The sequence below is a fragment of the Pseudomonas fjordensis genome (assembly GCF_976987115.1).
Genome location: NZ_OZ336860.1, coordinates 5448097 through 5505042, shown reverse-complemented (window position 1 = coordinate 5505042; position 56946 = coordinate 5448097). Strand labels below are relative to the sequence as shown.

The following is a 56946-nucleotide window of genomic DNA, read 5'->3' as shown; positions in this document are numbered from 1 at the left end:
AGCCTCTGGACGGCCCGGCCGATTACTCCCTGGATGCCGAGATGGGCCTGCGCTACAAAGTCACCGAATGGGCATCGCTCAACCTCAAGGCCGAGCGTGACATCATCAGCGGCGACTCCGACAGCAGCTTGAGCAAGACCCGCTACACCGCAGGCTTTGGCGTGGCCTGGTAAACCGGCGTCGGCCCCTCTGGCAACCTGCGCGGATATTGATTACCTTGTGTTGAGATCCATTCCCATATGCCATGGGCGGCGGAACATCCGAGGAATCCTATATTGAGCACGCAGGTTGCCAAGAACGCCCGAGAGCTGTTGCTCAAGGAATACCGTGGGGCGCTCGCCACACAGTCCAAAGCTATGCCCGGCTTTCCCTTCGGCTCGGTGGTGCCCTACTGCCTGGACGAGCAGGGCCGCCCGCTGATCCTGATCAGCCGCATTGCCCAGCACACCCATAACCTGCAAAAAGACCCCAAGTGTTCGCTGCTGGTGGGGGAGCGTGAGGCCGATGATGTGCAAGCCGTCGGGCGCCTGACCTACCTGGCCGAAGCCGAGAAGCTGGAAGATGCCGCCGCCATCGAAGCCGCTGCCGAGCGCTACTACCGCTACTTCCCTGATTCGGCCAACTACCACAAGGCCCATGATTTCGATTTCTGGGTACTCAAGCCGGTGCGCCACCGTTATATCGGTGGGTTCGGCGCGATCCATTGGGTCGACCAGTTGACCTTGGCCAACCCCTTTGCGGGCAAGGCCGAGCGCAGCATGATCGAGCACATGAACAGCGATCACACCAAGGCCATCGCCCATTACGTCGAGCTGGGCGGCTTGCCCACCACCGAGCCTGCGCAACTGGCCGGTATCGACAGCGAAGGCATGCATCTGCGCATTGGTCAGTCGTTACATTGGCTAGGGTTTGCCGAGCCCTGCAATACGCCGACACAAGTACGCGAAGCCCTGGTTTCATTGGCGCACGCCGAGGTCTGGCCGAAAAAAACCGCGGTTACTGCTTGAATTCACGCAATGGCGACGTCATCTAAGGTGAACTGGCAAGGCATTCTTGCGTTGAGGAACCATTTGATGCGCCCTTTTTTATTGCTCTTTCTGCTGTTTCCGGTGTTGGAGCTGTTCGTATTCGTTAAAGTCAGCGGTGCGATCGGTTTCTTCCCGGCGCTGCTGCTGATCATCGTAGGCTCCATGCTTGGCGTGCTGGTGCTGCGTGTCGCCGGCCTGGCGACCGCTCTGCGTGCCCGTGAAAGCCTGAACCGCGGCGAACTGCCGGCCCAGACCATGCTTGAGGGCCTGATGATGGCCCTGGCCGGTGGCCTGCTGATCCTGCCGGGCTTTATCAGCGATGTGCTCGGCCTGGTGTTGTTGCTGCCGTTCACCCGCAAGCTGCTGGCCGGCAAGATGCGCCAGCGTGCCGAAGAGGCCGCGATGCGCCAACGTGCGTTCGCCGACGACCTGCAACCCCGTGGCGGCCCGGCTCCGCGCCAACCCCTGGGGCGTGAAGGTGATGTGATCGAAGGCGAATTCGAACACCGCGACAACAAATAACCGTTTCACCGGCACGGCACCTTCGGGTGCCGTGTTGCATTTGCCCTTGAACCGACACAAAAAATTTCATCCCCGGCCCCTTGTAATAAGCCTGGGCGCCCTTATGTAACGGTCACCGCAAGGTTTCTGGTGGTGACATCAGACAGACTTCCGCGTCTCGCCCAGCGAGCCGCGACCGGCACCGCCGGAATTTAACCCGCCGGAATTGATACCGGCCGATGAAAAACACAATTAGGAGAGATCGACAATGAAGCTTCGTCCTCTGCACGACCGCGTCGTAATCCGTCGCAGCGAAGAAGAAAAGAAAACCGCTGGCGGGATCGTTCTGCCAGGTTCGGCTGCTGAAAAAGCCAACCACGGTGTGATCGTCGCTGCTGGCCCAGGCAAAACCCTGGAGAACGGTGATGTACGCGCACTGGCCGTGAAAGTGGGTGACAAGGTTGTTTTCGGCCCTTACTCCGGCAGCAACACTGTGAAAGTAGACGGCGAAGACCTGCTGGTAATGGCTGAGAACGAAATTCTCGCCGTTCTGGAAGACTGATTTCCTCGCTCATTTTCCCGTTACTACAAAGTATTTAAGGAATATCGATCATGGCTGCTAAAGAAGTTAAATTCGGCGACTCCGCCCGCAAGAAAATGCTCACTGGCGTCAACGTACTGGCTGACGCAGTAAAAGCGACCTTGGGCCCGAAAGGCCGTAACGTGATCATCGAGAAGAGCTTCGGCGCTCCGACCATCACCAAGGACGGCGTTTCCGTAGCCAAAGAAATCGAACTGGAAGACCGTTTCGAAAACATGGGCGCGCAGCTGGTCAAAGACGTTGCCTCCCGTGCCAACGATGACGCAGGTGACGGTACTACCACCGCGACCGTACTGGCTCAGTCGATCGTCAATGAAGGCCTGAAGTCCGTTGCTGCCGGCATGAACCCGATGGACCTCAAGCGCGGCATCGACAAGGCGACCATCGCCATCGTCAAAGAGCTGAAGAACCTGTCCAAGCCATGCGCCGACACCAAGGCCATCGCTCAGGTAGGTACCATCTCTGCCAACTCCGACAGCTCCATCGGCGACATCATTGCCGAAGCCATGGAAAAAGTCGGTAAAGAAGGCGTGATCACCGTTGAAGAAGGCTCGGGCCTGGAAAACGAACTGTCGGTTGTAGAAGGCATGCAGTTCGACCGTGGCTACCTGTCCCCGTACTTCGTCAACAAGCCGGACACCATGGTTGCCGAGCTGGACAGCCCGCTGATCCTGCTGGTCGACAAAAAGATCTCCAACATCCGCGAAATGCTGCCAGTACTGGAAGCCGTTGCCAAAGCCGGCCGCCCACTGCTGATCGTGGCTGAAGACGTTGAAGGCGAAGCCCTGGCGACTCTGGTTGTGAACAACATGCGTGGCATCGTCAAGGTTGCAGCCGTCAAGGCTCCAGGCTTCGGCGACCGTCGCAAGGCCATGCTGCAGGACATCGCCGTTCTGACCGGCGGTACCGTTATCTCCGAAGAGATCGGCCTGAGCCTGGAAAGCGCCACCCTGGAAAACCTGGGTAGCGCCAAGCGCGTGACCCTGTCCAAGGAAGCCACCATCATCGTTGACGGTGCTGGCGTTGAAGGCGACATCGAGTCCCGTATCGCTCAGATCCGTGCCCAGGTTGCCGAGACTTCCTCGGACTACGACCGTGAAAAACTGCAAGAGCGTCTGGCCAAGCTGTCTGGCGGCGTTGCAGTGATCAAGGTTGGCGCTGGCTCCGAAGTTGAAATGAAAGAGAAGAAGGCCCGCGTTGAAGACGCCCTGCACGCAACCCGTGCAGCCGTTGAAGAAGGCGTGGTACCTGGCGGTGGCGTTGCGCTGATCCGTGCTCTGGAAGCCCTGACTGGCCTGACCGGCGACAACGCTGATCAGAACGTCGGTATCGCTGTACTGCGTCGTGCCGTTGAAGCACCGCTGCGCCAGATCGCTTCCAACAGCGGCGACGAGCCAAGTGTTGTGGTCAACGAAGTGAAGAACGGCAAAGGTAACTACGGTTACAACGCTGCTACCAGCGAATACGGCGACATGGTCGAAATGGGCATCCTGGATCCAACCAAGGTGACTCGTTCGGCTCTGCAGGCAGCCGCTTCGATCGCTGGTCTGTTGCTGACCACCGAAGTTGCGATTGCCGACAAGCCTAAGGCTGAAGGCGCTGGCGGCGGTATGCCAGACATGGGCGGCATGGGTGGCATGGGCGGCATGATGTAAGCCAGTCTTACCCGGCGCTATAAAAAGCCCCGCCTGCAGTGATGCAGGCGGGGCTTTTTTATGCACGGCTGTGTGCTGGACCTGTGGCGAGGGAGCTTGCTCCCGTGACTGGCGCAGATCTCCCTGACACCCCCACGATCCAACTGTGGAAGCTGGCTTGCCTGCGATGACGCCCTGCCAGCCGACGGCAATCTCCCTGACACCCCGCGATCCCAATGTGGGAGCGGGCTTGCTCGCGAAGGCGGCCTTGCAGGCGACACAGTTGGATTGTGTACATATCCATTGTTGCGGTAACGGCCGCTTAGGGTTCCGCCCTGACGGCGGGTCACTTTGGAAAAGCCCCAAAGTAACCAAAGGGCTCTTGCCCCACCACTCGGCACCTCGCCTAGGCTCGGTGTGCCCGTAATCCGCCAGGGATTTGGGGGGCCGCCGCCACGCGCCATCCATGGCGCGGGGCGGCTAAACCGGCATCCCTGCCGGTTTACCCCCCAAATCCCTGTCGAATTCCGGCCAGCGTGGTTTGACGGGGCGCTTAAGATCAAAATCAAAAGCAGATCAAGAGCAGATCAAGAGCAGATCAAGAGCGACTCGCTTCGCATCGTGGTTACCGTTGGCTTTCGCAGGCAGCCCTAATGGCTTTTTTGTAGGAGCGAGCTTGCTCGCGAAAAACTCAAAGGCGCCGCGTTCATTCAGCAAGCACGCGTTATCGTTGAAGCTTTTCGCGAGCAAGCTCGCTCCTACAGAAAGCTATGACCGTTGCCGTGCAGGCCGGTACAGCAACAAGCAGTACAGCCCCAGGCAAATCAACCAGCAAAAGATCGCTGTCCACACGTTGTGGGAAAAAAAGTGCGCTCCTTGCAGCATACGGCTGACGGAAAACACGCTGCCCAGGCTGACAGCAAAGATGAACGCGTAGCGCGCCAGCCGTGGCCGTCGATCCCGCAGAGCGAAGAACCAGGCGAACAAGGCAAACCCGGTGGCGGCATGCCCGCCGGGCCAGCAGCGGCCGGGTTTGTCGGTAGGCGGGCGCGGGCTGAGCAGTTCGCTGTAGGTTTCCTGGCCGCCGAATTCCTTGAGGCTCCAGGGGCATTGCACGGCGGTGATGGTTTTCAGTGGCGACACGAACGCCGTTGCCATACCCAGCGACAGCACCAGGCACACCAGTTCACGGCGGTACGGTTTGAGCCGCTGCAGGATGAAGCTGCCGACCAGCCCCAGAATCGCCAGTACCGAAAACAGGATCACCAGTTGCTTGGCACGGTCATGCAGGATGTCTTCAAGAAAGAAGCTATAGCGGCCAATGAAGCCGCCCGCCTCTGCGCTGTAGAAATGCCTGGCCAGGTCCATGTCCAGTGACGTCAGTTCCAGCAACAGCAAGGCCACTGCAGCGCTGGCAGGCAGGCCCAGGCACAGCCAAAAATTAAGCGGTTTGGAAACCGGTAAAGAGGAGGGGGATTTCATCTCGAACCTTGGTGAAAAAGCCCCGTGCTACCTGCACGGGGCTTTTTGATTAGCGTTTGCTTAAGACAGGAGTCTCTTCCTTGGGCGCTTTCCAGCTCAGCAGTTGCTGTTTGTAGCCATAACTGGCGGCCTGGTAGTAGGTGATCGCCCGTTGGATCAAGGGGTCATCGCTACCGACGCGCAGCTCCTGGCTCTCGCCCAGGGCCTGGTCGTGGCGACGCAAACCTTGTCGCGGGCTGAGGATCGCCAGGTCCTTGCCATCAAACAAACCCAGGTGCTGGTAATTGCCCACCACCACCCGTGGAGGCAATGGGTTGTCTTGCAGCAGGTTGCGGCCAAAGAATGTCGATTCGTAGCTCAGGTTGAGCAGGCCCAGCAAGGTCGGCGCCAGGTCGATTTGGCTGGACAGTTGGGCGGATTCCCGTGCGTCGATCAGCTTGGGCGCGTAGATAAACAGCGGAATCTGGTAGTTGGTGATCGGCAGGTCTTCCTTGCCGGCGCTGCCAGCCGTGTGGTCGGCGACGAACACGAAGATCGTGTTATCGAACCACGGCTTCTGGCGCGCCGCCTCAAGGAACTGGCCGATGGCGTAGTCGGTGTATTTCACCGCGCCGTCGCGGCCCTTGCCGGACTTGATGTCGATACGCCCGTCCGGGTAGGTGTAGGGGCGATGGTTGGAGGTGGTCATCAGTTGCAGCAAGAACGGCTGTTGCTTGGCGTAATCAGCGTCGGCCAGTTTCAAGGTCTGTTTGAACAGGTCTTCGTCGGCCATGCCCCAGGCGTTTTTGAATGAGATTTCTGCTTCGGGCACGCTGCTCTGGTCCACCACCCGATAACCGTTGCCGCTGAAGAACGCGTTCATATTGTCGAAGTAACCGCGCCCGCCGTAGACAAACACGCTGTCATAACCGATGGCCGAGAGCTGTTGACCCAGGCTGGCGAACCCGCTTTCGCGGCCGATGCGCTTGACGATCGAACGCCCCGGCGTCGGTGGAATTGCCAGGGTAATAGCTTCCAGGCCGCGGTCGGTGCGCGTACCGGTGGCATAGAAGTTATTGAAGTACAGGCTCTGTTGGCGCAACGCATCCAGATTGGGCGTGAGGTTGCGCGCATCGCCATTGCTGCCCATGTACTTGGCGCTGAAGCTCTCGATGGTCACCAGCACGATGTTGGGCTTGCGCAGTGTGCCGGGGTTGGTGATGGCACGGCGAATATCCAGCGGGTCCTGGTCGATAAAGCGGGCGTTGGGTTCACTGAGTTCGGCGCGCAACTGCTTGGCGACCACATCGGTCGGCAGGCTTTTGTAGAACTGGGTGTAGTCCAATTCGTTGTTACGGAACGCGGCAAAGAACTGATAGGGGCCGTTGCTGGCCAATTCGTTGTTGTACGCGTTGCCGCCTTGGGTGCGCGGGCTGTCCTGGCTGACCAGTTGCAGGCTGAGGCCGGCGAGCACCAGCAGGCCCAGGGCGTTGACCAAACGGCCACGCAGCGCAGGCAAGGGCGCTGCCAGCGCGGCATTGAAGGGCTTGCGCAGAGCCACGCTCAGAATCAGTGCAAGCATCGCCAGCAGGCTCAGCAGCTTGCCGATCGGGTAAGACTCCAGCAGGTTGTTCAGTACCTCATCGGAGTACACCAGGTAATCGACGGCGATAAAGTTGAAGCGCACGCCAAACTCATCCCAGAACAGCCATTCGGCCACCGAGGTGAACAGCATGGCGAACAGGCTGATGGTCAGCACCGCTTGCAGGAACCAGCGATGGCCACGGCGGCGCCACAAGGCAGGCGGGCAGAGCAGCAGATACAGGCCAAGCGGCAAGGCTGCATAGGCCAGGAAACCCAAGTCGTAGAGCAAACCCACGCCAAACACCGGCAACAGGTTGCCGCTGACTTCATCCAGGTGGGTAATGAGCAGCACGCTGCGGGTGAGCAGGAAAACCAGTAACCAGGCACCGGTGATCAACAGCAAATAGCGCATTGGCGCTGTTTTGAAAAAACCCATGTCTAAGTTCCTTATATCAATGGGGGGCGATCTTCGTCCTGGCACTGTAGTTAGTTTGTGAAGCTATAGTGAAAAACTTGTTTGGCTTTACAAACAGTTGAAAACCTTTATCGACGGGGCTCTCACCTCTATCCCTGAGCCCCGCTTGGCCTTAAGCTGCGCGAGCCAACACGGCCGTTACCGCGTACGGAGACACTGCCCATGCGAATTCTATTGGTTGAAGACAACCGCGATATCCTCGCCAACCTGGCCGATTACCTGGGGCTCAAAGGCTACACAGTGGACTGTGCGCAGGACGGTTTGTCGGGCCTGCACCTGGCGGCCACCGAGCATTACGACCTGATCGTGCTCGATATCATGCTGCCCGGCATCGATGGTTACACCCTGTGCAAGCGCCTGCGCGAAGACGCGCGCCGCGACACACCGGTGATCATGCTCACCGCTCGCGATCAATTAGACGACCGGCTGCAGGGCTTCAAGTCTGGCGCCGATGATTACCTGCTCAAGCCGTTCGCCTTGTCGGAACTGGCCGCGCGTATCGAAGCGGTGTTGCGCCGTGCTCAGGGCGGCGGGCGTCGTGCGCTGCAAGTGGGTGACCTGAACTACGACCTCGATACGCTGGAAGTTACCCGCGAAGGGCGCCTGCTCAAGCTCAACCCGGTGGGCCTGAAACTGCTCGCCGTGCTGATGCAGAAAAGCCCGCATGTTTTGCGCCGTGAAGTTCTCGAAGAAGCCCTGTGGGGCGACGACTGCCCGGACAGCGACAGCCTGCGCAGCCACGTTCATCAACTGCGCCAAGTGATCGACAAGCCTTTCGCCAAACCGTTGCTGCAAACGGTGCACGGTGTGGGTTATCGCCTGGCCGAGGGTCGTGATGGAGTTTAAGCAAAGCCTTGCCCAGCGGATCATCATCGCTTTCGCCTTGATGAGTGCGTTGGTGGCGGGGGCCTTCGCCGTGGGCATCATTGCGACGGTGCACCTGGTGGAGGAGAAGTTGATCTCGGCGGGCCTGGGCGGTGACCTGCAACGCCTGTTGCTGATGGACAGCGTCGAAGACTGGAGCCACCGGCCAGAGCCGGACCAGCTGTTTTATTTCAGCGGCGGGCGTGGCGATTTTGAACTGCCCAAGGATCTGCGCCATCTGGACCCAGGGTTTCATGAGGTGTTTCGCGAGGCGCTGTCGTACCACGCCATGGTTGAAGTGGTTGATGGTCGGCGTTATGTGTTGCTGCAAGACCAGAGCGATTTCGAAGAGCGTGAGCGCGTGCTGTTTGCGGTGGTGCTGGTGGGCTTCGTGCTCAGCCTGGCGCTGGCGGCGTTCCTCGGCTGGGTGCTGGCCCGCAAGGTGATGGCGCCGGTGGTACGCCTGGCTCGCCAGGTCCGTCATCGTGACCAACTGTTAGGCCTGGCTCCGCCCCTGGCGCCGGATTACGCGGCCGATGAAGTAGGCGAGCTGGCGGTGGCGTTCGACGCCACCCTCGGCCGTTTGCGCCAGGCGTTGTCGCGCGAGCAGCTGTTTACCAGCGATGTGAGCCATGAGTTGCGCACGCCCTTGATGGTCCTGGCCAGTTCTTGCGAACTGCTGCGCGAAAACCCGGCGATCGATCAACGTGGTCGCAACCAGGTCGAGCGCATTGCCCGTGCCTGTGAAGAAATGCGCGAGCTGGTGCAGACCTTCCTGATGTTGGCCCGCGCCAAACACGACGACGCTGCCAGTTCGCCCCAGGGCAACCTCACCCAGGTGGCCGAAGACCTGCTCGGTATCTGGCGCGAGCCCATCGAGAAAAAAGGCCTGGCGTTGATCTACCTGCCGGGCAACCCCCTGGACACCCGCTACAACACCACCTTCTTGCATGCGGTGATGGGCAACTTGCTGCGCAATGCCCTGCATTACACCGAACACGGGTTTATCCGCCTGACACTGGAGCCCAGTGGCTTCGTGGTGGAGGACTCCGGTGTCGGCATCCCCGAGGAGAAGCGCGAAGCGATGTTCGAGCCGTTCGTGCGCGGTAGCGAGAAACGTGGCGAGGGCCTCGGCCTTGGCCTGTCGCTGGTGCAACGGATCTGCGAAAGCCAGGGCTGGAGCGTAAGCCTGAGCACCATGGAGCCCAATGGCTGCCGTTTTCATGTGGAGCTCAACCCAGTCAAAACCTGACCCTTCAGTCTGTCGTTTTGCTGATGCAGACTGCCTGCTTTTCGGCGAAGATGGCCCGGTGCTACTGAATGTTTCTGTAAAGTCTTGAAATGTATGCAGTTGGACAGGACAAGATTTTCACAACGAGTTGACCTGTTGATCACAGTTCGCTGCTTAAGGTCGTAGGCATCAGTTACTGGAGACGTAAGATGCCTTCCCCGATCAAGCTGGAATTTTCTGACAAGTACGACGATCAACACGCGCAGAAATATTTGCTCAAGCATCAGGACAATCTGGCTCGCCGGTTGTCCCACAAACGCGACGAGCAGTTGGCGCGCGGCGCATTGGCCATGGCCGGTGAGCCGGGCCTGGTGTTGGACCTGCCGTGTGGCGCTGGACGCTTCTGGCCGTTACTGGCCGAAAAACCCAACCGTGTGATTATCGGAGCTGACAATTCGGCGTCGATGTTGAAGATCGCCACCGCTGCCCAACCGGCAGAGGTGGTGAAACGGGTACGCCCTTTGCAGACGTCTGCCTTTGATATCGATTTGCCAGATAATTCCGTCGACAGTATTTTCTGCATGCGCTTGATGCACCACATTGGTGAGCCGGAGCACAGGCTGACAATACTGCGCGAGTTTCAACGTGTTACCCGCGACAGCGTGATTATTTCGCTGTGGGTAGACGGCAATTTCAAGGCCTGGAAGCGCAAGCGCAGCGAAGTGCGTCGTCGCAAAAAAGGTGAGCAGGAAGGTTACCAAAACCGGTTTGTGTTACCGGCTGCTACTGTCGAGGCAGAATTCGAGCAGGCCGGTTTCCGTGTTCAGGAATCCCTGGACTTCATACCGCTCTACGCCATGTGGCGAGTGTATGTATTGCGCAAGAGGTAACAGGATGGCAGTTGAGTGCGTAGTAGGCAGTCATGTAGCTCCCGAAGAACGATTTGATTTTTTCTGGCGTCAGCAAGGTGAATGGGTGGAAGAACCCAACCGTCGCCGTGGTGGTGAAAGTGGCGTGCAGCGGGTGATCAGCCCTAACGGTCGCTTGCTCTATTGCAAGCGCCAGACCGGCCACATTTACCGCAGCTGGCTGCACCCCTTTGGGCGTCCGACCGTGCTGCGTGAGCGTGATGCCCTCAAAGGCCTGCGTTTGCTGGATGTGCGTGTGCCGGAACTGGTGTTTTGCGAAGCACGTCGCGACCCGGAGCACCAATGGAAAGCCCTGTTGGTGACCGCGTCCCTGGACGGTTTCGACGAGATTGAAAACTGGTACGCCGCCGGTGGCCGCCAACAGTATGGCGAGGCGGTCCACGAGCGTCTGCTGCAAGAGTTGGCCGGCACCTTGGCCCGTATGCACAAAGGCCGCTGGCAACACGGTTGCCTGTATATCAAGCACATTTTCGTGCGGGTGACCGGTGAGCCTGATGCGGCGACAGTGGAAGTGGCCCTGCTGGACTTTGAGAAATGCCGCCAGCGCCTGACCGCTTATCGGGCCGCGTCCCACGACATGCTGCAATTGCGCCGCCATTCGTCGTGGAATGATACCGACTGGAAAAAACTCAGCTACTTTTACGAGACGGCGTTTGGCAGCGCTATCAAGGGTTTAACCAGATGAAGCTAGAAATAGCACGAGGTTTGTTTCTGGTCGGGGCATTGGGTGTTGCAGCCCTGGCCCTGGCGGTATGGGAACAACCTCGTACACAAGTGTTGAGTGCGGTAGACGGTGGCGGGCAATGCCTGCTGCCACGCATTGCCAAGACGAGTGTGGCGGCCAAGCCCGACCATGAATTGCTGTTATTCATGTTCGGCATGTCTCAAGCGATGAGGCCGCAAAGTTGAAACGATTGACCCCAAAAGGGCCTTGCGATGCAAGGCCCTTTTTTGTGTCTGACACCTCAACTGTTGTAGGAGCGAGCTTGCTCGCGAAAAGCCCACAGACGACACGTTCATTCAGGATGGGCGCGTCATCGTTCCCACGCTCTGCGTGGGAATGCCTCTTGAGACGCTCTGCGTCTCGTCCGATCAGCCACCAAAGGGTAGTTTCAGACCAGGTGCAGGTGGTTATCCCAGAACCCCGCCGGTAACTCCAGGGGGGTTGCCAGTAACTTTTCCTGGCGGCAGTCATAGAAGCGGCAACGCCCCTGACCCGATGTCACCACAAACCCATCCGCCACCGCGCCCACCCCCGCACAGTCCGGCAAGGGCCCATCCAGGCGCAGTTCGGCGGTGTCCATGTCCCAGATAAAAAAGCGGTTGCCCCGCGGTGCCGTCAACGCCACCAGGCGCAGTTCGCTGTGCACCGCCACGCTGGCGGTGTAATGCCCCATCGCCTGCAACTGCTCATCGGCCACCGGGAACGCCACGAACGGCTGCCCCGGGCGCTTGATCGCAAGCAACTCGGAACGCTCCTGGGACGGGCCCATGAACTGCTGCCCGGTGAGGATGGTGCCATCGCTGGCTATGCCCATGTGCCGCACGCTGTTCATCTGCTGGGCCAGGGTTTCCTTGCTGATCAGGCTGCCGTCGCGGCGCATCAGCACCAGGCTCGGCTCCATGGCATTGAGGTTCATCTCCACCCGGCTTTCGGCTTCGGTGCGAATGCCACCGTTGGCCACGATCAGCGTCTCGCCGTCGGGCATCCACGAGACTTGATGCGGGCCGATGCCGTGGGTGGATATCTCGCCGCTGTGCACCAGCCGCTCACCTTCGAACTTATACACACCCAACAGGCCACGGCCAGGGTCGGAGGTGTCGTTCTCGGTGGCGTACAGCCAGTCGCCGCTCTTGTGGATCACCGCATGGCCATAGAAATGGCGGTTGGCGTTCGAGGTGATGGTTTGCAGCAGCGCGCCATCGCGCAGGTCGATCAGGTAGCTCTCGGTGCCTGGGCGACGGGCGACGAACAGCGCAATCGGCAAGGTCGGGTGGTTGATAATGTCATGGCAGCGCTGGCCGACCTGGGTGGCAAATACCGGCTTGCCGTCCAGGCGATAGCCGACAGCGTAGTGCTTGCCGTCGGCATCATCGCGCGCCGACAGCAGCAGCGGGCCTTTGTCTTTGTGCTTGAACAGCGTCCAGCCACCCAAGGTGATAGCGCTGAGCAGCACGCTGCCCACCGCCAAAGCCTGTCGCCTGAGCATCATCAGTCACCGTCGTTGGCGTTAAAGCCCAGTTGTACGCCCAGCGCCTTGGCCAGTTCGCCTTCGTGCAGGCGGTGGACCACGTTGAGGCTGTCGTAGATGTCGTTGAGTTGCTGGCGCCCGGCGTCGTCATTCAACAGTTCGTTGAGGGTGCGCTGGTTGCTGGCGAACAGTTTCAGGGACGCTGCGTAGGCGGCGTCGATTTTCTCGGCCAGTGGCTTCTGGTCCGCCGGCAGCAGGCCACGCAGGCCTTTGTTATCGACGCCTACCCATACGGTTTGAGCGGCGGCAAGGCTGGCTTCCAGGCTTTGCAGGGACGACTGGCTGCGCCAGGCATCAGCCTGGAACGGTTGCGGGATACCCTTGGTCTGGCGGCCCATCGGGGTGCCGAGCTTTTTCTTCAGGGTGTCCAGGGCGGTCACTTGCACGCGCAGCAGGTCGGCGATGGCTTCGTGGGAATCAGCGTAGCGCTGGTTCGGAAACTTGGTCATCTGCGCGAGCATGCCGTCGGTGCTGTTCCAACTGGCCAGGATCTCTTCGGCCAGGACTTTCTGGCGTTCACCGATCGCCATCAGCAGCGGGCAATAGCGCGCTTTCTGGGCGGCGTCGGCGACGTCGGGCTTGGCGTCGTAGAGAATGTATTCGTAGGCCGACAGGCCTTGTACCACCACGCTGGATTTCGCCAGAGCGGCGGCGTCGATCTGCGGCTGGGCGCTGACCAGTTGCTCGACCTGACGGCCTACCAGGTTCTTCTTGTCTGGCCAGAATTGCACCTGCCACGCCCGGTTGCCTTCGGCCAGCGGGCCGATCAGCAGCGGTTGCAACTCGGCCCAGGCTTTTTGTGCGTGCAGGAAGTCGGCGCGGGCGGTGTCCAGGCTTTCCTTGCCTTGGCAGTAGGCCAGGGCGCTGACTGCCAGTTGACGGTCGGCCTCAACCCAGCGGCTGTAGGTTGGCAGGATCACTTGCTTGGCGATGGCTGCCGAGGTCACGGCTTGCGGGTCTTGGGGCGAGCAGGCGCCCAAGGCCAGGGCGGCGAGGCTGGTGAACAACAACTTGGGACGAAACATGTCGAGCTCCCTTCTGTAAGTGGGGCAAAGCTTATAAAGAATTCAGGAACGCCAGCAACGCGGCACGCTGCTCGGCATTGAACGACAACACATGTTGCTGCGCCGCTTGGGCTTCACCGCCATGCCACAGCACGGCTTCAAGCAGGTTGCGGGCGCGGCCGTCATGCAGGAATTGGGTGTGGCCACTCACGGTTTGCGTCAGGCCGATGCCCCACAGCGGCGGGGTGCGCCAGTCGCGGCCGGTGGCTTTGAATTCGCTACGGTTGTCGGCCAGGCCTTCGCCCATATCGTGCAGCAGCAGGTCGCTGTAGGGGCGGATCACCTGGTTGGCCAGTTCAGGTTCGGCGGCGTTGGCGGCCGTGGTGAACGTGGGCTTGTGACAGCCCTGGCAACCGGCCTGGTAGAACAGGTTCTTGCCGGCCAGCACTTGCGGTGTATCAACGTCGCGGCGTGCGGGCACTGCGAGGTTGCGGGTGTAGAACAGCACCAGGCGCAGGATGTTATCGCTGACTTCCGGCTCACCCTCGGGGCCATTGCCGTTGGGCGCCTGTTTGCAGGCCACTTGGGCGTCGGTGCAGTCATCGAAAGGTCTCAGGGACGTGGTGAGGCCCATATCACCAGAAAACGCGTGAACGTTTTGTTGATTGAGGTTGGGCTGCCCGGCTTTCCAGCCAAAACGCCCGAGGACAGTTTTGTTCTGGGCGTCATCCCAGACCCAATTGGCGCGGCCCACGATGGCCTCTTTGTCGGCGGTCTTGGGGTTGGTATTGCGCAGGATATCGGCATCGCTGATCGCTTCGAGCAGGCCCAGGCCGATCATCGGCGGGGCGATACGCGCCGAGAAGCGTGTGTCGGGGTGCATCGGGCCGTAGCCGAGCTGGGTGATCTGCAGGTCGGGCTTGCGTAATTCAACCAGCGTGCCGTCCTTGAACCTGACGTTGACCGGTGTGTAGTCGACCCTCACCTTGCCTTCCGGCGCGACGCCGGGCACGGCCATGTCCTGGAGTTGCCCGCCGTAGACCGGCTCGGGCACTACGCCAATCTGTTCGATGAGCTTGGCGTAGGCTGACTGCTCTGCAATAGAGGGATGGATGGACAGGCGCACCAGCATCGAGACGGCATTGGGCGCGTCAGGCAGTGGCGGGTGGCCACGGCCATCCTTGATATGGCAGTTCTGGCAGGCGTTGGTATTGAACAGTGGGCCCAGGCCATCGCGCGCCGTGGTGGTAGACGGCGCAATCACCCACGGGTTGCGAAAGAAACTGTTGCCGACGCTGAAGTCCAGGCGCCGCGTGGGCGCCAGGTTGGCCGAGGGCAGGGAAAAGGCGTTCTGGTCGCGCTTGTTTACCGTCGCCGCGCCACCGGCCCGCGATTCACCCGGCTCTGCTTTCGTGAAGCGAGGGGCGTCATCGCAAGCAGTCAGGCTTAAAGCCATCAACGCTGCAGGCAGGTACAAAAGCGCACGGAACATCGAGATTCCTGGACGAGGGCAGAAAATTAAGGCGCAAAGTCTAACAGGGCAGGGCAGATTGAATAAGAGCAATTATCGTTTGGTGGCATCCCGATTCTTTCCCGTTAGAATGACCGCACATTTTTTTATGGAGGTGGCCAATGCAGGCTCTCGACGCTTTGCTCAACCGTGTTTCCGTGCCCCGTTTGCTCGACCCGGCACCGACCCAGGAGCAGCGCGACCTGCTGTTCGCCGCCGCCATGCGCGCGCCCGATCACGGCCAACTGCGCCCGTGGCGTTTCCTTACCGTGGAAGGTGCAGCGCGTGAGCAGATGGGCACGCTGTTGGCCGAAGCCGCCCGCCTGCAGGACGCCGACGCACCGCAAGCCGCCATCGACAAAGCCCAGAACGGCCCGCTGCGTGCGCCGCTGGTGGTGGTGGTGATTGCACGCTTGCAAGAGCATTTCAAAGTGCCCAAGTCCGAGCAATTGCTGGCCGCCGCCTGCGCGGCCCACGGCATTCTGCTGGCGGCGTATGCCCAGGGTATTGGCGCGGTGTGGCGTACCGGCGAATTATCCTACTCAGCTCACGTTGCCAAAGGCCTGGGGCTGGCGGCGAATGAAGAAGTGATTGGCTTTCTGTACCTGGGCACGCCGCAGAACCCGCCGCGCACGGCGCCGAAGGAAGACCTGACGCCGTTCGTCCAGGCCTGGCCCGGCCGGTAATTCACCCCCATTCTGCTCTATATGTAGGAGCGAGCTTGCTCGCGAAGAACTCACAGACGCCGCGTTTATTCAGAAAGCACGCGTTATCGTTGACGTTTTTCGCGAGCAAGGTCGCTCCTACAGGGGCAATGTTTTCAGGACCGAATCAGACCCTGAACTGATCCATCAACTTCATTTGCTGGCTGGCCAGCGCATTGAGCTGGCTGCTGATCGCCGCTGACTCGGTAGCCTGGCCGGTGAGGGTTTCGGTCACAGTACGAATCGCCGAGACGTTGCGGTTGACCTCTTCGGCCACCGCGCTCTGCTGTTCGGCCGCGCTGGCGATTTGCAGGTTCATGTCGCTGATCACCGTGACCGCGTCGCTGATCTTGCCCAGGGCTTGCACGGCTTGATGGATCTGCCCGGCATTGCTCTGGGCCTGATGCTGGCTGGAGTGCATGGTCGCCACTACGCCACGGGTGCCGCTCTGGATACGTTCGATCACCAGGCGGATTTCTTCCACCGAGTCCTGGGTGCGTTTGGCCAGGTTGCGGACTTCGTCGGCCACCACCGCAAAACCACGCCCGCTTTCCCCGGCGCGTGCCGCTTCAATCGCCGCATTCAACGCCAGCAGGTTGGTCTGTTCGGCAATGCTGCGGATCACCTCCAACACTGAACCGATTTGCTCACTGTTGACTGCCAGGGCTTCGACTTCGCCCACGGCTTTGCTGACTTCGTCGGCGAGGGTGGTGATATCGCGGGTGCTCTGCTCGATGATCGACATGCCCTCGCGTGCCGACTGGTCGGCGCCGCGTGCCGCGCTGGCGGCATTGGAGGCGCTGTTGGCCACGTCGTGGGCGGTGGCGCTCATTTCGTTCGACGCGGTGGCGACCTGGTCGATTTCACGGAACTGCACTTGCATGCCTTCGCTGGTCTGGCGCGCAATGGCGGACGACTGATCGGCCGTCCCGCGGGCTTCGGTGATGCTTTGCTTGATCTGCGCAATGGTCGGCTGCAGCTTGTCGAGGAAGCGGTTGAACCAATTCACCAACTCGCCCAGTTCGTCTTTCTTGGCATAGGCCAGGCGCTGGGTGAGGTCGCCGTCACCGCTGGCGATGTCCTTGAGCATGGCGGCCACGCTATTGATAGGGCGGGTCACGCCTGTAGCGGTCAGCCAGATCAGCAGCAAGCCCAGCAGGCCAGCGGCGGCGGCCACCAGCAGGGCTTTGAGCGTGCCCGTGGCCTGGGCCTCGTCGAGCACGGCTTGGAGTTTTTCGTTGTCGGCCAACATCACCGCTTTGGGCAGCTTGATCACCACGCCCCAGGATTTGGCACCGGCAATCGGCTTGAGCGGGTACACGGCACGAATGGTGTCTTCCTGTTCGCGGATAACCGGCCGGTCATTGGCCAGCAGTTGCACGATCTCCTTGCCTTCGGCGCCGATGCTGTCGATCAGGTTCTTGCCGACTTTGCCTGGTTCACCGCTGTAGGCGGCGATCAGGCCGGTGCTGGACAGAATCTCCAGGTGGGCGGCACCGTTGAACAGGTCTTTTTGCGCCGCATCGGTGGTCGCTTGCAGGGCGGTGAGGGCGATATCCACGCCGATCACACCGATGACTTTGCCGTCGACGATCAGCGGCAAGGAAATGGTGGTCATCAGTACCGGTTTGCCGGCCACCGTGTCTTCGTACGGGTCCAGCAGGCAAGTGCTGCGCGTGTCCCGTGGGCAGGTGTACCAGATGTTGTAGGGCGTACCGCTGAGGTTGAGGGTGGTCTTGGTCAGGTCATCTTCGACCATGATGGTGTTCTGGCCTTCGCCGCCAGCCCGGCTCCAATAGCTGGAAAACCGGCCTTTTTCATTGGAGACGCGCGCCTTGTCGTCGATGAATTCGCTGTCCTTGCCATCCAGCCCGTTGGGTTCGAACGACAACCAGATGCCCAGCACTTTGGTGTTGCGCTCGAACGCGGTTTTGACGCTGCGGTTGAGTTCTTCACGCAGGGCTCCGGCTTCCAGGGAACGCTGGGTGCCCAACTGACGCAGGTCTTTGATCTGGTCGGCAAGGGCGGTGACCACCAGCAGGTTTTCGCCGAAGGTCTTCTGCAGTTGCGTGGCCTGTTCGGCCGCTTTGGATTGCAGCAGTTGCTCCACGCTGGCGGTGAGCATTCGTGAGCTTGAATCGCTGACCAGTCGATCGTTCTGGTTGGTGTTGTAAATATTGATGCCGACCACCAGTGCAATCACACCCAGCAGACACAGGCCGGACAGCAACACGATTTTCAAGCGGATGGAGAGGGTGTCGAACATAGGTTCACTCACGAATGGACTTGTTGGAATGCACGCAAACGCGCCAAGTCCCTTCGGCGTCATGCCTGAAACATCGGCGTCACACATCAATTCATGAGAAATAGGCGATGAGCGGTAGGAAAACGCCTACGCGCAGCTTCAGACGGGCCGTGCCAGCTGTTCGGGGCGGGACCAGATCCACAGGTTGCCCAGGCTCATCCCGACAATCGCCAGGTACACCGGCCAGCCGTGATCGAGCATCACCAGCATCAACACGGCGCACAGCAACATGCTCACGGTGGCGCTGACTTTGGCGCGGCGGGCGATAATCTTGCCATTGCGCCAGTTGGACAGGATCGGGCCGAACAGGCGATGGTTTTCCAGCCAGGCGCTGAGGCGCGGCGAGCTTTTGGTGGCGGCCCAGGCGGCGAGCAGGATGAATTCGGTGGTGGGCAACCCCGGTATCACAATCGCCACCAAGCCGATCCCCAGGCTGACGTAGGCCAGCAGGCCAAAGAGGGCTTGGGCGATTTTCGAGGAGGATTGGGGTTTGCCGGTCATGCTGCAGTTTTCTGGTGGGAAGGTTTACACATTGTTAGCCATGAAATGCACTCAACTGTGGGAGCAGGCAAGCCAGCTCCCACATTGAACCGCTGTCTACCGGAATACTTATGCTAGTTCCGGGGCGCTAGCGTACGCCTGTTCCAGCAACACGGTGAAGCGCACAAACGCATCAATCGCGCCTTTTTCCACGGCAGCTTCTTCTTCGGCACTGAACTCCAGGCCGTCGAGGGTGCGGGTGAAACTCTTCCAGCCCTCGGCGCGACCACCGGCTGGCTCGCCCAGGTGGCGCGCACCGAAGGTTTCACTCAGGCCCAAGCCCACGGCGCGCTTGATCAGGAACGCAGCGCCCAGCTTGGAGCCTTCGGAGACGAACAGCCAGCCCAAAGCTTCGGCTTTGCTGGGGGTGTTCACCGCGCCGGCAACCGGGGCCGGGATTTCGGTGTCCAGGTCTGCTAGGTCGAGCTTGGCCGCTTCGGCGCGGCAGCGGGCGGCCAGGTCAGGGATGATCTGGTTCAGCTCGGCATCGTTGTACAGGGCCACCAGTTCCGATTGGAACAGGTATTGGGCCACCACGAAGCGGGCGAAGTTGGCCTGGGTTTCGAACGGCGCGTGAGCCTTCACCAATGCGTCGAGCTTGGTGTGCGGCGCGTTGGTGATCTGGTTCAGGCGTTGGGAGCGCAGGCTTGGGCGTTCTGCGGTGGAAGAAGCGGTCATGAAAAAAGTCCTTGAGAAGAGAAGCGCCTGGGTGCCCTTAAAGAGAGCTGTTATCAACTAGACGAACAAGAAGACGCGGCACAGTAAAAAATCCTCACCTCGCCGCAGATGCATGGGCGGCGAGGTGAGGCGCATGGGTCAGATGTCCCAGATCACGTTGATCGCAAAGTTGCGACCGGGCTGGGTCAGGCGGTCAAGGTTGGCCGGGCCGGTCACACCGGCCTCGCCGACGCTGTCGTAGCTGCGCACGTCATCCCAGTTCCAGTACTTCTTGTCGGTGAGGTTGTAGAGGCCACCGTTGACGGTCACGTCTTTGCTCACCTTGTAGTAGGCGGTCAGGTCGAGGATGCCGAAGCCTGGGGTCTTGAACGGGCCTTCGGTGCCGCCGTCGGGCGCGTGGAAGGTCGTGCTGTCGACGCGGTTCTGTTTCTTCACAACGGTCCAGCTCAGCAGGCCGCCGTAGTTGTCCTGGTCGTAGCCCAGGCCAAACACGCCCTTGAGTGGGTTGACGCTGTTCAGCGGTTCGCCATTGTCGTCGTTGCGACCGTAGGTGTAGGCAACCGAGCCTTGGGTATACAGGCCCTTCGGCGCGCCGAAGGTATCCAGGTTCAGGCGGCCCTTGGCTTCCACGCCCTTGATGGTGGCACGCTTGATGTTGACCGCCTGGAACTGCTCCACGGTGCCGCCGACCACGGCGTTGTCTTCGTCGATAAAGTCACGGTACTTGTTGTAGTACACCGCAATATCGAAGGAGCCTTCGTCGAACTTGCCGCGAATCCCGGTTTCGATGCCTTTGCTGGTTTCCGGTTTGAGGTCGGGGTTGGGTTCGACGGTGTAGCCGATGTTGAGGTTTTCGAAGCGACCGTACAGGGCTTTGGCAGACGGCGTGCGGAAACCTTCAGCGTATTGGCCGAACCAGGTGTAGTTGTCGGTCAGGGCGTAGGTCAGGCCGAACTTGGGTGTTACGCGGTTCCAGGTTTTGTCCTTGCCGTCGACGGCATACTCGCCGGTCGGGTTGACGGTGTTGAGGAACTCCTGGGTCAGCTTGGGCTTGAGCCGGGTGTAGTCATAACGCACGGCGGGCAGGAAGGTCCATTTGTCCCAGGTGATCTGGTCCTGGGCGAACAGCGAGTAGGTGTTGATGGTCGGGTCGGGGAAGTCGCTGGCCTTCTTCACGCTGTCGCCGGCTGACGGGCTGGGCCCGCCGATGGCGGTGCAGCCGGCGCCAATGGCCAGGCACGAGGCCGAGCCTTCGCGTGAGCCGGTGACTTTCTGCTGCTTGAGGGTGGTGCCGTAGGTCACCTGGTGCTCGGTTTCACCGAGGCTGAATGCTTTGTCCAGCTGTGCGTCGAAGACCCACTGTTTTTCTTCGTAAAGCGTGTCGCGGGTGCGCAGCACGCGACGGCCGGCCTGGTAGATTTCTGCGGTGGTCTGGTCGGTCTTGGCGATCTGGTAGTTGAGGCTGGTCTTGATACGGTCGGCAATCGGCGACTCCAGGGCGAAGGTGTTTTCCAGGCCGAAGCGCTCGCGGGTGATGGTGTCGTTACCGCGACGATCGCGGTACAGGTTCATGCCCCGGCCACCGATGAACGGGCCGCCCACTGCGTTTTTCAGATTGACGTCGCGGTCATCCTTGAACTTCTCGTAGGTCAGGCCCAGGCGGTTGTCATCGCCATAGTTCCAGCCCAGCTTGGCCAGCACGTTGGTGGTGCGCGCATCTTCCGGGTTGGCGCCGGTACGGGCCAGGCCGGTGGCGTTATTGCCGTCGTGGGATTCGGTTTCGTGGCCATTGCGCTGGCTCAGGTGCAGCAAACCGTCGAAGTCCTGTACACGCCCGGCGAAGGTGCCGGAGGTCAGCCAGCTCTCGTCGGCGGAGCTATAGCCGGTCTTCAGGCGGGCGCCGACGTCCTGGCCTGGCTTGATGATGTCGTCCGGGTCGAGGGTGAAATAACTCACCGCGCCGCCGATGGCACTGCTGCCGTACAGGGCCGAGGCCGGGCCGCGCAGGATCTCCACGCGTTTGACGATTTCGGGGTCGACGTAGTTGCGACGGGTCTTGGCGTAAGGGCCGTTGAAGAAGTTGTCGGGCACTTCGACGCCATCCACCTGGGTGAGGACGCGGTCGCCGTCGATACCACGAATGTTGTAGCCGGCGTTACCCGAGCGGCTACCAGCGCCGCCGACAGAGACGCCGGGTTCGTAGCGCACCAGTTCACGGATGTTGTTGACGTTCTGGCGGTCCAGCTCTTCGCGATCATGCACGCTGACGGTGCTCGGTACGCTGTTCACATCTTGTTCGTTACGGGTGGCGCTGATGGTCACCTGTTGCAGGGCGAGGGCGCTGCCAGCGCTACGTTTTTCCAGCACGATGTTGTTGCTGCCCAGTTTGCGATAGCTCAGGTTGGTCCCCACCAACAGCCGCTCCAGGGCTTTTTCCGCTGGCAGCGGGCCGCGCACGCCCGGGGACGAAACGCCCTGGCCCAGTTCGGCCGGCAGGCCGACTTGCCAACCAGTCACTGCGGTAAAGGCGTTAAGCGCCGACACCAGTGGCTGCTGTTCAATGCTGAAGGTGTAATTGGCGTGGCTGCGAGCGGCAGGTTCGGCGGCGGTGGCGCTCATGACGGGCGCGCCAGCCAGCAGGATCGCGGCGGTCAGCAAGGACAAAACGGGCGAAGCAGACCGGCGGTTGAAACGAGAGGACATCGAGAGCGCTCCGGGATACGAATCTTATAGTTGCGAACCGAACCAAATAGGAATCAGTTGCATTGGCTATAACGAGACGTATCGCCGGTTAACATCGAGTAAAAATAATTCTCATTTAGTTCAGGATCACCAGCGCCGGGTACTCCGACAGCTTGGCCGAGGTGATATGGGCCAGGGAGCGCACCACGTCCAGGGGTTGGTCGAGGCGGTAGTTGCCGGTGACCGCGACGCTGGCCAGTTGCTCGTTGTTGTTGACGATCCAGCCGGGGTAATAGCGGCGAAGCTCAGCCAGCACTTCGCTCATCGGGCAGTTTTCGAACACCAGCCGGCCCTGCACCCAGGCCAGGTCCTTGCTGGCATCGAGCTTGGCCGGTTGGCCGAAACCCTTGGGGCCGATGCGGATGCTTTCACCGGCGCTCAGGCGCACACGGGCATCGTCGAACGTGTTGCTCAGGTCGACATCGCCGCGCTGCACCTGGACCTGGGCTTCGCCATTGAGGTAGCGCACGGCAAAGGCGGTGTCACGCACGCTGGCGCGCACCGGGCCGGCGTCGATCTCCAGGGGCAGGCCACGGGAGGGTGCTATTTCAAAGAACGCTTCGCCTTGGTACAGGCGGGCAATGCGCTGGTGATCCTTGATGGTGCTGGAAAACGCCGAGTTGGTGTTCAGCAGCACCTTGGAGCCATCGTCCAGTTGCAGGCGCTGGCGCTCGCCGACCACCGTCAGATGGTCGGCCTGCAAACGCACCGGCAGGTTGCTGAAACTGAACAGGCCGATCAGCAACACGGCGGCGGTGGCCAAGGGTTTCCAGTGCGGTTTGATCCGGCGCCAACCGCTGGGCTTGCGCGGTGCGGCGAGGGCCACGGCGGCGCTGTGCACCGGTGCGTCACCCCAGGCGGCCTGGGCCTTGCTGAAGGCGTGGACATGGGCCGGATCCTGGGCCAGCCAGGCGTCGAATGCGGCCTGCTGCCCAGGTTGCGGGCACTGCAAGGCGATCAGCCAATCGAGGGCTTGGTCCATGGCCGCGTCTTGCAACACCTCATGAGCCAACGCATGGGGGCGCAGTTTATTCGGGTCCGTCACGGTGTTCCTCGGGTCTTCGCCACGTTCTATTCATTTTTCCTACAGCTTGGATCGACACCTCTGTCGGGTGAAGCTTAAGGCTGATCCAGCCGTTCGGCCACACCCACACAGATGGCCATGATCAATTTGAGTTCCTTTTGCACCGTGCTCAATGACACACCCAACTGATCGGCAATCTCCTGGTAGCTGCAACCGTGCAGGCGGCTGAGGATGAAAATCCGCTGCTGGCGGGCGCTCAACTGGCCAAGGCTGACACTCAGGTGCTCCAGCAGTTGCTCGGCCTGGGTGGCTTCCTCCGGCGTGCTGGCCGGCGCGGCGACGCTTTGCAGGACATCCAGCGGCACATCCTCCTGCAGGGTACGCGCCTGAATCCTGCGCGAGCGCAAATGATCCAGCGCCAGGTTACGCGCTGTCTGGTAGACAAAAGGTTCAAGGTGGTCGATTGGCCGCTCGCTCAGGGCCCGAGTCACGCGCAGGTAGGTTTCCTGCAACAGGTCCTCGGCAGTGCTGTGGTTATGCACCATGCGTTGCAGAGTTCGTAGCAGGATCACCCGTTGGGTGAGGAAGACGTGGTTGAAGCGAGATTGGCTCACAGTGATACCAGACCGATTTGCAGTGAATGATAATGCTTATCATCAACTGAAATGGCAAGTGGCACTTTGAGATGCCTTGGAGATCGTGTGAGTGCCGGGCTTGTGTGGGAGCTGGCTTGCCTGCGATAGCATCACCTCGGTTTGACTGAACGACCGAGTCGCTTGCATCGCGGGCAAGCCCGGCTCCCACAAAAGCCAGCTCCCACACAAGTCAGTGCACGCAATCCAGCCCAGGGCTTATTCGGCGTTACACAGCGCCACGCAGTTATCCAGCATACGGTTGGAGAAACCCCACTCGTTGTCATACCAAGCCAGCACTTTGAGCAATTTACCGCTGACCTTGGTGTGATTGGCGTCGAAGATCGACGACAGCGGGTTATGGTTGAAGTCGCTGGAAACCAGCGGCAGGGTGTTGTAGCCGAGGATCTTCGAATGCTGGCTGGCGTGTTTGAGCAGGGCGTTGACCTCATCGGCCGTGGCTTCTTTTTTCAGCTGCACGGTGAGGTCCACCAGGGACACGTTGATCACCGGTACACGCACCGCCATGCCGGTCAGCTTGCCTGCCAGTTCCGGCAGCACCAGGCCCACCGCTTCAGCGGCGCCGGTCTTGCTCGGGATCATGTTCTGAGTGGCCGAACGCGCGCGGTACGGGTCGGTGTGGTACACGTCGGTGAGGTTCTGGTCGTTGGTGTAGGCGTGGATGGTGGTCATCAGCCCGCTTTCGATGCCCAACTCGCGATGCAGCACCTGGGCCACCGGCGCCAGGCAGTTGGTGGTGCACGACGCGTTGGAAATGATCTGGTGGGATTGACGCAAAATGTCATGGTTTACCCCGTAGACCACCGTGGCGTCCGCGCCTTTGGCCGGGGCGGAGATGATCACCTTGCGCGCGCCGGCGCTAATATGGGCGGCAGCCTTGTCACGGTCGGTGAACAGACCGGTGCATTCGAACACCACGTCAATCTTGTGCGCAGCCCACGGCAGGTCGGCGGGGTTGCGAATGGCACTCACGGCAATCCGGTCACCATTGACGGTCAGGCTTTCCTGATCGTGGGCGACCTCTGCGTCGAAAGTGCCGTGTACGGTGTCGTACTTGAGCAGGTGGGCATTGATCGAGCTGTCGCCCAAATCGTTGATGGCGACGATCTGCAAATCCTGGCGATAGCCTTGGGTATACAGTGCGCGCAGGACATTACGGCCGATACGGCCAAAACCATTGATTGCGATTCGAAGAGTCATCGGAAAGTGCCTGTCGTCGATTTGTTGTAAGAATTACAAGATTATTCGCATAAAAATAGAAAACAAGCCTTTTTAGTGGCAATATTTTGTTCAATCTACAACGAGTGACCTGAATCAACTGGTCCGATGATCCAAACGACCCCCTGCCATCCCATGAGCCGTGGGCGTTTGATCAGCATAGACTCTCAGGTCGCCACATCCGTTAGCCTGGAGTTCTATACATGCATCCCCGCGTTCTTGAGGTCACCGAACGGCTTATCGCCCGCAGCCGCGCCACCCGCGAGGCTTACCTTGCGCTCATTCGCGGCGCCGCCAGCGACGGTCCGATGCGCGGCAAGCTGCAATGCGCCAACTTCGCCCACGGCGTGGCCGGTTGCGGCACCGAAGACAAAAACAGCCTGCGCATGATGAATGCCGCCAACGTGGCAATTGTTTCTTCTTATAACGACATGCTCTCCGCGCATCAGCCCTACGAGCATTTCCCCGAACAAATCAAAAAGGCCCTGCGCGAAGTCGGCTCGGTCGGCCAGTTTGCCGGCGGCACCCCCGCCATGTGCGACGGCGTGACCCAGGGCGAGCCGGGCATGGAGCTGAGCCTGCTCAGCCGTGAAGTTATCGCCATGTCCACGGCGGTAGCGCTGTCCCACAACATGTTCGACGCCGCGCTGATGCTGGGCATCTGTGACAAGATCGTCCCGGGCCTGATGATGGGCGCGCTGCGCTACGGCCACTTGCCGATGATCTTCGTGCCGGGCGGGCCGATGCCGTCGGGTATCTCCAACAAGCAGAAGGCCGATGTGCGCCAGCGCTATGCCGAAGGCAAGGCCAGCCGCGAAGAGCTGCTGGAATCGGAGATGAAGTCCTACCACAGCCCCGGCACCTGCACCTTCTACGGCACCGCCAACACCAACCAGTTGCTGATGGAAGTCATGGGCCTGCACTTGCCCGGCGCTTCGTTCGTCAACCCGTACACGCCACTGCGCGATGCGTTGACCCGCGAAGCCGCGCACCAGGTCACGCGTTTGACCAAGGCCAATGGCAACTTCACGCCCATTGGCGAGATTGTCGACGAGAAGTCCATCGTCAACTCCATCGTTGCGCTCAACGCCACCGGCGGCTCCACCAACCACACCCTGCACATGCCGGCCATCGCCATGTCGGCAGGCATCATCCTGACCTGGCAGGACATGGCCGACCTTTCCGAGGTGGTGCCGACCCTGTCCCACGTGTATCCAAACGGCAAAGCTGACATCAACCACTTCCAGGCGGCGGGCGGCATGTCGTTCCTGATCCGCGAACTGCTCGAAGCCGGTCTGCTCCACGAAGATGTCAACACCGTGGCCGGCAAGGGCTTGAGCCGCTATATCCAGGAACCTTTCCTGGTGGATGGCGAACTGGTCTGGCGCGACGGCCCGATCGAAAGCCTCGACGAAACCATCCTGCGCCCGGTGGCCCGTGCGTTCTCGCCCGAAGGCGGCTTGCGCGTGATGGAAGGCAACCTTGGCCGTGGCGTGATGAAGGTTTCGGCGGTGGCGCCGGAGCATCAGGTGGTCGAAGCGCCGGCGGTGGTGTTCCAGGACCAGCAGGACCTGGCCGATGCCTTCAAGGCCGGGCTGTTGGAAAAAGACTTTGTCGCGGTGATGCGGTTCCAGGGGCCGCGCTCCAACGGCATGCCGGAATTGCATAAGATGACGCCGTTCCTGGGCGTGTTGCAGGACCGTGGTTTCAAAGTGGCACTGGTGACAGATGGGCGAATGTCCGGCGCGTCGGGTAAGATCCCTGCCGCGATCCACGTCAACCCCGAAGCCCAGAGCGGCGGGCCGCTGGCGCGGGTCCAGGATGGCGATATCATCCGTGTGGATGGCGTTACCGGCACCCTGGAGCTTAAGGTGGACGCCGAAGTATTTGCAGCGCGCACGCCTGCCACGGGCCTGTTGGGCAATAACGTGGGGGCTGGTCGCGAGCTGTTTGCATTCATGCGCTTGGCCGCAAGCTCCGCAGAGCAGGGCGCCAGCGCCTTTACCTCTGCCTTGGAGACGCTTAAGTGAAGCTTGCGCTGGTCGGTGATATCGGGGGGACTAACGCCCGTTTTGCGTTATGGCGGGATCAGGAACTGCATTCGATCCGCGTGCATGCCACGGCGGATCACGGCAGCCCTGAAGAGGCGATCAAGCTCTACCTCAAAGAAGAAGGCCTGCAAATCGGCGACATCGGCGCGGTGTGCCTGTCGGTGGCCGGGCCGGTGAGCGGCGATGAATTCAAGTTCACCAACAACCACTGGCGCCTGAGCAAAACCGCGTTTTGCCAGGCCCTGCAGGTGGATGAACTGTTGCTGGTCAACGATTTCTCGGCCATGGCCCTGGGCATGACCCGGCTCAAGCCCGACGAATTTCGCGTGGTCTGTGAAGGCACGCCGGAACCTTTGCGCCCAGCCGTGGTGATCGGCCCGGGTACTGGCCTTGGCGTCGGCACCTTGCTGGACCTGGGCGCAGGCCGTTGGGCAGCGCTGCCGGGGGAGGGTGGGCATGTCGACCTGCCCCTGAGCAGCCCACGGGAAACCCAATTGTGGCAACACATCTACAGCGAGATCGGGCATGTCAGCGCCGAAACCGCGTTGAGCGGTGGCGGCTTGCCACGGCTGTACCGGGCTATTTGTGCGGTGGATGGGCATGCGCCGGTGCTGGACACCCCCGAAGCCATCACGGCGGCGGGCCTGGCCGGTGACCCGGTGGCCATGGAAGTTTTGGACCAGTTCAGCATCTGGCTGGGCCGGGTGGCGGGCAATAACGTCTTGACCACCGGTGGGCGCGGTGGCGTGTACATCGTGGGCGGGGTGATACCGAGGTTTGCCGACTTCTTTATCAACAGCGGTTTCGCCAAAAGCTTTGCGGATAAAGGCTGCATGAGCGACTACTTCAAGGGTATTCCGGTGTGGCTGGTGACGGCGCCGTATTCCGGGCTGACTGGGGCGGGTGTGGCGCTTGAGCAAGCTTTTGCATAGGTCATAATGGCGCCATCGCAGGCAAGCCAGCTCCCACCGTCTGGAATGCATTCCAAGTGTGGGAGCTGGCTTGCCTGCGATGGCGGCCTAAAGGGCACCCGATGATTTAAGCCAGGCCATAACAACAAGGAGGCCCCCGTGAGCGTAATCAGTAAATCCATTCTCCTCGTCGACGACGACCAGGAAATCCGCGAATTGCTGCAAACCTACCTCAGTCGCGCCGGCTTCCAGGTCCGTGGCGTGTCCGACGGCGCGGGGTTCCGCCAGGCCATGAACGAGGCACCGTGCGACCTGGTCATCCTCGATGTGATGTTGCCAGACGAAGACGGCTTCAGCCTGTGCCGCTGGATCCGCCAGCACCCGCGCCAGGCGCAGGTGCCGATCATCATGCTCACCGCCAGTTCCGACGAAGCCGACCGCGTGATCGGCCTGGAGCTGGGCGCCGATGACTATATCGGCAAGCCGTTCAGCCCCCGCGAGTTGCAGGCGCGCATCAAGGCACTGCTGCGCCGCTGCCAGTTTGGCCAGGAGCGCAGCAGTGGCGGCGATGTGTGGGTGTTCGATGAATGGCGCCTGGATATGATCAGCCACCGCTTGTTTCATGTGGACGGTGAAGAGGTGATCCTCTCCGGCGCCGACTTTGCCTTGCTCAAGTTGTTTCTCGACCACCCGCAGCAGATCCTCGACCGCGACACCATCGGCAACGCCACCCGTGGCCGCGACCTGATGCCCTTGGACCGGATCGTCGACATGGCCGTCAGCCGCCTGCGCCAGCGCCTGCGCGACACCGAGAAACCTCCGCGGCTGATCCGCACCGTGCGTGGCAGCGGCTATCAACTGGCAGCCAGCGTGGTTGCCGGCAATGCCCACTGAACCGCTGAACGAACGCCGTCGCCGCTTGCCGGTACCCCGCTCGCTGCTGGGGCGCATGTTGCTGCTGACCTTGCTGGCGGTGCTGTTCGCCCAGGCGCTGTCCAGCGTGATCTGGGTGTCGCAATTGCGCGCCACCCAGCTTGAGGGCCTGGTCACCAGCGCCCGCAGCCTCGCGCATTCAATGACCGCCAGCGTGAGTTACTTCCGGTCGCTGCCGGTGGCCTATCGCCCGTTGGTGCTGGACCAATTGCGCAGCATGGGTGGCACGCGTTTTGTGGTGACCCTCAACGATCGCCCGCTGGACATGCAAATACTGCCCGAAACCCCGCGCAAGCAAGCGGTACTGGTGGCGGTGGATGAAGTGCTGCGCCAGACCCTGGGTGCCGACGTGCACATCTCGGTAGAGTTCGTCAGCGCCGAAGACCTGCGCATCTTCAATGCCGGCCTGAAGCTCGACGAACTGCCACGCTCCTGGGCCCATTACGCGCTGACCCTGGAGCCGGTGAACCCGCCGGTGCTGGTCACCCAGATTCAACTGGCGCCCGGCGAATGGCTGTACATCGCCTCGCTGTTGCCCGAGCCCTACACCAGCCTGGAAGAACAAGGCCTGCCGTCCCAGCAGGTGTGGTTTATCGTGCTCACCAGCGGTTTTCTGCTGCTGTTCATCGGCCTGCTGGTGCACTGGCAAAGCCGGCCGCTCAAGCGCCTGGCGCGAGCGGCGCGGGACATGTCCCTGGGCGCCGATGTGGAGCCTGTGGCGGAAGGCGGCGGCAGTGAAGTGGTGGAAGTGGGCCGTGCGTTCAATGCCATGCGTGAACGCATTAGCCGTTACCTTACCGAGCGCAGCCAGTTGTTCAGCGCGATTTCCCATGACCTGCGCACACCCATCACCCGCCTGCGCCTGCGCGTGGAATTGCTGGAAGATGAGAACCTGCAAAACAAATTCGGCCGTGACCTGGATGAGCTGGAGTTGCTGGTCAAAGGCGCACTGCAATGCGTGAAAGACACCGACATCCACGAAAACATCCAGCCGGTGGACCTCAACCACGTCCTCGAATGCCTGGTGGAGCCGTACCTGGCACCCCATGGCAATGGCCGAGTGACCCTCGATGGCGCGGCGCTGTCAGCCTACCCAGGCAAACCGCTGGCGCTCAAGCGCTGCATCGGCAACCTGATCGACAACGCGCTCAAGTACGGGCAGAACGCGCATTTGCATATCGAGGACGATGGCGTGCAGTTCATCCTGCACGTGGATGATGAAGGCCCAGGCGTGCCGCAGCAGCGACTGGAGCAAGTGTTTGAACCGCACTTTCGCCTGGCCGGCCAGCAGCAGGGTTACGGGTTGGGGTTGGGGATTGCGCGCAACATTGCCCACAGCCATGGGGGCGAAGTGAGTTTGCAGAACCTGCGCGAAGGCGGCCTGCGCGTCACCTTGCAACTTCCCCGCGGATTAGACTGAATATACGCAGGACTACTGTGGGAGCTGGCTTGCCTGCGAAGGCGGCCTAACAGTCAACACAGCTGGACCGGGTACATATCCGTTATTTAGGTAACGGCCACTTAGGGTTCCGCCCTGACGGCGGCTCACTTTTGAAAAGCGCAAAAGTAAGCAAAACGCTCTTGCCCCACCACTCGGCACCTCGCTTAGGCTCGGTGTGCCCGTAATCCGCCAGTGATTTGGGGGGCCGCCGCCACGCGCCATCCATGGCGCGGGGCGGCTAAACCGGCATCCCTGCCGGTTTACCCCCCAAATCCCTGTCGAATTCCGGCCAGCGTGGTTTAACGGGGCGCCTAAGATCAAGATCAAAAGCAGATCAAGAGCAAGAGCGGCTCGCTTCGCATCGTGGTTACTGTCTGCTGTTACAACCCACAAAGTTGTGTAGATACCTATGCTGCGATGACGGTGGGTCAGTTAATACAATAGTGACTGACACACCGCCATCGCAGGCAAGCCAGCTCCCACATTTTGCTACGCGTGCATCAGATGCTTTGACGCAGCCGGGCCAGGTCGCGCAGCGGCGGCGCACCGAACAACCGGCTGTACTCCCGGCTGAACTGCGACGGGCTTTCATACCCCACCCGATACCCCGCCGCCGAAGCCTCCAGCCCTTCGGCGATCATCAGCCGCCGGGCTTCCTGCAAGCGCAGTTGCTTCTGGTATTGCAGCGGGCTCATGGCGGTGATCGCTTTGAATCGGTGGTGCAAGGTCGAGACGCTCAGGTTCACTTCCTTGGCCAGGTCGTCGATACGCAGCGGCTGTTCGTAGTTACCGTTCAACCAAGTGATCGCCTGGCTCACCCGATGGCTCTGGCTGTTAGCCACAGCAATTTCATACAGGCGATAACCCTGCGGGCCACGCAGCAAACGGTAGAGAATTTCACGGTTGATCAAGGGCGCGAGCATCGCGATGTCTTTAGGCGTGTCCAGCAAGCGGGTCAGACGCAGCACCGCATCGAGCAGTGCGTGATCGATGCGGTCGACGTACATGCCTCGCGAGGTCGGGCGTGAGGGCACGCCCATCGGCCCGGCCTCTGCGATCAGCGCGGTGAGCTGCGCCGGGTCGATGTTGATGCGCACCGAGAGGTTCGGGTCCTCGGCGGTGGCGTCGATGATGCGGCCGGCCACCGGCATCGCCACCGAGAACACCAGGTAGTTGAGCGGGTCGTAGGCAAAGATCTCGTCGGCCAGGCGCACTTCCTTGCTGCCACTGGCGAGGATGCACAGCGCAGGTTCCACCAACACCGGCATGAAGTCCCGTGGCGCATTGTGGCGGTTCAGGTACAGCGAGGTGATCGCCGTGCCGTAGGAACCGTCCTCCCAGGTATGGCGGTGCACGATACTGGCCAGCTCGGCGCGTTGTTTCTCCATCTCGGCATCGAGGGGAACGGGCTTGGATTCGGGCGACGGCATGGGGCGTCCTCTACACGCGGCTTTGATGGGCTCAGCTTAGCGGCGGCTTTTCAAATAGTGTTACGTCGATTCTGCAGCATCCTTGCCTGATCCTGCGAGATAGCGTGAATCAGGCAAGTGCGCAGCCTGTCATCTGCCTGAAACATGGGGCCTGGGCCTGGAATAAATCCTGAGGCCGAACGTCCTCCCTACGCTTCTCGCAGGATTGTGCAATAAGCCTGCAGGAATTGACTAACCGCGCCCACCCCCGCGCCGTTATCTTTGATCCTGTGGCAACACGCCCTCATTGTGCTTGCCGAGCATCACTTCTCAACGGGAGAGTCGAATATGTCCACCCCCATTCCCGCGAGCCATATGGCCTTTATCCGTGCCCGTAGCGGGTGCAGCACCGAACTCGGTGCACGCTTGAGCAGTTTGATTGAACCGGGTCGCCAGGCCCAGGGTTGCCTGCAATTCTCGTTGCAGCACTCCCAGGTCGACCCCGATGTGTGGCTGGTGTCCGGGTTCTGGAGCAGCGAGCAAGCCATGAGCGCCTACTTCAGCTCTCCGGCCCTGATGATCTTCACTGAGCTGCTGAACGACATGGTCGTGCGCAGCATGGACTTCCAGACCTTTACCGACGCATCGGCCGTACAGGCCTACGGCGAGTACCTGCAACTGGCCGGTTAACGGTTAGAATGGCCGACTTTCCATTGGCCAGGACCTGCAACATGGCACGTAAACAATTTGCCCACCACGAAGCCGTTTCCGCCGTAGTACCGGGCGAAGGTGGCTACAGCGCCGCCGTCGCCGTCAAGGCACTGGATGGCATGGGCGCACCCAGGTTTCACAAGATCCTTGATGGGCAGACGTTCAAGACGGCTTCGGATGCCGATGATGCGGCGACGCTGCAACTTGAGCATCTGGTCGATGTGGATGCAGAAGGCCAACTGGCCTGGGCTCCCGCCGCACTGTAGGAGCGAGCTTGCTCGCGAAAAACTCAAGAGCACCGCGTTCAGCCTGGTGCCCCGCGTTATCGTTAGCGATCTTCGCGAGCAAGCTCGCTCCTACAGGGGCTATTGAGGTCTGTACATCTTGAACAGTGCTTCCGGCCCCAGCTGGAAATAATCCGCCGGGCCACCCCCACGCAAAATCGGCTCGGCGGCAGCGGTGTCGTAGATCCCATCCTTGAGCAACCACTTGGCGATGTGCACCGCAACCACCTCGCCCAGCACCAGCCAGCTTGGCACCAACTGTTGGTCGGCACGTTGCAGTTGGATGATCTGCGTCACCTTGCACTCGAACGACACCGGGCTCTCGCCCACCCGTGGTACGCCGACGATTTTCGAAGCCACTGGCGTCAGCCCGGAGAGTTCGAATTCATTCACCTCGGGCGATACCGGCGCGCAGCTCTGGTTCATCTGCTCGGCCAGCGGGCGGGTGGCCAGGTTCCAGACGAATTCGCCGGTCTGTTCGATATTGTTCAGGCTGTCTTTGCGCCCGACACTGGAAAACCCAATGATCGGAGGAATGTAGTTAAAGGCGTTGAAGAAGCTGTAGGGCGCCAGGTTCAGGCGACCTTCGCGGTCGTGGGAGGAGATCCAGCCAATCGGGCGTGGGCCGACGATGGCATTGAACGGGTCATGGGGCAGGCCGTGGCCATTGGCGGGTTCATAAAAGTGGATATCGTCGGACATGGCCGGGGTTCCTGCTACGCGGTTTGAGAGACCGTCATAGTGCAATTCATGGCAGTGAATTTCCACGGTGCCCATGGATTTTTCATACATAGGCCACCTATTTTTCACAGCTTTCCCTTCAGTCTGCGCCCAAGGTCAATACCCCCTATAAGACTGAGCCTTGGAGCCATTTACTGCATGAACAAACTTCCTCAGATCACCCTGGCGTTCTGGGTCATGAAAATCTGCGCAACCACCTTGGGCGAAACCGCTGGGGACTTGCTGTCGATGACCTTGAACGTTGGCTACGCCATCAGCTCCATGATCCTCATCAGCGTGTTCCTGGTGACCCTGGTGACGCAACTCTGGTCGAAAACCTACAACCCGGTGCTGTACTGGATCGTGATTTTGTCCACCAGCACCGCGGGTACCACGATGTCCGACTTTATGGACCGCACGCTGGGGCTGGGCTACGCCACGGGGTCGATGATCCTGATCGTGATCTTGATGATCATCTTTGCGGTGTGGCACCTCAGTGGTGACTCGCTGAACGTAAACAAGGTGCAGACCTTCCGGGGCGAGCTGTTTTACTGGATGGCGATCCTGTTTTCCAACACCTTGGGCACCGCATTGGGCGATTTTCTCGCGGACGATTCGGGGTTGGGCTTCGCCGGTGGCGCATTGCTGATCGGGTCGACCATCGCCGCGGTGGTGGCGCTCAAATACTTCACCCGCATCTCGTCGGTGCTGTTGTTCTGGGTGGCGTTTGTACTGACACGGCCGTTTGGCGCGACCTTGGGGGACTTCCTGACCAAACCCCATGAAAAGGGCGGCCTGGATTTTGGCACCGTCGGTTCATCGGCGGTGTTGGCGGCGGTGCTGGTGGTGATGATTGCGGGCGCGTCGTATGCACAGCGGCGTTATGGACGGAGTGAGGCCGCAGAGTTGTCCTAAGACTAAATGTGGGAGCGGGCTTGCCCGCGATTGCGGTGGGTCAGTTGATACAACTTTGACTGATCCTCCGCTATCGCGGGCAAGCCCGCTCCCACATTTTTATTCGGTGGTGATCCGCGAGTGTTTACGCGTGTCCTTCATGGTCACGTAAACCATCAGCGACACCGCGATACACGCGGTCACGTACCAGTAGTAACCGGTTTCCATACCGATGCTCTTGAACCACAGCGCGATGTATTCAGCGGTACCGCCGAAGATCGACACGGTCAGGGCATACGGCAGGCCTACGCCCAGGGCGCGGATTTCGGTCGGGAACAGCTCGGCCTTCACCACGGCGTTGATCGAGGTGTAGCCGCTGACGATGATCAGCGCTGCCATGATCAGGAAGAACGCGCCCCACCAGCTTTGGATGGTGTGCAGGGTGGTGAGGATCGGCACGGTGAACAGGGTGCCAAGCACGCCGAAGGCGATCAGGATCGGGCGGCGGCCGATTTTATCCGACAGTCCGCCGATGATCGGTTGCAGGCACATGAACAGAAACAGCGTCGCCGCCGAGATGGTGGTGGAGTCGGAGATGCTCATGCCGACGGTGTTCACCAGGTATTTCTGCATGTAGGTGGTGTAGGTGTAGAACGCCAGGGTGCCGCCCATGGTTAGGCCGACCACGGTCAGCAGTTCCTTGGGGTGGCGCATCAAGGTGCGCATTGCGCTTTCCTTGGCTTTTTCTTTCTTGGTGAACGACTCGGTTTCTTCCATGCCACGACGCAGGTACAGCGCGACCACGGCACACAAGGCACCGATGGCGAACGGGATACGCCAGCCCCAGGCGTACAACTGCTCGGTGGTGAGCACCTGTTGCAGCACAATCAGCACCGCCAGCGCGATGAGCTGGCCGGAGATCAGGGTCACGTACTGGAAGCTGGAGTAGAAACCGCGACGTTCCTTGGTGGCCATCTCACTGAGGTAAGTGGCAGAGGTACCGTATTCGCCGCCGACCGACAGGCCCTGCAGCAGGCGGGCAAACACCAGCAGGATCGGCGCACCGATACCAATGACCTCATAGCCGGGGCTCAGGGCAATCAGCAGCGAGCCGAAGCACATCAGGTACACCGAGGCCATCAAGGCTTTTTTACGCCCGACTTTGTCGGCGTACAGGCCCATCAGCCAGCCACCGATCGGGCGCATCAGGAAGCCCACGGCGAAGATCGCGGCGGTGTTGAGCAGTTGGGCAGTGGTGTCGCCTTTGGGGAAGAAGGCTTTGGCAAAATACAGCGAGAAGGCGGCGTAGACGTACCAGTCGTACCATTCGACCATGTTGCCGACTGATCCGCTGAAAATCGACTTGATGCGGCTGGAGGTGGTGCGCTCCTGCGCTTTTGCGGCCGTCGATCCCAGAGGCACGGTGTTGGAGTTATCCATTGAAGGATCCTTCATCTAGTTGTTTTTATGGAGCGGCGCGTGCGCAGCCTGTTGGGGCTATAGCAGGAGCTGTGCCAGGTAGAGGAAGGCCCGGAATAGAAGGGTTGCGGGATTTTTTTGAGCGGAAAGTCGCTGATGATTTTGGGGTGATGAGCGGAAATCCGCTTATGACTGCAGTGATCGTTCCCACGCTCTGCGTGGTAACGCCTGTGGTGACGCTCCGCGTCGCGCCTTTAAAAAGCGACGCAGAGCGTCTTAGGCTGCGTTTCCACGCGGAGCGTGGGAACGATCAGAAGCGGGATCAGAGAAACATCTCCCTCACCAACCCATGCCGCTGCATCTTCTCATTGAAGGTACGACGCGGCAGTTGCAGTTCGGCCAGCACCGCCTTGATATCCCCCTTGTGACGCGTCAACGCGGCCTTCAGGCAGTGGGCCTCGAACGCCTCCTGCTGCGCTGCCAACGACTGCCCGGCTTCGATCCCTTGCGGTTCCGGCTCGTCCAGCCCCAACACCTGGCGCTCGGCGACGTTGGCCAGTTCGCGCACATTGCCCGGCCAGTCATGGCTGAGCAGGCGCCCCAGCTGTGGCCCACTCAAGGGCTCGACCTGGCGGCCCAAACGTTCGGCGGCGCTTTGCGCAAAATGCTCGTACAACAGTGGAATATCTTCGCGACGTTCGCGCAATGGCGGCAGGCGCAGTTGGGCGACGTTGAGCCGATAGGCCAGGTCTTGGCGAAAGCGCCCGGCACGGGCCTCTTCCAGCAGGTCGGGCTTGGTGGCGGCGATGATGCGCAGGTCCACCTGGATACTCTGGTTGGAGCCCAGCCGCTCCAGCTTCTGCTCTTGCAACACACGCAGCAATTTCACCTGTTGGGCCAGGGGCATGCTTTCGATTTCATCCAGAAACAAGGTGCCGCCGTGGGCATATTCCAGCTTGCCGATACGTTTGCCCTGGGCGCCGGTGAAGGCGCCGCTTTCATGCCCGAACAGCTCGGCTTCGAACAACTGCTCGGGGATCGCCGCGCAATTGAGGGCCACGAAGGGCTTTTTGGCGCGTGGGCCGAAGTCGTGCAGGCAGCGGGCGACCAGCTCTTTGCCGCTGCCGGTCTCGCCACGAATCAGCACATTGACCGGTAAACTCGCCAGGTCCAGCACTTGGCGGCGCAAACTTTGCAGTCCCTTGGACACGCCCAGCAGGCTGGACTCCAACTGCGCGCGATGATCGGCCTGTTGATGCAGGCGGCGGTTTTCCAGGATCAGCCCGCGCTTGTCCAGCGCCCGGCGCAGGCTGTTGAGCAAGGCGTCGGGGCTGAAGGGTTTTTCCAGGAAGTCGTAGGCCCCGTCGCGCATGGCTTCGACGGCCATTGGCACGTCGCCATGGCCGGTGAGCAAAATCACTGGCAAATCGGCATCGCGGCGCTGCACCTCGGCCAACAGCTCAAGGCCGCTGAGCCCCGGCATGCGCACGTCACTCAGTATCACCCCGGCAAAGTCCTTGGGCAGTTGCGCCAGGCACTCTTCGGCGCGGCTGAACAACTGCACGTCAAACCCCGACAGGCTCAGCCATTGCTCGACGGCCGTGCGAATACTGGCTTCGTCATCGACCACAATCACCGCGTTCAACATAGGTCTGGCGTCTCCAGGGCGATAGGCAGGGTCAAGGTGAAGATCGCGCCATCGCCACGGTTGGCGGCACTCAGGCGGCCGCCCAGTTCATGCACGATAGCGTAGGACACCGCCAGCCCCAAGCCGAGCCCGTCGCCCACCGGTTTGGTGGTGAAAAACGGGTCGAACACGCTGCTCAAATGTTCTTCGGCAATCCCGCCGCCGCTGTCGCAGACGCTCAACTGCCACAGCTGCTGATCGGCGTGCAGGCGGATTTCCAGGCGCTTGCGCGGTTTGTCGGCCATGGCATCGAGGGCGTTGCGCAACAGGTTGATCAGCACCTGTTCGAGGCGGATCGCGTCGCCGCGTACCCAGGCCGGGCGGGTGAGGTCCAGCACCACACCGATGGCTTCGTCACGCAGGCGCGCATCGAGCAGGTGCAGGGATTGGTCGACCACCGTCGCCAGGTCCAGCTTTTCGCGCAGGCCACTGGGGCTCTTGCGGGCGAACGTCTTGAGGTGGCCGGTGAGCGCGGCCATGCGCGTGAGCATGTCATCCAGCGGTGTGAGGGCCTTGTAGGCATCGTCCACGCGACCATGGTCGAGCAGCAGCCGCAGCGTCGCCAGTTGCATGCGCTGGGCGGTCAGTGGTTGGTTGATTTCATGGGCGAGGGCGGCCGACATCTGCCCCAATGCCGCCAGCTTGGCCGACTGCACCAGGCCATCCTGGGCGGTGCGCAACGCCTGGGTGCGTTCTTCGACCAATTGCTCCAGCTCTTCTCGGCTGCGCTGGCGCAAGCGGGCCAGGCGCCAGCGTTGGCTGAGGAACAGCACGAGAAACACCAGTGCCAGCCACGAACCCGCAGCGGCAAGGCCCGCGTTGCGTTGGTCTTCAAAGGCAAACTGGGGTTTGCGCAACAGGTGCAGAGTCCAGCCTTCGCGCTTGAGCGGCAGCGACTCCCAGATGTAATTGGCGTTGCCGTCGGGGCCGTTGACGCGGATCAAGTGGCTGTTTTCGTCAAAGCGTTGCAGGGGCTGGGTGTCCAGTGGCTGCAGTTGTTTCTTGTCGTATTGGCGGGTGGCCTTGAGTTCGGCCAGGTCATTTTCGGACAACGGCCGCAGGTTGCGATAACGCCAGCCCGGCTGGTTGGCGATAAACACGATGCCCCGCGCATCGCTGACCAACAGCAGGTCATTGCCCTGGGCCCATTCGCGCTCCAGCTCGGGGAACTCCAGCTTGACCACCATGGCGCCGAGGAACTGCTCGTGCTCATCCACGACCGCACTGGAAAGAAAGTAGCCCGGAATACCCGTGGTAACGCCCACCGCATAAAAGCGCCCGGTGCCCTGGCTCAGGGTCTGGCTGAAATACGGCCTGAACGCGTAATTGTGGCCGACATAACTGCTGGGCAGGTTCCAGTTGCTGGCGGCCACGGCCAGGCCGGTGCGGTCCATCAATTCCAGGGTCGAAGACTGCGCGGCGCCGTTGATACGCTCCAGCTTGCGGTTGAGCCGGTCTTGCGTGGCGGCGTCCAGTGGGCCCTTCAAGGCGCTGATCATTTCCGAGTCCAGCGCCAGCACGGCAGGCAGGGCACGGTAGCGTTCGATCAGGGTGTGCAGCGAGTTGGCGTACAGCGCGAGCTGCTGATTGGCACGGGCGGCGTCGTCCACCAGGGCCTGGCGTTCGGCATGGCGCGTGGCCAAGGCGGCGGCCAGCACCGCACCGGCGATGATCAACAGGGAGTAGAAGGTCAGGCGCAGGGGGCGAGGGATCACGATCATACGATGATGAACAGGCACGGTAAGGGGCGAGCACCATAGCATGGGCGGCACATATCTTGTGGCCAAGGAGCTTGTGTGGGAGCTGGCTTGCCTGCGATGACGGCCTGCCAGCCGACGGCTATCTACCTGACACCCCGCGATCCAACTGTGGGAGCTGGCTTGCCTGCGATGACGGCCTGCCAGCCGACATCTATCTACCTGACACCCCACGATCGCAATGTGTGCGGGCTTGCTCGCGAAGGCGGCCTGGCAGGCGACACAGTTGGATTGTGTGTATATCCATTGCTGCGGTAACGGCCGCTTAGGGTTCCGCCCTGACGGCGGCTCACTTTTGAAAAGCGCAAAAGTAAGCAAAACGCTCTTGCCCCACCACTCGGCACCTCGCTGGGGCTCGGTGTGCCCGTAATCCGCCAGTGATTTGGGGGGGCGCCGCCACGCGCCATCCATGGCGCGGGGCGGCTAAACCGGCATCCCTGCCGGTTTACCCCCCAAATCCCTGTCGAATTCCGGCCAGCGTGGTTTAACGGGGCGCCTGAGATCAAGATCACAAGCAGATCAAGATCAAGAGCGGCTCGCTTCGCATCGTGGGTAGGGCATAAAAAAGGCGACTGGGCCATGGGGCCGCAGTCGCCTTTATGCTTGTGGAGAAAGTGCTTACTGCACTTCTACCGCCAGGCTGTCACTGATCTTTTTCTGCCAGATGGCAGGACCGGTGATGTGGACGGACTCACCTTTGCTGTCCACGGCAACGGTGACCGGCATGTCTTTGACGTCGAACTCGTAGATGGCTTCCATGCCCAGTTCGGCGAAGGCAACCACGCGCGACTTCTTGATGGCTTGGGCCACCAGGTAAGCGGCGCCGCCCACGGCCATCAGGTACACGGCCTTGTGGTCCTTGATCGCTTCGATGGCGGTCGGGCCGCGTTCGGATTTGCCGATCATGCCCAACAGGCCGGTTTGCTCGAGGATCTGGCGGGTGAACTTGTCCATCCGCGTCGCGGTGGTCGGGCCTGCTGGGCCAACCACTTCTTCGCGCACCGGATCAACCGGGCCGACGTAGTAGATAAAGCGGCCCTTGAGGTCCACCGGCAAGGTTTCGCCCTTGTTCAGCATCTCGACCATGCGCTTGTGCGCCGCGTCGCGACCGGTGAGCATCTTGCCGTTGAGCAGTACGGTTTCGCCCGGCTTCCAGCTCTGCACTTCTTCCGGGGTCAGGGTGTCGAGGTTGACGCGACGGGCCGATGGGCCGGCTTCCCAGACGATTTCCGGGTAGGCGTCCAACGGTGGCGCTTCCAGCGACGCCGGGCCCGAGCCGTCGAGCACGAAGTGCGCGTGACGGGTGGCGGCGCAGTTGGGGATCATGCACACCGGCAGGGAAGCGGCGTGGGTCGGGTAGTCCATGATCTTCACGTCGAGCACGGTGGTCAGGCCACCCAGGCCCTGGGCGCCGATGCCCAACTGGTTGACCTTCTCGAACAGCTCCAGGCGCATTTCTTCGATACGGTTCTGCGGGCCGCGCTTTTTCAGCTCGTGGATGTCGATGGACTCCATCAACACTTCCTTGGCCATTACCGCGGCTTTCTCGGCGGTGCCGCCGATGCCGATGCCGAGCATGCCCGGTGGGCACCAGCCGGCGCCCATGGTCGGAACGGTCTTGAGCACCCAGTCGACGATCGAGTCGGACGGGTTGAGCATGGCCATTTTCGACTTGTTCTCGGAACCGCCACCCTTGGCCGCCACGTCCACTTCCACGGTGTTACCCGGGACGATGGAGTAGTGGATGACCGCTGGGGTGTTGTCCTTGGTGTTCTTGCGGGCGCCAGCCGGGTCGGCGAGGATCGAGGCGCGCAGGACGTTTTCCGGCAGGTTGTAGGCGCGACGCACGCCTTCGTTGATCATGTCGTCCAGGCCCATGGTGGCGCCGTCCCAACGCACGTCCATACCCACGCGCACGAACACGGTGACGATACCGGTGTCCTGGCAGATCGGCCGATGGCCGGTGGCACACATGCGCGAGTTGATCAATATCTGGGCGATGGAGTCACGGGCTGCCGGCGATTCTTCGCGCAGGTAGGCTTCGTGCATGGCTTGGATGAAGTCAACGGGGTGGTAGTAGGAAATGAATTGCAGGGCGTCGGCAACGCTCTGAATCAGGTCGTCTTGCTTGATCACGGTCATGAGTCGCGCTCCTCTATAAGGGAACATTCAATAAAGATGGCGTCAGTGTTGCATCGGTCGGCTGACGCCATCTTTCCAAGGCACGCCAGAATGGTGCAGGCGCGACGCTAAAAAGGCGCGGCAGTATAACCCGGCACGGTGGCCGATACACCCGACTATGGTCACGAATGCCCGGCCCGGTTATCTGTAGGAGCGAGCTTGCTCGCGAAAAACGTGAATCTGGTGGGTTTCATCTGGTTGTCCGCGTTATCGTTGGCGCTCTTCGCGAGCAAGCTCGCTCCTACCTAGAGAGGTAACGGCGTTATGCCTGAACTGTACGTCGGCGAACGCCACTGGTCGGTCACCTCCGGCAGCAACCTGCTGGATGCCTTGAATCAGGCCGGCGTGGCCGTGCCCTTCAGTTGCCGGGCCGGCAGTTGTCATGCGTGCCTGGTGCGTTGCGAGGGTGAGGTTGACGACCAGCAGCCCGATGCCCTGAGCCCGACGCAGCGCCAGCAAGGTTGGCGCCTGGCGTGCCAGTGCCGGGTCAGTGCAAACCTGAAGGTCGAAGCGTTTGACCCCCAGCGCGATGGCCTGCCCGCCCAGGTGGTGGGCGCCGATTGGCTGAGTTCGACGGTACTGCGCCTGCGCCTGCAACCGGAACGTGCCCTGCGGTACAGCGCCGGGCAGCATCTGGTGCTGTGGGCGGGGCAGGTGGCGCGCCCTTATTCCCTGGCGAGCTTGCCCCAGGAAGAGCCGTACCTGGAGTTTCATATCGAGTGCCGCCAGCCTGGTGCATTCAGCGATGCGGCGCGACAGTTCAAGGTCGGTGAGCCTCTGCGCCTGGGCGAACTGCGGGGTGGAGTGCTGCACTATGATCCTGACTGGCAATCTCGGCCATTGTGGCTGCTGGCTTCCGGTACCGGCCTGGGCCCCTTGTGGGGCGTGTTGCGCGAGGCACTGCGCCAGGATCATCAAGGCGAGATTCGCGTGATTCACCTGGCCCATGAGGCCGAGGCTCATTATCTGGCCGAACCTCTGGCGGCGCTTGCCGCGCAGCATGGGAACCTGACCGTGGAGCTATGGACTACAGCGCAGTTGCAGCCGGCATTGGCAAAACTGCGACTGGTTTCCCGCCAAACCCTGGCCTTGCTCTGCGGGCACCCGGCCAGCGTCGAGGCCTTTTCCAAACGCTTGTTCCTGGCGGGACTGCCGCGTAATCAACTGCTGGCGGATGTGTTTCTGTCCCGCCCTCCCACTTTATGAAAAGCCAGCCACAGTAGACCGAGTTGTCTGACCAGGCACGGATTACTGTGGGAGCTGGCTTGCCTGCGATGGCGGCCTAACAGTCAACACAGTTGAACCGTGTACATATCCATTCCTGCGGTAACGGCTACTTAGGGTTCCGCTCTGACAGCGGGTCACTTTTGGAAAAGAGCCCCAAAAGTAACCAAAAGGGCTCTTGCCCCACCACTCGGCACCTCGCTTAGGCTCGGTGTGCCCGCAATCCGCCAGTGATTTGGGTGGCCGCCGCCACGCGCCATCCATGGCGCGGGGCGGCTAAACCGGCATCCCTGCCGGTTTACCCCCCAAATCCCTGTCGAATTCCGGCCAGCGTGGTTTGACGGGGCGCTTAAGATCAAGATCACAAGCAGATCAAGATCAAGAGCGGCTCGCTTCGCATCGTGGTTAGTGTTGAGCGCTACAGAGTTTTGTAGATACCTATGCTGCGATCAGGCCCTGAAGTTCAACACATTGGCCTGCATTGAAATGCAAAAAGCCCCGCCATTCACATGGCGGGGCTTTTGTTTTTCAGCCTGTCACTCAGACCTGCGGGTCGCCTACATGCAGGATCTTCATGCCATTGGTGCCACCGGTGGTGTGGTAGCTGTCGCCCTTGGTCAGGATGACCCAGTCGCCTTTCTCCACGACGCCGCGTTTAACCAGCTCGTCGATCGCCTTCTGGCTGACTTCGTTCGGCGCCAGCGACGCCGGGTCGAACGGGATGGTGTACACGCCACGGAACATGGCCGCGCGGGCCTGGGCTTCGCGGTGTGGGGTGAACGCGTAGATCGGCACCGAGGAGCGGATGCGCGACATGATCAACGGCGTGTAGCCACTTTCGGTCAAAGCGATGATCGCTTTCACGCCCGGGAAGTGGTTGGCGGTGTACATGGCAGCCAGGGCGATGCTCTGGTCGCAGCTTTCGAAGACCTTGCCGATGCGGTGGCTGGAGGTCTTGCTGGTCGGGTGCTTTTCGGCACCGACGCAGATACGCGCCATGGCCTGCACGGCCTCCAGCGGGTACGGGCCGGCAGCACTTTCAGCCGAGAGCATCACGGCGTCGGTGTAGTCGAGCACGGCGTTGGCCACGTCGGACACTTCGGCACGGGTCGGCATCGGGTTCTGGATCATCGACTCCATCATCTGGGTCGCCACGATCACCGCTTTGTTGTGGCGGCGTGCGTGCAGGATGATCTTCTTCTGGATACCGATCAGCTCGGCGTCACCGATTTCCACGCCCAGGTCGCCACGGGCAACCATCACGGCATCGGAAGCCTTGATCAGGCCGTCGAGGGTTTCATCGTCGGCCACGGCTTCAGCACGTTCGATCTTCGCTACCAGCCAGGCGGTACCGCCGGCTTCGTCGCGCAGCTTACGAGCGTATTCCATGTCGGCGGCGTCGCGCGGGAAGGACACGGCGAGGTAGTCCACTTCCATTTCGGCGGCGAGCTTGATGTCGGCCTTGTCTTTTTCAGTCAGGGCCGGCGCCGTCAGGCCACCACCGCGACGGTTGATGCCTTTGTGGTCGGACAGCGGGCCGCCGATGATCACGGTGCAGTTCAGTTCGGTTGGCGTGGCGGTGTCGACGCGCATCACCACACGGCCGTCGTCCAGCAGCAGCTCGTCACCGACGCCGCAGTCCTTGACCAGGTCCGGGTAGTCGATGCCCACCACGTCCTGGGTGCCTTCGGTCAGCGGGTGGCTGGTGGAGAAGGTGAATTTGTCACCAATCTTCAGCTCGATCCGCTTGTTGGTGAATTTGGCGATACGGATTTTCGGGCCTTGCAGGTCGCCCAACAGTGCAACGAAGCGGCCATGCTTGGCGGCGAGGTCACGCACCAGCTTGGCGCGAGCCTTGTGCTCGTCCGGGGTGCCGTGGGAGAAGTTCAGACGGGCGACGTCCAAACCAGCCAGAATCAGCTGTTCGAGGACTTCCGGCGAGTTACTGGCCGGGCCAAGGGTGGCGACGATTTTGGTACGACGGACGGACATGCACGGACTCCTGAGTTCAAGCGCTGGGGAAGGCTACTATGCTCTTTCGTTGTAGTCATTGTTCGTTTGCACTACTTATCGACGATTGGCTTGTTTTGGCTGCGGTTGAATGGGCAAACGCCTTGAAGATTTTCGACCAGGGGTCGATACACTGCACAAGACAGGAGAACCCCATGCGAATTTTGCTCGTTGCTGCCCTGGCCGTCAGTGTTGTCGGCTGTACCCGCTGGTCGATGGACCACCATTTGAACAACGCTTACCGCGCCTATGGGGTCGGTGATTGCCAGCGTGTCACCCTGGAGTTGTCCCAGGTCGATCGCGAGAGCCGTACCCGCCGCTACGTGCAACCGGAGGTTTCGATGTTGCGCGGGCAGTGCCTGGAGCGCCAGAAACTGTTTGTCGATGCCGCACAGACCTATCAGTTCATCATCGGCCAGTATCCGTCGAGCGAGTACGCCTATCGAGCCCGCGCCCGGCTCGATACCTTGCAGCAACTGGGGCATCTACCAGCTGCAGGCCTGGCAAAACCACGGCCTGCGTCGCTGTAAGGGTATTTGTCGCGTCATAGCTGGCCGGTCGCCAGTCTTGCGCTATTCTTTGAATGTCTGTTTGTGCAGTTTCCCATTCGAACGGATGCAAGGCCCGGATTCGGCAGCTGTTTGGTGGCAAGCGGTACCTGTTGTCACACCGAGATCCAGGGAGAGCAAGCGGTTGCTTGTTCCGAATCACTGGCACGGCCAGATTTTTGGCTATTGGATGGCGACTTCACCATGTTTACCGAACGACGGATCGAACGGCATCAACTGCCGTATTTTTTGCAGGTGTTCAATCGTATTACTGACAAGCCAATCGGCTTTCTTGGAAATGTGTCTGAAAACGGGCTGATGCTGATCAGTTCGTTACCCATGATGACCGAGGTGGATTTCGAGCTGCGCTTGAAAGTGCCGGCGGCGCAAGGCGAGTTCAAGGCGATTGACCTCACGGCAACCTGCTTGTGGAGCCACGAAGATGTCACCCCGCAGCATTACGACTCGGGGTTCAGCGTGCTCGAGGCGCCCGAAGAGTACCGGCATCTGATCAACGCGCTGTTGCAGTACTTCAGCTTTTATCCTTTGCAGGCCTCTGTCTGAATTATGCGTGGGGTCGTGGCTGTTTCCTGGCCATGGCCCTGCGCAGTCATCCTCAGAATACCCCGGCCTTTTTCCACTCCAGATAGCGCGTGACGAGCCCGGCACCCAGCGCCGATGGCAAGGTATCCAGCACCGAGAGCCCATGGGCACTCAAGCGATCATGGCGTTGGTTGCGGGTATTGAGGTAATCGACCGTGCCGCAGTAAGCCAGCGCTTCGGGCAATGTTTGCACAGGGGCCTGGCGTAGTTGGTCGAGGACCTCTTCCCTCAGACTGGCCACCAGTACGCGGTGATGCCTACCGATACGCTGGACGGCGGCCATCAAGGCTTCATCCTCCTCATCCCGCAGGTTGGTGACGATGATCACCAGTGCCCGGCGTTTTTGCCGTGCCAGCAATTGGCTGGCGGCAGCCTGGTAGTCGGCGGTTTTTCGCGTGGTCTGCAGGTCGTAGACCGCATTGAGCAACAGGTTCAATTGGCCACTACCCTTGACCGGCTTCAGGTAGCGCGGCTGGTCGCTGGCGAACGTGCACAGCCCTACGGCATCGCCCTGGCGCAAGGCGACATAGCTCAGCAGCAGGCAGGCGTTGAGGGCGTGATCGAAATGGGACAGCTCATCATCCTGGCTGCGCATGTGCTGGCCGCAATCAAGCATGAACACGATTTGCTGGTCGCGCTCATCCTGATATTCCCGGGCAATGGGCGTTCGTTGGCGGGCGGTGGCTTTCCAGTCGATCTGACGCAGGCTGTCGCCTTCACGAAACTCGCGCAGCTGGTGAAACTCCAGGCCCAATCCTCGCCGCTGATGTTGGCGCACGCCCAGTTGGCTTAGCCAGTTATCCACACCCCGCAACTGCGCGCCGTATAAGCGCGCGAAATCCGGGTAAACACGGGTGGCATCGTGGGTCTCGACCCAGCGTCGTGCCGACCACAGCCCCAATGGGCTGGGCAGCAGCAGCTCGCAGCGACGGAAATGGAAGTGCCCGCGCCGCCAGGGGCGCACGCGATAGCCCAGCTCAGCACGTTCACCGGGGCGTAGTTGAATGGATTGAGGCAGATTATCCACCGCCAGGCCATCGGGCACGTGATCGAACACCTGCGCGGTCAGTGGTTGCGGGTAGTCGTGCTCCAGGCACAGACGTATTTCTTCCCAGCGCCCCAGCGCCAGGCTACCGGGCAATGCCCTGTACACGCGGGCCGAAGGGCGGCGACGCAAGCGTGCAGCATCCAGCATCGCCAGCAGCAACAGGGCCAGCAGCAGGCCCCAGGCCAGGGAATGCAAGGTGGCGGGCACTTTCAACTGCAACGCTGCCGAGGCGCCCAGCAAGATGTTCAAGCCGAGCAGAACGCCCAGCCAGGTCAGCAGCAGACGAGTCGGTTTCATGGCCGCGTCATTGCCTTGGTGCTGCAATCTGGTCGAGTAACTGCTGGAGCACCTGGTCGACTTCAAGGCCGTCGATGTCCAGTTCGGGTGCGATGCGTACCCGGTGACGCAGTACCGCCAGGGCGCAGCCCTTGATGTCATCGGGGGTGACAAATTCGCCACCGCGCAATAACGCACGGGCACGGGCGCCGCGTACCAGGGCAATGGAGGCCCTGGGGCCGGCACCGATGGCCAGCCCCGGCCAACTGCGCGTGGCACGGGCCAGGCGCACGGCGTAGTCGAGCACCTGCTCATCCAACGGCAGGTCACTGGCAATTTGCTGCATCGTTACTACGTCCTCGGCTTGCAGCACCGTACGCAACGGCTGTACCTCCAGCATGTCGGCCTTGGACGAGCGTGTCACTTCGCGGACCATATCCAGCTCTTGTAGAGCATCTGGGTAGTCCATTCGCACCTTGAGCATGAACCGGTCCAGCTCGGCCTCGGGCAGTGGGTAGGTGCCTTCCTGCTCGATGGGGTTCTGGGTCGCCAGTACCATGAAGGGTTGGCCGATGGGTAATGCCTCACCCTCAAGGGTCACTTGACGTTCCTGCATGGCTTCAAGAAGCGCTGCTTGGGTTTTGGCCGGTGCCCGGTTGATCTCGTCGGCCAGCAGCAGGTGGGTGAATAACGGCCCCTTGCGCAGTTTGAACTGTTCGGTCTGCAAGTCGTACACGGCGTGGCCGGTGACATCGCTGGGCATCAGGTCCGGGGTAAACTGGATACGGGCAAAATCACCGCCAAAGCAGCGGGCCAGGGCGCGTACCAGCAAGGTCTTGCCCAGGCCGGGCACGCCTTCCAGCAGTACGTGGCCGCCTGCGATCAGGGCAGTGAGCACGTCGTCAATCACCGCGTCCTGGCCAATCACGGCCTTGCGCAATTCCACGCGCAGCGCCTGGGCCTGCTGGCTGGCATGCTGAAGGTTCTCGGCGGTCAGGGCGGTGGCCAGTGGAGAGTCGCTCATAAGGCATTCCTGAGGGTTTGCAGGCACGCCACCTGTCGGCTGAAGTCGGCGCTGGAAAGCCGCTTCAGCGCAACGGGCTCTAACGCCTGGCTGATGATATGAGGGGGTTGTCGCGTAAGGTGCTCCAGCACTTGGCGTTGCCCTGGCGCATCAAGGTGTTCGAAACCGGGGTGGCGTCGCCGGGCTGCGCGCAGAATGTCGTTCTGCAAGGCTTTCAACAACGTGCCCTGGCCACTGCGGCGCAACAGGAAATCCGCGCTGGCCTTCAAGTGTTCCTGCAGCTGGCGACGGGCCTTGGGCGCCGGCGCCTGGATCGGGCCCTGACGCATGCCTGCGTGCCACAACCCCAGGGCAAGCAGTGCAACCAAGGCGACGAGGGCCTGGGGGAAATTACGGAGCAACAGGGTAAACAGATCGTCCGTGTCGCTGTTGAACAGCAAGGTGACGTCAGTGCCCTGGTTCAGATACCACAGCAACCAGGCGTTATCATGTTTGCCGATATCCGCGGTTTTCCACAGGTCGCTGTCGGTGATCACCGTGACGCGGCCTTGCCCCAGCTCAAGTTGCATCAGGTGGCTGGACTTGGCGCTGTTGGCGGAAAACTGCGCCAGATGCTTGGGGTCGGTGAGGTTGAAGTCGGTGTCAAAACTGAAATACGCCGGTGCCGTTTCGTTGTCGACATACAGCTTGGTCAGGTCCGGCTTGGTTTTTTTACGCGGTGGTGCGGGTTCGTCGAAGGTGTCGCTCAAGGTTTGGCGGACAGTGAGGCGATCAAGCAGCAGGTCACCGCTTGTGCCGGTTTCTTCATCCCATAACGCCTCGGCGACCAGTAGCAGGTGGCCGCCGGCTTTTGCCCAGCCCAGCAGTTGTTCGACCTGGCGTGGGGTCATGTTGCTGCGCTCCCCCAGCAGCAATAGGCTATGGCCTTTGGCGGGCAGCTCGGCGAGTCGTTCAAGGCCATTGGCATGCGCCACCATCACGCCTTGCTGGCGCAGAAAGTGTTCGGCGGCCAGGTAAGGGTTGGCGCGTGCCTCTGGCGACGGGCCGCGATCTACCACTTCGTCGTAGGGAATTGCCTTGTGCCAGGCATATAGGCCGCCCGCACCCAACAGGCATGCCAGTAGCAGCGCTACCCACCATAACGCCCGGTTCATTGGCCCGCTCCGTCACTGAAGAGAGCGCGCCAGTCGCTGCACAGTTTTTGTTGGGCTGAAGAGGGCGGCAGACGGTGACCATAGGCCAGGTTTTGCCAGTGGCGTGTCAGTTCGTCGCTGAACGCCAGTAACTGCGGTTGTTGCAAATGGTGAACACGCTCCAGTACCTGCCCCTCGGTAGCGGCGCTTGTCAGTGGCAGGTCGAACTCATGCAACAGCCGGCTGAGCAACCCGCGATACAGCAGGCCAAGGGCTTCCCGGGGCTGGGTGGGCCATAGCTGTTCGGCGGTGCTGGCGATGTCTTCGGGCAATGTCTCGGTGCCCAGCTCCAGCCCGAACAACTGAGCGGGAACGGGCGAGGGAGCGGCCGTGCGAGTGGGCCCAAGGCGGCTGACGAAGGTGCGCAACCATTCACGGTAACGCCAGCACACCAGAGCCAGGCCGCCAATCACAAGGCTCCAGAGCAGTATTTCCAAGGTTTTGGCGACGTATTTGAAGGTGTCGCTGTTGAAGTTGTCGAGTAGTGTCTGGAGCCAGCCAGGTAATTTACCGTCGCCCTTGGCCTTGTTTTTAACCGGCGCTTTTTCTTCACCAAACCGATAGCGTGTGACGGTTTCCGGGTTCTTGAAGGGGGGCTTTTCCAGCAATGCCTGGATGGATTGGCTGGCGGCCTGGGTGCTGAGGGGCTTATGGGCTGTGGCTTCATCTGCCATGGCGGGTGGGCTGACGTGTAGCAGCGCCAAGCCGACGACCAGCAACAACAGCGGTGCGACGTTGCTCAGGCGCTGGCGCAGGCGACGGAATACCAGTTCCAGGTCCCAGGCCTCCAACACCGTGCGGCGGTTGAGGTACAGGCTGAAGCCACAGGCGACATAGATAGGTTCCCAGAACACCAGGATCAGGGCATAGAAGGCATTGCCCAGGTGCTCCAGCCAAAGCACGTCCGAGCCTGACGCCAATACCAGCCGTTGCCAGTCCCAGTCCAGTTCGATCTGTTGCGGGATGAAGAGATAGAAAAGGGCCATGGCGCCAAACCACAGGCCGATTTCCAGGTGCACGCCGATCGTCGTCAGCCAGCGTGCGGCGCCAGCGTTTCGTTGCAGCAACACCCCAAGGCGTCGTTGACGTGCGTCACCGTCAAGGCCTTCCAGTTGGCTGACGGGCAGGGTGAAGCTGCGGCTCATGCTCAGCCGCCGCCAGGTCAGGCTGGCGAACAGTTGCCCCTTGAGCAACTGCGGCCAATGGCGAACGGCCTGTTTGAGGCTGGGGGGCTCACCAAACAGGGCCTTGGACAGAATGTACAGCGGCAAGCGGTCGAAGGCCGGCTTGAGCCACCAGAACAGGAACATGGCCAAAGACGGGTAATTCCAGAGCAGCACTGTCAACAGGCTGAATACCGGCAGGCTCACCAGCGCCCAGCTGCCCATCAGCAGAGCGCGGTGTTCCCTGGCCATGAGCACACCCAGGTCCATGGCTTCCCAGGAAGTGCGCGGGCGAATCACCACGCTGGCGTCAGTCAGGCGCATGGCGACTCCGCCCGGCCAGGGTCAGGTAAGCGGCCACCAGCAGCCAGAGCGCGACGCCTACTGCGTATTTGATCCAGGGCTCAATGCCAGTGGTTGAGGACCAGTAGGCTTCGATAAAGGCTGCGATCAACAGAAACACCATGACACCGCAGAGCATCCGTACGCTTTTGCGCGCGGCCAGGCGCAGGGCCTCGCTGCGCGCCAAGCGCCCGGGGGCGACCAGTGACCAGCCCAGTTGCAAGCCTGCGGCACCGGCCAGTGTGATGGCGGTCAACTCGAATGCGCCGTGACCCATGACAAACGACCAGAAGGTCTGGCCATAGCCGATGTCGGTAAGGTGCCCGGAGACCGCACCTATGACCAGACCGTTGAAAATCAGGAAGAACACACTGCCAAGGCCAAACAACAGGCCGGCGGCAAAGGTCTGGAAGGCGATGCCGATGTTGTGCATCACGTAATAGCCAAACATCATCCAGTCTTCGCTGGCGGCACGTTCGGCCGCGCGGCCCAAGCGGCTGGCGTCGGGGTTGTACATGCCCTGCATCTCGGCCACCTGCTGGGGGCTGATGATGCTGTAGACAAGGTCCGGGAACAGGTACACCAGCAGGGCTATCCCCACCAGGCTGCCAAAGAACAGCAGGCCGGCGATCAGCACAAAGCGCCACTGTTCGCGTACCAGGCGCGGGAAGCCGGCCAGAAGAAACGCCAGTATGTTCGCCGTCAGTTGGCTGCGATGGCGATACAGTTGTTGATGGCCACGTAGTGCAAGCTGTTGCAACGGGTCGACCAGGTAACTGCTATAGCCCCGCTGCTGAGCCAGGGCCAGGTGTTGGCACAGGCGTCGATATTGATGCGGGAAGTCGGCAACATCGGCGGCCTTGGCTTTACCTTGCTCCAGTTGCGTCAACTGCTCGGCGAAGGTTTGCCATTGGTGCTGGTGGCGGCTTTCAAAAAGGCTCTGTTTCATGTTGGCCCCAACAAACCACGGGCTACACCGTTGAGTTGCTCCACGGCACGCGGCGCAGACACCTGCAGGGGCTCGGCGAGGATGGCGGCCAGTTCATGCACCCGTTCGGCCGAGAGCTCGGCCTGGCGTTCGGCGAAACCGAGGATGGCCCGCTGTTCGCTCAACGCCAGGGCGAAGGGCAGGCGCAGGGCGGGTGCTTGAGGGATGCTTGGGCGTGCCAGCGGCAGTTCGCGGTACACCACCAGCGTACCGGCCGCCAGGTCGCCGAGCCGCTTGAAGTGCGGATGCTGCAGGCAGCTGATCGCGCCGAGGAAATAACCGAAGGGCAGCATGTCGACAAAACGCAGCAGGTTACGGATCAGCGATGCCGACCAGCCGATGGGCGTGCCGTCATCCTGTACCACGCGCAGGCCCATGACCTGCTTGCCCGGCGAGCAGCCCTGGTTGAGCACTTCGAACAACACCATGTACCACCAGCTCACCAGGAACAGCAGCAGCGAACCCAGCCCGACCCCCACATTGCCGAGCAACGCCAGCGGCACCAGCAGGATACCCATGATGATCCCGCGCACGCCCAGGTCGAATGCAAAGGCCAATGCCCGGGAGGGCAGGCCAGCAGGGCGCAGGGGCAGGTCGATGCCCTCCGGCGTTTCTATCTGATAGTGGGTATCCAAAGGCGTTGATGGCATTGCGATCCTTGGCAGTGCGAGGCGACTTAGAAACACGGATGCTAGCAGTGTCGAGGATGGAAGCAACCACCCGAGGTTTTTCTGGATATTTATACAGTAAGGTATCGCTGGCCCCGAACGCCTTGCAGCGCCTAGACTTTGTCGGTCTTCAGCACAGGAATAGCCCGTGACCTCGATTTTCTGGTACGACTATGAAACCACCGGCATCAACCCGCGCAACGATCGTCCGCTCCAGGTAGCCGGGATCCGCACCGACCTTGAGCTCAATGAGGTCGGTGCGCCGATCAATCTTTATTGCCAGCCCAGCGACGATATCCTGCCTCATCCGGCAGCCTGCGCGATCACGGGTATCACGCCGGGTATCCTCGCCGAGAAGGGCCTTGCCGAAGCCGATTTCATGACTCGGGTGCACGCCGAGCTGGCCGCGCCAGGTACCTGCGGCACCGGCTACAACACCCTGCGATTTGACGATGAAATGACGCGCTACAGTCTGTACCGCAATTTTTTCGACCCGTATGCGCGCGAGTGGCAGGGCGGCAACAGCCGCTGGGACTTGATCGATGTGATGCGCACCGCCTACGCCCTGCGGCCGGAGGGCATCAACTGGCCCGAGCAGGAAGGGCGCGTGACCCTCAAGCTCGAACGCTTGACCGAGGCCAACGGCATCGACCATGGCCAGGCCCATGACGCGTTGTCGGATGTGCGTGCAACCATCGCCCTGGCGCGGTTGGTCCGGGAGAAACAACCGAAGTTATATGAGTGGTTGTTTCAACTGCGCAGCAAACAACGGGTCATGGATCAGGTGCGGTTGCTGCAACCGATGGTGCATATCTCCGGGCGTTTTTCTGCCGAGCGCCATTACTTGGGCGTGGTCTTGCCCCTGGCCTGGCACCCGCGCAATCGCAATGCCTTGATCGTCTGTGACCTGGGGCTCGATCCACAAGGGCTGTTGGACCTGGATGCGGCGACCCTGCGCCAGCGTCTTTACACGCGCCGCGATGAGTTGGCCGAAGGTGAGCTGCCGGTTCCGCTCAAGTTGCTGCATATCAACCGTTGCCCGGTGGTCGCGCCGTTAAAGGTGCTGCGTCCGCAAGACCTGGAGCGCCTGCAATTGGATAAGGAGGCTTGCCTTGCGCGGGCGCTGCGGCTAACTGACGCACAGGAAGTTTGGCGGGACAAGTTAGCGGCCATTTATGCCGAGGAAGACTTTGCGCCGAACGCGGACCCGGAGCAGCAGCTCTACGATGGTTTTATTGGTGACCGTGACCGTCGTTTATGTGAGCAAGTTCGCATGGCAGAGCCCGCGCAGTTGGCCCGTCAGCAGTGGCCGTTCGATGATCATCGTTTGCCGGAATTATTATTTCGCTACCGGGCGCGTAACTTTCCTGAAACCTTGAACAATGAGGAGCAACAACGCTGGAAACTTTTCTGTCAGCAACGTTTGTCGGATGCGCAGTGGGGGGCGCCGAATACCCTGTTGGGGTTTAAGCAGGCGTGTGAGGAGTTAGCGGTTAGTGCTACATCGTTTCAGTGTCAGGTACTGGCGCAATGGCAGGACTATGTAGATTCCTTAGCGGCGCGCCTGAATCTGTAGGCGCATAACTACAGAATATTCCGACAATAAAAAACGCCAGCAAGCTGGCGTTTTTCATGTGTGACGTATCGGGTGAACGTCCGACCGGGCTTAGCCCAGCAGGGTTGCCCAACCTTCAACTACGTCACCGCCCCACTTGGCTTTCCACTCTTTCAGAGTTTTGTGGTTGCCACCTTTGGTTTCAATCACTTCGCCGTTGTGCGGGTTTTTGTACTGCTTGACCTTGCGAGCACGCTTGGTGCCGGTAGTTTTCACAGCGCCACGCGGTGCTTTAACTTTCGACTCTGGATCCAGCAGCGCGATGATGTCACGCAGGGATTTGGAGTATTCACCCATCAGGGTGCGCAATTTGCCTTCAAATTCCAGCTCGGTTTTCAGCTTGTCGTCTTCGGACAGGTTCTTCAAACGGGCTTGCAGCTCTTTGATAGCTTCTTCGGTGGCGCGGTATTCGTTGATCAGTGACATGTGGACTACCTTATGTAGAACGCTGATTGACAGGGTGAGTGGCCTAATAATAGTCAGCCAATTTCATCAAGTAAACATTTAAGACGTTATTCAGGTGAATGACATTGAATGTGTGTGAGAAAACCTGGCCGATGAGTTAATTAGTAAGCGTTATGCGCAAAGATAATCGCGTTAATTTTTTGCTACTGGCCTGAGCATGCCCTTGTATCGTCATATAGCGGTGGTAAAACCTTACACGATTAAGGGGTGTTGCCACGGCAAGGGCTCAAGATCAGGTGCAAGGGAATACTGCAGTTTTTTTGCGCAATCGCTAGAATAGCCGCCTTTGTGAAGTTCTGGAGTTTCCCCCTAATGCGCACTTTTCGGCTGGTGATTGCTTGCCCGGACCGGGTTGGCATCGTTGCCAAGGTCAGTAACTTTCTGGCTTCCCATAATGGCTGGATCACTGAGGCGAGCCATCACTCGGACGATCTCAGTGGTTGGTTTTTCATGCGTCACGAAATCCGTGCCGATACGCTGCCCTTTGGCCTGGAAGCCTTCCGCGAGGCGTTTGCGCCGATTGCCGAAGAGTTTTCGATGAGCTGGCACATCACTGATACAGAGCAGAAGAAACGCGTGGTGCTGATGGCCAGCCGCGAATCCCACTGCCTGGCAGACCTGCTGCACCGCTGGCACAGCGACGAACTCGATTGCGAGATTGCTTGCGTGATCTCCAACCACGACGACCTGCGCAGCATGGTCGAATGGCATGGCATCCCTTATTACCATGTGCCGGTCAACCCACAGGACAAGGAGCCGGCATTTGCCGAGGTGTCGCGCCTGGTCAAGCAGCACGACGCGGATGTGGTGGTGCTGGCGCGCTACATGCAAATCCTGCCGCCGCAGCTGTGCCGCGAATACGCGGGCAAAGTGATCAACATTCACCACAGCTTCTTGCCGTCCTTTGTCGGTGCTAAGCCGTATCACCAGGCTTCCCTGCGTGGCGTGAAGTTGATTGGTGCAACCTGCCACTACGTGACCGAAGAGCTGGACGCCGGCCCGATCATCGAGCAAGACGTGGTGCGCGTCAGCCACAGCGACAGTATTGAAGACATGGTGCGCTTCGGCCGTGACGTCGAGAAAATGGTGTTGGCCCGTGGCTTGCGCTACCACTTGGAAGACCGCGTGTTGGTGCACGGCAACAAGACCGTGGTTTTCTGACTCAGCGGTTTTGATTGAAAGACACCGGGGCCTGGAGGTAAAACTCTCCAGGCCCTTTTTTTATTTCTGTTTCAGGAGATTCCCATGAGCGACCCGCTCGATAAAGCCACCTCACGGGCGCCTGCTACCTTGGGCGAGGGCTGTTTGAGTCGTTACGACCCGGACGCGCTGGATGCCGAGGATGGAACTGATTTTCCAGGCGCGGCGCGTTTATGGGAACAGACACAGGCGCAGGACGAGCCGCCTGCCGCCCCTGAAAAAGACGCTTGAGCAGCGGTTTGCCGACCATCAATAGAAACACTGGCGCACCGGCCAGCAAATAGAAGTAATAGGTCACCGCGCGCCAGATCAGAATCGCCGCCGCCGCTGTGGATGTGCCCACCATGGGCGCCAGCAGTGCCGCGGACGTCAGCTCCGCTGCGCCGGCCCCGCCTGGCGCGAGGCTGAACTGCCCGGCAGTCAGCGACAGCATCTGGATCAGAAAGCTCCAGGCCCACTGCACCTCACCGCCCAACCCGCGCAGCGCCAGGTACAGCACGCTGTAACGCAGCAGCCAATGCAGGCTGGTCAGCGCAAAGACCCCAAGCAAGGTACTCCGGGGGAGCTTCAGGGTGGCGCTGAACGCCGCAAGAAAACGCAGCAACCGGCGCGCCCAGCGTCGGCGGGTGGTAGCGCCGACCTTCATGGCCTTGAGTGCCAAACCCGCCAGGCGAATCAGCCGCCGGTGAAAATGCACCACGGCCCAGCCACTGATCACCCCACCCACCATCGACACGGCGCTGAGCCCCAGCAACCACTCCATGCGCGGGCTGAGGCTATGAAACAGCGCATACAGCAGGATCCCCACCAGTGCGCAGAGAAAAAACACCAAGTCGCTCAATTGGTCCATGGCGAACACCGCACTGCCGTGGGCAGGGCGCACGCCGTTACGTGCCAGCAGCGCCATCAGGGTCAACGGCCCGCCGCTGCCGCCGGGAGTGGCGCACATGGCGAACTCGGTGGATATCACCACGCCAAGGCTTTTAAGCGGCCCTAACTGGGCGCGATGCTCGCCAAGCAACAGGCGGATGCGCAGGCTGTTGATCAGCCAGCAGCCGATGATCATGGCGAACATCCCCAGCAACTGGGGCAACGGAAACTGGCGCAGGCGCGCAATGCTTTCGCCGCCGCCCAGCCACACCGGAATGGCCAGTGCCGCCAGGAGGGCCAGCACCAGCCAGATCAGTCGCCCCATGGCTGCGTCGCCAGCCAGGCGGCCTTGGTTTGGGGGACGCGCCCCGCG

51 protein-coding genes (2 of these 51 cut by a window edge) are annotated in these 56946 nt (G+C 60.9%); 23 read left to right on the top strand and 28 right to left on the bottom strand.

Annotated elements, in window-relative coordinates; genetic code table 11:
• From ACWHXD_RS25205 to groL, 5 genes are all read left to right on the top strand, one after another.
• Positions 1-173, top strand: the final stretch of a protein-coding gene (locus ACWHXD_RS25205) for a DUF481 domain-containing protein (protein ID WP_098950472.1). It extends 835 nt beyond the left edge of the window; only the last 173 of its 1008 coding nucleotides appear in the window; its start codon lies beyond the left edge, outside the window; it ends in the stop codon at positions 171-173.
• 102 nt (positions 174-275) lie between these two features.
• On the top strand, positions 276-1007 hold the full coding sequence (locus ACWHXD_RS25200) for a HugZ family pyridoxamine 5'-phosphate oxidase (RefSeq protein WP_032895442.1): 732 nt from the start codon (positions 276-278) through the stop codon (positions 1005-1007).
• 66 nt (positions 1008-1073) lie between these two features.
• A complete protein-coding gene (locus ACWHXD_RS25195) occupies positions 1074-1550 on the top strand; it encodes an FxsA family protein (protein ID WP_034128625.1) in 477 nt (158 codons plus the stop codon).
• Positions 1551-1797: 247 nt separating this feature from the next.
• A complete protein-coding gene (locus ACWHXD_RS25190; protein WP_003193940.1) occupies positions 1798-2091 on the top strand; it encodes a co-chaperone GroES in 294 nt (97 codons plus the stop codon).
• Positions 2092-2141: 50 nt separating this feature from the next.
• Positions 2142-3785, top strand: coding sequence for a chaperonin GroEL (groL, locus tag ACWHXD_RS25185; protein WP_032895444.1), 1644 nt, complete (start codon positions 2142-2144; stop codon positions 3783-3785).
• Positions 3786-4532: 747 nt separating this feature from the next.
• Here groL and ACWHXD_RS25180 read toward each other — a convergent pair.
• Both ACWHXD_RS25180 and ACWHXD_RS25175 read right to left on the bottom strand, forming a co-directional pair.
• A complete protein-coding gene (locus ACWHXD_RS25180; RefSeq protein ID WP_034134540.1) occupies positions 4533-5246 on the bottom strand; it encodes a phosphatase PAP2 family protein in 714 nt (237 codons plus the stop codon).
• 49 nt (positions 5247-5295) lie between these two features.
• Entirely contained in the window at positions 5296-7245 is a 1950-nt protein-coding gene (locus tag ACWHXD_RS25175; protein ID WP_138762257.1) for an LTA synthase family protein, read from the bottom strand.
• Positions 7246-7446: 201 nt separating this feature from the next.
• Here ACWHXD_RS25175 and colR point away from each other — a divergent pair, with 201 nt between their 5' ends.
• The 5 genes from colR to ACWHXD_RS25150 all read left to right on the top strand — a co-directional run bounded on the left by colR (position 7447) and on the right by ACWHXD_RS25150 (position 11217).
• Complete coding sequence (colR, locus tag ACWHXD_RS25170; protein WP_003193936.1) at positions 7447-8130, top strand: two-component system response regulator ColR; 684 nt, start codon at positions 7447-7449, stop codon at positions 8128-8130.
• Positions 8120-9400: a sensor histidine kinase gene (locus ACWHXD_RS25165; RefSeq protein ID WP_003193935.1), complete on the top strand. Its 1281-nt coding sequence runs from the start codon at positions 8120-8122 to the stop codon at positions 9398-9400. Before colR ends, ACWHXD_RS25165 begins: the two co-directional genes overlap by 11 nt.
• 188 nt (positions 9401-9588) lie before the next feature.
• Entirely contained in the window at positions 9589-10269 is a 681-nt protein-coding gene (locus ACWHXD_RS25160) for a class I SAM-dependent methyltransferase (protein WP_003193934.1), read from the top strand.
• A gap of 4 nt (positions 10270-10273) precedes the next feature.
• Complete coding sequence (locus ACWHXD_RS25155; protein WP_003193933.1) at positions 10274-10993, top strand: lipopolysaccharide kinase InaA family protein; 720 nt, start codon at positions 10274-10276, stop codon at positions 10991-10993.
• A complete protein-coding gene (locus ACWHXD_RS25150) occupies positions 10990-11217 on the top strand; it encodes a hypothetical protein (RefSeq protein WP_003193932.1) in 228 nt (75 codons plus the stop codon). Before ACWHXD_RS25155 ends, ACWHXD_RS25150 begins: the two co-directional genes overlap by 4 nt.
• Before the next feature lie 203 nt (positions 11218-11420).
• On the opposite strand, the gene ACWHXD_RS25145 is transcribed toward ACWHXD_RS25150, so the two are convergent.
• From ACWHXD_RS25145 to ACWHXD_RS25135, 3 genes are read right to left on the bottom strand one after another with little or no spacing between them, the layout of a single operon-like run.
• Positions 11421-12518, bottom strand: coding sequence for a DUF1513 domain-containing protein (locus ACWHXD_RS25145; RefSeq protein WP_032897789.1), 1098 nt, complete (start codon positions 12516-12518; stop codon positions 11421-11423).
• Positions 12519-12520: 2 nt separating this feature from the next.
• Positions 12521-13585 (bottom strand): imelysin family protein, encoded by a 1065-nt coding sequence (locus ACWHXD_RS25140; RefSeq protein WP_032895451.1) that lies wholly within the window; start codon positions 13583-13585, stop codon positions 12521-12523.
• Between the two features lie 31 nt (positions 13586-13616).
• Positions 13617-15056 (bottom strand): di-heme oxidoreductase family protein, encoded by a 1440-nt coding sequence (locus ACWHXD_RS25135; protein WP_138762259.1) that lies wholly within the window; start codon positions 15054-15056, stop codon positions 13617-13619.
• A gap of 140 nt (positions 15057-15196) precedes the next feature.
• On the opposite strand from ACWHXD_RS25135, the gene ACWHXD_RS25130 reads away from it, so the two are divergent.
• Positions 15197-15760 (top strand): NAD(P)H nitroreductase, encoded by a 564-nt coding sequence (locus ACWHXD_RS25130; RefSeq protein ID WP_003193928.1) that lies wholly within the window; start codon positions 15197-15199, stop codon positions 15758-15760.
• A 145-nt stretch (positions 15761-15905) separates the two neighbouring features.
• Here ACWHXD_RS25130 and ACWHXD_RS25125 read toward each other — a convergent pair whose 3' ends face one another.
• The 7 genes from ACWHXD_RS25125 to gap form a co-directional block, all read right to left on the bottom strand.
• Positions 15906-18044: a methyl-accepting chemotaxis protein gene (locus tag ACWHXD_RS25125; protein WP_138762309.1), complete on the bottom strand. Its 2139-nt coding sequence runs from the start codon at positions 18042-18044 to the stop codon at positions 15906-15908.
• A gap of 138 nt (positions 18045-18182) precedes the next feature.
• A complete protein-coding gene (locus tag ACWHXD_RS25120) occupies positions 18183-18584 on the bottom strand; it encodes a YbaN family protein (RefSeq protein ID WP_138762260.1) in 402 nt (133 codons plus the stop codon).
• A 108-nt stretch (positions 18585-18692) separates the two neighbouring features.
• Positions 18693-19301, bottom strand: a complete 609-nt coding sequence (locus ACWHXD_RS25115) for a biliverdin-producing heme oxygenase (RefSeq protein ID WP_032895455.1) — start codon at positions 19299-19301, stop codon at positions 18693-18695.
• A gap of 138 nt (positions 19302-19439) precedes the next feature.
• Entirely contained in the window at positions 19440-22004 is a 2565-nt protein-coding gene (locus ACWHXD_RS25110; protein ID WP_138762261.1) for a TonB-dependent receptor, read from the bottom strand.
• Positions 22005-22119: 115 nt separating this feature from the next.
• A complete protein-coding gene (locus ACWHXD_RS25105; protein WP_138762262.1) occupies positions 22120-23088 on the bottom strand; it encodes a FecR family protein in 969 nt (322 codons plus the stop codon).
• 74 nt (positions 23089-23162) lie between these two features.
• Positions 23163-23681 carry an RNA polymerase sigma factor gene (locus ACWHXD_RS25100; RefSeq protein ID WP_003193922.1) on the bottom strand — a complete coding sequence of 173 codons (519 nt, stop codon included), beginning with the start codon at positions 23679-23681 and terminating at the stop codon, positions 23163-23165.
• A gap of 237 nt (positions 23682-23918) precedes the next feature.
• Positions 23919-24920: a type I glyceraldehyde-3-phosphate dehydrogenase gene (gap, locus tag ACWHXD_RS25095; protein WP_098950482.1), complete on the bottom strand. Its 1002-nt coding sequence runs from the start codon at positions 24918-24920 to the stop codon at positions 23919-23921.
• A gap of 221 nt (positions 24921-25141) precedes the next feature.
• Between gap and edd the strand changes: the two genes are divergently transcribed.
• The 4 genes from edd (at position 25142) to ACWHXD_RS25075 (ending at position 30253) form a co-directional block, all read left to right on the top strand.
• A complete protein-coding gene (edd, locus tag ACWHXD_RS25090) occupies positions 25142-26968 on the top strand; it encodes a phosphogluconate dehydratase (RefSeq protein ID WP_014719752.1) in 1827 nt (608 codons plus the stop codon).
• Complete coding sequence (locus ACWHXD_RS25085) at positions 26965-27921, top strand: glucokinase (protein ID WP_032895459.1); 957 nt, start codon at positions 26965-26967, stop codon at positions 27919-27921. Before edd ends, ACWHXD_RS25085 begins: the two co-directional genes overlap by 4 nt.
• A 138-nt stretch (positions 27922-28059) precedes the next feature.
• Entirely contained in the window at positions 28060-28794 is a 735-nt protein-coding gene (locus tag ACWHXD_RS25080) for a response regulator (RefSeq protein WP_003193918.1), read from the top strand.
• A complete protein-coding gene (locus ACWHXD_RS25075) occupies positions 28784-30253 on the top strand; it encodes an ATP-binding protein (RefSeq protein WP_056789187.1) in 1470 nt (489 codons plus the stop codon). The genes ACWHXD_RS25080 and ACWHXD_RS25075 overlap by 11 nt, the downstream gene beginning before the upstream one ends.
• Before the next feature lie 521 nt (positions 30254-30774).
• Here ACWHXD_RS25075 and ACWHXD_RS25070 read toward each other — a convergent pair.
• Positions 30775-31704 (bottom strand): AraC family transcriptional regulator, encoded by a 930-nt coding sequence (locus ACWHXD_RS25070; protein WP_003193916.1) that lies wholly within the window; start codon positions 31702-31704, stop codon positions 30775-30777.
• A 327-nt stretch (positions 31705-32031) separates the two neighbouring features.
• On the opposite strand from ACWHXD_RS25070, the gene ACWHXD_RS25065 reads away from it, so the two are divergent.
• Both ACWHXD_RS25065 and ACWHXD_RS25060 read left to right on the top strand, forming a co-directional pair.
• Positions 32032-32373, top strand: a complete 342-nt coding sequence (locus tag ACWHXD_RS25065; RefSeq protein WP_032895463.1) for an antibiotic biosynthesis monooxygenase family protein — start codon at positions 32032-32034, stop codon at positions 32371-32373.
• A gap of 41 nt (positions 32374-32414) precedes the next feature.
• Positions 32415-32660: a hypothetical protein gene (locus ACWHXD_RS25060; RefSeq protein WP_032895465.1), complete on the top strand. Its 246-nt coding sequence runs from the start codon at positions 32415-32417 to the stop codon at positions 32658-32660.
• Between the two features lie 99 nt (positions 32661-32759).
• Here the strand turns inward: ACWHXD_RS25060 and ACWHXD_RS25055 are convergent, their stop codons facing one another.
• Positions 32760-33380, bottom strand: coding sequence for a flavin reductase family protein (locus ACWHXD_RS25055; RefSeq protein ID WP_032895466.1), 621 nt, complete (start codon positions 33378-33380; stop codon positions 32760-32762).
• A 177-nt stretch (positions 33381-33557) separates the two neighbouring features.
• Between ACWHXD_RS25055 and ACWHXD_RS25050 the strand changes: the two genes are divergently transcribed.
• Entirely contained in the window at positions 33558-34313 is a 756-nt protein-coding gene (locus ACWHXD_RS25050) for a COG4705 family protein (protein WP_069559010.1), read from the top strand.
• A gap of 99 nt (positions 34314-34412) precedes the next feature.
• Here the strand turns inward: ACWHXD_RS25050 and ACWHXD_RS25045 are convergent, their stop codons facing one another.
• From ACWHXD_RS25045 to ACWHXD_RS25030, 4 genes are all read right to left on the bottom strand, one after another.
• Positions 34413-35732: an MFS transporter gene (locus tag ACWHXD_RS25045; RefSeq protein WP_138762264.1), complete on the bottom strand. Its 1320-nt coding sequence runs from the start codon at positions 35730-35732 to the stop codon at positions 34413-34415.
• 301 nt (positions 35733-36033) lie between these two features.
• On the bottom strand, positions 36034-37359 hold the full coding sequence (locus tag ACWHXD_RS25040) for a sigma-54-dependent transcriptional regulator (RefSeq protein WP_138762265.1): 1326 nt from the start codon (positions 37357-37359) through the stop codon (positions 36034-36036).
• The gene (locus ACWHXD_RS25035; protein ID WP_032895471.1) at positions 37353-39119 is read right to left on the bottom strand and encodes a sensor histidine kinase; all 1767 of its coding nucleotides are present in this window, start codon (positions 39117-39119) and stop codon (positions 37353-37355) included. Before ACWHXD_RS25035 ends, ACWHXD_RS25040 begins: the two co-directional genes overlap by 7 nt.
• A gap of 654 nt (positions 39120-39773) precedes the next feature.
• Positions 39774-41297: a fumarate hydratase gene (locus tag ACWHXD_RS25030; protein WP_003193907.1), complete on the bottom strand. Its 1524-nt coding sequence runs from the start codon at positions 41295-41297 to the stop codon at positions 39774-39776.
• Between the two features lie 303 nt (positions 41298-41600).
• On the opposite strand from ACWHXD_RS25030, the gene ACWHXD_RS25025 reads away from it, so the two are divergent.
• Positions 41601-42542 (top strand): iron-sulfur-binding ferredoxin reductase, encoded by a 942-nt coding sequence (locus ACWHXD_RS25025; RefSeq protein ID WP_138762266.1) that lies wholly within the window; start codon positions 41601-41603, stop codon positions 42540-42542.
• A 558-nt stretch (positions 42543-43100) separates the two neighbouring features.
• Here ACWHXD_RS25025 and pyk read toward each other — a convergent pair.
• Positions 43101-44552 (bottom strand): pyruvate kinase, encoded by a 1452-nt coding sequence (gene pyk, locus ACWHXD_RS25020; protein ID WP_003193904.1) that lies wholly within the window; start codon positions 44550-44552, stop codon positions 43101-43103.
• Between the two features lie 173 nt (positions 44553-44725).
• On the opposite strand from pyk, the gene ACWHXD_RS25015 reads away from it, so the two are divergent.
• Positions 44726-45100 carry a tetratricopeptide repeat protein gene (locus ACWHXD_RS25015; protein ID WP_032895474.1) on the top strand — a complete coding sequence of 125 codons (375 nt, stop codon included), beginning with the start codon at positions 44726-44728 and terminating at the stop codon, positions 45098-45100.
• A 222-nt stretch (positions 45101-45322) separates the two neighbouring features.
• Positions 45323-45682 carry a PilZ domain-containing protein gene (locus tag ACWHXD_RS25010; RefSeq protein WP_032895475.1) on the top strand — a complete coding sequence of 120 codons (360 nt, stop codon included), beginning with the start codon at positions 45323-45325 and terminating at the stop codon, positions 45680-45682.
• A gap of 52 nt (positions 45683-45734) precedes the next feature.
• Here ACWHXD_RS25010 and ACWHXD_RS25005 read toward each other — a convergent pair whose 3' ends face one another.
• Genes ACWHXD_RS25005 through ACWHXD_RS24980 form a run of 6 tightly spaced genes read right to left on the bottom strand, consistent with a single transcriptional unit; the run spans position 45735 to position 52405 of the window.
• Complete coding sequence (locus ACWHXD_RS25005; protein ID WP_138762267.1) at positions 45735-47066, bottom strand: DUF58 domain-containing protein; 1332 nt, start codon at positions 47064-47066, stop codon at positions 45735-45737.
• Positions 47067-47073: 7 nt separating this feature from the next.
• Positions 47074-48069, bottom strand: coding sequence for an AAA family ATPase (locus ACWHXD_RS25000; protein ID WP_138762268.1), 996 nt, complete (start codon positions 48067-48069; stop codon positions 47074-47076).
• Complete coding sequence (locus ACWHXD_RS24995; RefSeq protein ID WP_138762269.1) at positions 48066-49223, bottom strand: DUF4350 domain-containing protein; 1158 nt, start codon at positions 49221-49223, stop codon at positions 48066-48068. Before ACWHXD_RS24995 ends, ACWHXD_RS25000 begins: the two co-directional genes overlap by 4 nt.
• Entirely contained in the window at positions 49220-50749 is a 1530-nt protein-coding gene (locus tag ACWHXD_RS24990) for a DUF4129 domain-containing protein (protein ID WP_138762270.1), read from the bottom strand. Before ACWHXD_RS24990 ends, ACWHXD_RS24995 begins: the two co-directional genes overlap by 4 nt.
• A complete protein-coding gene (locus tag ACWHXD_RS24985) occupies positions 50736-51716 on the bottom strand; it encodes a stage II sporulation protein M (protein WP_138762271.1) in 981 nt (326 codons plus the stop codon). The genes ACWHXD_RS24990 and ACWHXD_RS24985 overlap by 14 nt, the downstream gene beginning before the upstream one ends.
• Entirely contained in the window at positions 51713-52405 is a 693-nt protein-coding gene (locus tag ACWHXD_RS24980) for an RDD family protein (protein ID WP_003193896.1), read from the bottom strand. Before ACWHXD_RS24980 ends, ACWHXD_RS24985 begins: the two co-directional genes overlap by 4 nt.
• A 166-nt stretch (positions 52406-52571) precedes the next feature.
• On the opposite strand from ACWHXD_RS24980, the gene sbcB reads away from it, so the two are divergent.
• Complete coding sequence (gene sbcB, locus ACWHXD_RS24975) at positions 52572-53999, top strand: exodeoxyribonuclease I (RefSeq protein ID WP_138762272.1); 1428 nt, start codon at positions 52572-52574, stop codon at positions 53997-53999.
• 90 nt (positions 54000-54089) lie between these two features.
• Here sbcB and mvaT read toward each other — a convergent pair whose 3' ends face one another.
• Positions 54090-54464 (bottom strand): histone-like nucleoid-structuring protein MvaT, encoded by a 375-nt coding sequence (gene mvaT / locus ACWHXD_RS24970; protein ID WP_019821235.1) that lies wholly within the window; start codon positions 54462-54464, stop codon positions 54090-54092.
• A gap of 351 nt (positions 54465-54815) precedes the next feature.
• Here mvaT and purU point away from each other — a divergent pair, with 351 nt between their 5' ends.
• A complete protein-coding gene (gene purU, locus ACWHXD_RS24965; RefSeq protein ID WP_098950494.1) occupies positions 54816-55664 on the top strand; it encodes a formyltetrahydrofolate deformylase in 849 nt (282 codons plus the stop codon).
• Between the two features lie 124 nt (positions 55665-55788).
• Here the strand turns inward: purU and gpgF are convergent, their stop codons facing one another.
• Both gpgF and gpgD read right to left on the bottom strand, forming a co-directional pair.
• Positions 55789-56898: a glucosaminyl phosphatidylglycerol flippase gene (gene gpgF, locus ACWHXD_RS24960; RefSeq protein ID WP_032895486.1), complete on the bottom strand. Its 1110-nt coding sequence runs from the start codon at positions 56896-56898 to the stop codon at positions 55789-55791.
• Positions 56886-56946, bottom strand: partial view of an N-acetylglucosaminyl phosphatidylglycerol deacetylase gene (gene gpgD, locus ACWHXD_RS24955; protein WP_138762273.1) — the 3' portion only. It continues 692 nt past the right edge of the window; the window shows 61 of its 753 coding nt (coding positions 693-753); its start codon lies beyond the right edge, outside the window; the stop codon is at positions 56886-56888. Before gpgD ends, gpgF begins: the two co-directional genes overlap by 13 nt.

Excerpts from the sequence above, each read along its gene's own strand:
- colR (WP_003193936.1), top strand. The coding sequence starts at position 7,447 with ATGCGAATTCTATTGGTTGAAGACAACCGCGATATCCTCGCCAACCTG.
- ACWHXD_RS25025 (WP_138762266.1), top strand. The coding sequence starts at position 41,601 with ATGCCTGAACTGTACGTCGGCGAACGCCACTGGTCGGTCACCTCCGGC.
- ACWHXD_RS25000 (WP_138762268.1), bottom strand. The coding sequence starts at position 48,069 with ATGAGCGACTCTCCACTGGCCACCGCCCTGACCGCCGAGAACCTTCAG.
- ACWHXD_RS25125 (WP_138762309.1), bottom strand. The coding sequence starts at position 18,044 with ATGTTCGACACCCTCTCCATCCGCTTGAAAATCGTGTTGCTGTCCGGC.
- ACWHXD_RS25030 (WP_003193907.1), bottom strand. The coding sequence starts at position 41,297 with ATGACCGTGATCAAGCAAGACGACCTGATTCAGAGCGTTGCCGACGCC.
- ACWHXD_RS24990 (WP_138762270.1), bottom strand. The coding sequence starts at position 50,749 with ATGCGCCTGACTGACGCCAGCGTGGTGATTCGCCCGCGCACTTCCTGG.
- ACWHXD_RS25070 (WP_003193916.1), bottom strand. The coding sequence starts at position 31,704 with ATGCCGTCGCCCGAATCCAAGCCCGTTCCCCTCGATGCCGAGATGGAG.
- ACWHXD_RS25075 (WP_056789187.1), top strand. The coding sequence starts at position 28,784 with ATGCCCACTGAACCGCTGAACGAACGCCGTCGCCGCTTGCCGGTACCC.
- ACWHXD_RS25130 (WP_003193928.1), top strand. The coding sequence starts at position 15,197 with ATGCAGGCTCTCGACGCTTTGCTCAACCGTGTTTCCGTGCCCCGTTTG.
- ACWHXD_RS25135 (WP_138762259.1), bottom strand. The coding sequence starts at position 15,056 with ATGTTCCGTGCGCTTTTGTACCTGCCTGCAGCGTTGATGGCTTTAAGC.
- groL (WP_032895444.1), top strand. The coding sequence starts at position 2,142 with ATGGCTGCTAAAGAAGTTAAATTCGGCGACTCCGCCCGCAAGAAAATG.
- ACWHXD_RS25010 (WP_032895475.1), top strand. The coding sequence starts at position 45,323 with ATGTTTACCGAACGACGGATCGAACGGCATCAACTGCCGTATTTTTTG.
- ACWHXD_RS25005 (WP_138762267.1), bottom strand. The coding sequence starts at position 47,066 with ATGAAACCGACTCGTCTGCTGCTGACCTGGCTGGGCGTTCTGCTCGGC.
- ACWHXD_RS25050 (WP_069559010.1), top strand. The coding sequence starts at position 33,558 with ATGAACAAACTTCCTCAGATCACCCTGGCGTTCTGGGTCATGAAAATC.
- ACWHXD_RS25045 (WP_138762264.1), bottom strand. The coding sequence starts at position 35,732 with ATGGATAACTCCAACACCGTGCCTCTGGGATCGACGGCCGCAAAAGCG.
- ACWHXD_RS25110 (WP_138762261.1), bottom strand. The coding sequence starts at position 22,004 with ATGTCCTCTCGTTTCAACCGCCGGTCTGCTTCGCCCGTTTTGTCCTTG.
- ACWHXD_RS25060 (WP_032895465.1), top strand. The coding sequence starts at position 32,415 with ATGGCACGTAAACAATTTGCCCACCACGAAGCCGTTTCCGCCGTAGTA.
- ACWHXD_RS25055 (WP_032895466.1), bottom strand. The coding sequence starts at position 33,380 with ATGTCCGACGATATCCACTTTTATGAACCCGCCAATGGCCACGGCCTG.
- gap (WP_098950482.1), bottom strand. The coding sequence starts at position 24,920 with ATGACTCTTCGAATCGCAATCAATGGTTTTGGCCGTATCGGCCGTAAT.
- ACWHXD_RS25180 (WP_034134540.1), bottom strand. The coding sequence starts at position 5,246 with ATGAAATCCCCCTCCTCTTTACCGGTTTCCAAACCGCTTAATTTTTGG.
- ACWHXD_RS25190 (WP_003193940.1), top strand. The coding sequence starts at position 1,798 with ATGAAGCTTCGTCCTCTGCACGACCGCGTCGTAATCCGTCGCAGCGAA.
- purU (WP_098950494.1), top strand. The coding sequence starts at position 54,816 with ATGCGCACTTTTCGGCTGGTGATTGCTTGCCCGGACCGGGTTGGCATC.
- ACWHXD_RS25120 (WP_138762260.1), bottom strand. The coding sequence starts at position 18,584 with ATGACCGGCAAACCCCAATCCTCCTCGAAAATCGCCCAAGCCCTCTTT.
- pyk (WP_003193904.1), bottom strand. The coding sequence starts at position 44,552 with ATGTCCGTCCGTCGTACCAAAATCGTCGCCACCCTTGGCCCGGCCAGT.
- ACWHXD_RS25015 (WP_032895474.1), top strand. The coding sequence starts at position 44,726 with ATGCGAATTTTGCTCGTTGCTGCCCTGGCCGTCAGTGTTGTCGGCTGT.
- ACWHXD_RS25115 (WP_032895455.1), bottom strand. The coding sequence starts at position 19,301 with ATGACCGCTTCTTCCACCGCAGAACGCCCAAGCCTGCGCTCCCAACGC.
- gpgF (WP_032895486.1), bottom strand. The coding sequence starts at position 56,898 with ATGGGGCGACTGATCTGGCTGGTGCTGGCCCTCCTGGCGGCACTGGCC.
- ACWHXD_RS24985 (WP_138762271.1), bottom strand. The coding sequence starts at position 51,716 with ATGAAACAGAGCCTTTTTGAAAGCCGCCACCAGCACCAATGGCAAACC.
- ACWHXD_RS24980 (WP_003193896.1), bottom strand. The coding sequence starts at position 52,405 with ATGCCATCAACGCCTTTGGATACCCACTATCAGATAGAAACGCCGGAG.
- ACWHXD_RS25160 (WP_003193934.1), top strand. The coding sequence starts at position 9,589 with ATGCCTTCCCCGATCAAGCTGGAATTTTCTGACAAGTACGACGATCAA.
- ACWHXD_RS25155 (WP_003193933.1), top strand. The coding sequence starts at position 10,274 with ATGGCAGTTGAGTGCGTAGTAGGCAGTCATGTAGCTCCCGAAGAACGA.
- ACWHXD_RS25035 (WP_032895471.1), bottom strand. The coding sequence starts at position 39,119 with ATGATCGTGATCCCTCGCCCCCTGCGCCTGACCTTCTACTCCCTGTTG.
- mvaT (WP_019821235.1), bottom strand. The coding sequence starts at position 54,464 with ATGTCACTGATCAACGAATACCGCGCCACCGAAGAAGCTATCAAAGAG.
- ACWHXD_RS25195 (WP_034128625.1), top strand. The coding sequence starts at position 1,074 with ATGCGCCCTTTTTTATTGCTCTTTCTGCTGTTTCCGGTGTTGGAGCTG.
- ACWHXD_RS25065 (WP_032895463.1), top strand. The coding sequence starts at position 32,032 with ATGTCCACCCCCATTCCCGCGAGCCATATGGCCTTTATCCGTGCCCGT.
- ACWHXD_RS25140 (WP_032895451.1), bottom strand. The coding sequence starts at position 13,585 with ATGTTTCGTCCCAAGTTGTTGTTCACCAGCCTCGCCGCCCTGGCCTTG.
- ACWHXD_RS25175 (WP_138762257.1), bottom strand. The coding sequence starts at position 7,245 with ATGGGTTTTTTCAAAACAGCGCCAATGCGCTATTTGCTGTTGATCACC.
- ACWHXD_RS25150 (WP_003193932.1), top strand. The coding sequence starts at position 10,990 with ATGAAGCTAGAAATAGCACGAGGTTTGTTTCTGGTCGGGGCATTGGGT.
- ACWHXD_RS25165 (WP_003193935.1), top strand. The coding sequence starts at position 8,120 with ATGGAGTTTAAGCAAAGCCTTGCCCAGCGGATCATCATCGCTTTCGCC.
- edd (WP_014719752.1), top strand. The coding sequence starts at position 25,142 with ATGCATCCCCGCGTTCTTGAGGTCACCGAACGGCTTATCGCCCGCAGC.
- ACWHXD_RS25145 (WP_032897789.1), bottom strand. The coding sequence starts at position 12,518 with ATGCTCAGGCGACAGGCTTTGGCGGTGGGCAGCGTGCTGCTCAGCGCT.
- ACWHXD_RS25040 (WP_138762265.1), bottom strand. The coding sequence starts at position 37,359 with ATGTTGAACGCGGTGATTGTGGTCGATGACGAAGCCAGTATTCGCACG.
- ACWHXD_RS24995 (WP_138762269.1), bottom strand. The coding sequence starts at position 49,223 with ATGAACCGGGCGTTATGGTGGGTAGCGCTGCTACTGGCATGCCTGTTG.